Raw genomic sequence first — 55,245 nt, forward strand, 5'->3', positions numbered from 1 at the left:
CCCGGAAGCTAAGCCTTACAGCGCCGATGGTACTGCAGGGGGGACCCTGTGGGAGAGTAGGACGCCGCCGAACAACTTTTGGAGAAAACCCCCGTACCGGGATACCGGTACGGGGGTTTTCTGCGTTGTGCGGAAATCGTTTCCCGTTCCGGGGCGTCGGCATTACGGTGACCCGCATGAACCACGTGATCCGGCCCATCCGTGCGGATGAGTGGCGTGCCGTGAAGGCGCTCCGGCTCGTCGCCCTCCAGGACCCCGTTGCCTCCATCGCGTTCCTGGAGACGTACGAGGACGCCGTGGCGCGGCCCGACTCGTACTGGCAGGAGCGGGCGGCCGGCGCCGCCGAAGGGACGATGGAACGGCAGCAGTTCGTCGCGGAAGGGCCGGACGGTCAGTGGGCCGGCTCTGTCACCGTGCTCGTCGAACAGGCCGGGACGCGTGATCCCTTCGGGGGGCCGGTCGAGCGGGCCCAGGGGCACGTGGTCGGGGTGTTCGTGCGGACCGGCCAGCGCGGGAACGGGCTGATCGGCGCGCTGCTCGACGCGGCCCTGGAATGGTCCTGGGGACTCGGCCTGGAGCGCGTACGGCTCTTCGTCCACGAGCGGAACTCCCGCGCCGAGGCCGCCTACCGCAAGGCCGGGTTCGCGCCGACCGGAGTGAGCGCGACCATGCCCGGGAGCACCGATGAGCCGGAGCTGGAGCTGGAGTTCGCGGTCGAGCGTCCCTGACGGCCCCGGCGGCGTCGCCGCCGTCCGGAGGATGGCCTCAGACCGGCAGGTCGTACTGCGGCCAGCGCGCGCGGCTCTGCTCCTGGGAGCGCAGAAGCGCCAGGGTGGGCAGGCCCCGGTCCGCTCCGCCGGTCAGCAGCTCCGGGAGCTGGGGGAGCGGGGCGACCGCGGCCACGTCGTCCAGGACGAGCGAGAATGGTGGGTCGAGGCGACCGGAGGATGACCGTTCGGCCATGCGCCGGCCGCGCTCGACCACGCTCGAGGCGAGGGCCGTCAGGAGCGGCATCGCGCCGGGATTCGCCTTGGGGTCCTCGATGGGTTCACCGACCACATAAAGCGTGCCCCCTTCGTTGACGAAGGAATCCAAGGTGAGCGCATCAGTTCGGTTGGGAGTGCAGGACTCGCGGACGTTCACCGTGAAGAGCGAGGACAGCGCGCGTGCGGTCAACTCCTGCGCGATGTCGCGGCGTTCGGGGTGCGAGGTGAGCGCCGCCTCCAGCTCGCCCGCGGAGCCTCCCGCGGCCTTCGGGTTCGTACGGAGAGTTCGTACGGCGTCCTGGACCTGGCTGCCCTGTGCCCAGCGGTGGACGTGACGCAGAGCCCTGCCCTCCACCGCGGCGGCGTGCAGATAGCTCCGCAGAAGGATTTCCGCGACGTCCGCCATCGCCTGGTCCACCATCGCGCCCGGGCGTACCGGGGCGAGGAGGGCGGCGGCTCTCGCCGTGGCCGTGGCCCGGTCCTCGCAGCCGGCGACGGGGGACCAGTGGAGGCGGGCCGGGGTGTCGCACAGGTGTGCGGGGTCGTAGAGAAGGACGGGGCCGAGTTTGGCGCGGGCGTCCTTGGTCTCCGACCAGACGGCCGGGTTGGAGGTGACGACCAGGGCCGGGCCCTCCGCGTCTCGGACCGCCTGGACGGCGAGGGGGTGACGGGTGGCCGGGGGGCCCAGGACCACGGGGGCGCGCTGGAGCGGAACCAACGGGGGCTGGGGGGCCCAGGCCACGGGTCCTGCTGTCTCTTGTGGCTGCGGCTCCGCCCGGGGGATTGCCCGCCCGCCCGCCCGTTCGGTCTGTTCAAGCGGCTGCGCCGCCACCGTTGAGGGGTCTTCCCGCCCGCTTACCCGTTCGGTCCGTTCAAGCGGCTGCGCCGCCGCCGTCACAGCGGCGTGCTCTGCCCTCCGGGTTGTTCTGCCCGCTCTCCAGCGGGCCACCGTGCTTATGACGAAGACGGTCAGCACCAGCAGGATCATCAGCTGGCCGATGAACAGGCCCCAGACGAGGCCGTAGCCGGAGAGACCGTCGGCGGGGGTGTCGGGCCAGGCGCCCGGGATGTCGTGGGGCCGTGCGACCAGGCGGCGCATGGCCAGCGGCGTACGGCCGAAGGTGACACCCTCCGGCCAGCTGCCGTGGGCGAACAGACCGGCGAGGCCCGTGGCCGTCCACACCATCAGCGTCATGCCGAGCAGGAACGCGAGCAGCCCGACCAGCAGGCCGTCCGGGATGCCTCCGTCGGGCTCCGGGCGGCGCGCGTTCTCGTCCCGTCCCATGTCAGGCCACCGTGGACTCGGACGAGTCGTCGAGGTCGTTCAGGTGCTGCTCCATGAAGGCCGCCGCCCGCTCCTCCGCCTCCCGTTCCGCGGCGCGCAACGCGTCGTGGGCGAGGTGGTCCTCGGACGACTCGGTCATCGCGCGGTCCGTGAAGACGAGCGGCCGCTCGGTCTCCGTGATCAGGTGCTTGACCACCTGGACGTTGCCGTTCACGTCCCAGACGGCGATGCCGGGTGTCAGGCTCGGGATGATCTCGACCGCCCACCGGGGCAGCCCGAGGACCCGGCCCGTCATCCGGGCCTCGTCCGCCTTCTGGGCGTAGATGGTCCGGGTCGAGGCCATCTTCAGGATCGCCGCGGCCTCCTTGGCCGCCGCGCCGTCCACCACGTCGGACAGGTGGTGGACCACCGCCACGAAGGACAGGCCCAGTCGGCGGCCGAACTTCAGCAGGCGCTGGAAGAGCTGCGCGACGAATGGGCTGTTGATGATGTGCCAGGCCTCTTCGACCAGGAAGATGCGCTTCTTGCGGTCCGGCCGGATCCACGTGTGCTCCAGCCACACACCCACGATGGCCATCAGGATCGGCATCGCGATGGAGTTCCGGTCGATGTGGGACAGGTCGAAGACGATGAGCGGGGCATCGAGGTCGATGCCGACCGTCGTCGGACCGTCGAACATGCCCCGCAGGTCACCGTCGACCAGCCGGTCCAGGACCAGGGCGACGTCGAGACCCCAGGCGCGTACGTCGTCTATGGCGACGTTCATCGCCTCGGCCGACTCCGGCTCGGGGTGGCGCAGCTGCTCGACGATGTCGGTGAGCACCGGCTGGCGCTCGACGATCGTCTCGTTCACATAGGCGTGTGCGACCTTCAGCGCGAAGCCGGACCGTTCGTCGAGGCTGTGGCCCATCGCGACCTCGATGATCGTCCGGAGCAGCGCGAGCTGCCCGGTCGTCGTGATCGCCGGGTCGAGCGGGTTGAGCCGGATGCCCATGTCCAGGGCGGCCGTCGGGTCGAGGCGGATGGGGGTTATGCCCAGCTCCTCGGCGATGAGGTTCCACTCGCCGACGCCGTCCTCACCCTGGGCGTCGAGGACGACGACCTGCCGGTCGCGGAACCGCAACTGGCGCATGACGTACGTCTTCTCGAGCGCCGACTTGCCGTTTCCGGACTCGCCGAGCACCAGCCAGTGCGGGGCCGGGAGCTGCTGCCCGTACAGCTGGAAGGGGTCGTAGATGTAGCCCTTGCCGGAGTACACCTCGCGGCCGATGATCACACCGGAGTCGCCGAGTCCGGGTGCGGCGGTCGGCAGGTAGACCGCCTGGGCCTGGCCCGTCGACGTACGTACCGGGAGGCGGGTCGTCTCGACCTTGCCGAAGAGGAAGGACGTGAAGGCGTCCGTGAGGACGGAGAGCGGATCCCGCATCAGTGCATCAGCCCCTACCTGCGGATTCCGGTGGCGAACGGCAGTGTGTTCACGAAGGCGCGGTGGTGCTCGCGGTCGCACCACTCCAGCTTGAGGTACGACTTGCCGGCCGAGGCGCGGATCGTCCGCTTGTCGCGGGCGAGCGCCTCGGGGTTGCGCGAGGAGACGGTGATGTAGCCGACGAGGTTCACGCCGGCGGCACCGCTCGCGAGGTCCTCGCCGCGCTGGTCGAGCCGGTTGTGGGAGGCGATGTCCCGCGGGTCCACGGTCCGGTTCATCTTGGCGGCGCGGCTGGCCTCGGCCTGGTCGTTCGTCTTCTCGGTCAGCATGCGCTCGATGGCGACCTCGGTGGGTTCGAGGTCCATCGTGACGGCCACGGTCCGGATGACGTCCGGGGTGTGGACCAGCAGCGGGGCGAGGAAGTTGACGCCGACCGGGGTCATCGGCCACTCCTTCACCCAGGCCGTGGCATGGCACCAGGGGGCGCGGGTGGAGGACTCGCGGGTCTTCGCCTGTAGGTAGGTCGGCTCCATCGCGTCCAGCTCGGCCGGCCAGGCGTTGCGCTTGGTCATCGCCTGGATGTGGTCGATCGGGTGGTCCGGGTCGTACATGGAGTGCAGGAGCGAAGCGAGGCGGCCCTGTCCGAGCGGCTGCCGTACGCGGATGTCGGCCTCCTGGAGCCGGGAGCAGATGTCGGTCAGCTCACGTGCCATGACGACGGCGAGCCCCGCGTCCCGGTCGAGTTTGCGGCCGCCCTGCGGCCGGGCGGCCCGCGCCATGGCCTGGGCCTCGGCGGCCAGCTCGCGGGAGTAGTGCATGCAGGCGACCAGGTACGCGCGGTGCTGCTCGCTGCTGGTGGACACCATCGACTGGAGCTGGTCGTACGACTGCTGGAGCCAGCCGGGGGCCCGGTCGTCACCGCGGGTGGCGACGTCCTTGGCGTGGGCGTCGGGGTCGGCGGGGAGGGTGCGGGCGAGCATCTGGATCCGGGTGACGAAGCCGTCGCCGTTCGCGACGTGCTTGAGCAGGGTCCCGAAGCGGTCGACGAGGGCTTCCTGGTCCTCGCTGTCCCGCAGGCCGACGCCCGGGCCCTCGATCTCGATCGCGGCCGTGACCGTACGGCGGTCGGCGTGCAGGAGTACGGCGATCTCGTCCGGTCCGAAGGGGGCGGCGAGCCAGTTGATCCGGCCGATGCCGGGCGGAGGGCCGACCTCGACCTCACGCCCGTCGATGTGGGTGCCGGCCTCCATCACGTGGGACCGGTAGGCGGTCCCACGGCGCAGCGACCGCTTGTAGCTCCGGTTGATCTCGAACCACTTGTAGAACGTCCGCCGCTTGTACGGGACGTACACCGCGGCGAGCGCCAGCAGCGGGAAGCCCATCAGGAGCACGATGCGCAGGGAGAGGACGGGGACGAGGAGCCCGCACATCATGCCCAGGAACGCGCCCACGATGATGAGCGCGATCTCGCCCGACTCGCGGTTCCGCCCGACGATCGCGTTCGGCCGGGCGCGGCCGATCAGATATGTACGGCGGGGCGTGACCGGATGGGACATGTGGGACTCGGTCGTCAACGCCCTTCACCTCCCGTGCGGTTGGTACTGCTGTTGCGGGTGTTGCCGGCGTGCGGGGTGTTGGCCGGGCTGGTGCGCGGCGGGGGTGCGGCGGAGGGGACGGATCCGCCGCCGCCCGACGGCGTACGGGTGCTGTGCGCGGCCATACCGCCGCTCGCCTGGTTGGCGGGCCGGGCGGCGGACGACTGGCCGCCGCCTCCGCCCCCGCCGCCGTTGTCGGCGCGTGTGCTGTGGGTCTTGATGCCCTGGGCGACGAGCGTGGCCGGGGAGCTCATCACGGCCGCGGCCTTGCCTTCGGCGCCCTGCATGATGCGGTTGTTGCGGGAGTTCGCGATCTCGTCGCCGAAGCCGGGGACGAAGCGGTAGATCATGCCGCTGGCGAAGATGGCGAGCAGGATGATGGCGAGGCCGGAGACGATCGCGGCGACCGAGTCGGGGCCGTTGTCGGAGGCGAGGGCGCCGGCGAGGCCGAGGACGATCACGATCACCGGCTTGACGAGGATGACCGCGATCATCACTCCCGCCCAGCGGCGGACGTGTCCCCAGAGGTTCTTGTCGACGAGGCCCGCGTAGACGACGACGCCGAGCAGGGCGCCGACGTACAGCAGGACCGCCCGGAGGTACAGCTCCAGGTAGAGGACTCCGGCGGCGACGATGGAGACCAGGGACACCAGCATCAGCATGATGGGGCCGCCGCCGACGTCGTCGCCCTTGTCCAGGGCCTCGGAGAAGGTGCCGAAGAACGCGTCCGTCTGATTGCCCGTCGCCTTCGCCAGGACCTCGCTGACGCCGTCCGTCGCAGAGACGACGGTGTAGAGGATCAGCGGGGTGAAGGCCGACGCCAGCACCGTCAGCCAGAGGAAGCCGACCGCCTCCGACAGGGCGGTGGTGAGCGGGACACCCCGCACCGCCCGCTTCGCGACCGCGAGCAGCCACAGCAGGAGGGTGAGGATCGTCGACGCCGCGAACACGACGGCGTACTGCTGGAGGAACTTGGGGTTCGTGTAGTCGACGTTCGCCGTTTCCTTCACGGCGTCCGACAGCTTGTCGACGGTCCAGGAAGCGGCGTCGGCGCAGCCCTTGGCCAGGGAGGAGAGGGGGTCGAGGGTGGTGGTGAGATCGTTCGGCTCACTGCTCGGGGCCCGCCGGGCATTGCTGCCTCGCTCGCAGTACTGCTTGGCGGGGCCGACGATGAGGTCGCACTTGTCGTCCGACGGCTTCGGGGTGGGAGCGGCAACCGCCCGGGTGGCAACCAGGACGACGGTCGTCTGGAGGGCCGTGATGACGGCGGCGAGCTTGAGTACGCGCGGGCTACCGGGCATAGGTGAAGCCTCCGTACTCCTCCACGGCTTTTGACATCTGGTCGGACGGGGAGACCTTGTTGTCGCCGTTGACCGGCGCCGGGCCTTCCTTCTGGGAGAAGCTGTCGACCTTCCAGTCGGTGTCCGCCCAGCGGAGGTGCAGCGTCATGGTGAACCAGTCGCTGCTGACCGGGTTGGTCGAATCGGCGCCCGCCGTGCCGAACACGCCTGTGCACCAAACCTCGACGGTCGCCGTGGTGTCCGAGTAGCTGGTGGGCCTGGTGCCGATCGGCATCGTCCGCGAGACGTAGGTGTGGCCCGCCGTCGCGTTGCCGTTCGCGTCCAGGCCAACCTTGGTCAGGAAGTCCTTGTCGTACGCCTTGTTGAATTTGTCCTCGAGGGACGCCACCTTGCCGGCGACGAAGACCTGCCGGACGATTTCGCCCCGTCGGGCGGGTTTGAGGATGTCGGCCGACACCAGGACTACCGCGTAGTTCGCCGCGGCGGACTCGGCGCCCTGCCGGTCGTGGGCGAAGCCCGAAGGGATCGCGCCCGTTTTCGCCCGGACCGGGCGTTCTCCGGACGGTGCCGTCGGCGCGGACTCCGCCTTGTCGCCGCCGTCCACCCCCGCAGAGGCATCGTCCTCGCCGCGGTTCGCGAAGGCGATCGCCGCGATCAGCAGGACGACGACACCGACGACGGTGATCAGGCTGCGGGACGAGGACCGGCCCCGCCGGGCACCGCCGTAGACGTCACCGCCCCGGTCCGGCAGCCGCGTGCGGGTCTGCCCCGACCCGCCGTACCCGCCGTCGTCACCGCGCGAAGTGTCACCGTAACCATGATCGTCACCGAGACTCATACCGCGCACGCCCCCTCGACCTCGTACCGAAACGCCTCGTACCGAAACGCGTGACAGTACGACGGTAGCCGTGCTGGTTCCCGCGCGGGCGCGGTGTGGTGACTCGACATCAGGGAAACGCAACCTCAGCCGGTGGGCACGACGGACAGGTGGGTCGGGGGGCACCGGGCGTGCCCGGCCGGGCCTAGACAGCCATGCCGTACACGATGGTGAAGAGCGTGCCGAGGGAGCCGATGATGAAGACCCCGGTCAGGCCCGCGATGATGAGGCCCTTGCCCTGTTCGGCGCTGAAGGTGTCGCGCAGCGCCGTTGCGCCGATGCGCTGCTTCGCGGCACCCCAGATCGCGATGCCGAGGCACAGCAGGATGGCGACCGCCATCACGACCTCGATCATCACCTTCGCCTCGTTGCCCAGGCTGCCGAAGGGCCCCCAGTCCGGAGCGATCCCGCCGATGATCGTGGTGATGTCGCCCTTTTCGGCTGCGAAAAGCATGTAAGTCACCGCCCCTTGTGGGTAGTTCTCCACCCCCTGCCACTGCGCGCAGGGGTCAGCTCATTCTCGCCGACAAAGACGCTGTCGTATGTCGACTTGACGTCATTGGTTGGCGGGTTTCGTGTCAATCCCTTGCCGCCGCCCCGCGGGGCACCCTCTCGGGAGCGCGGGACGGGTGGGCGAGGGGTCGTATGGTCACTCTGTGTATCACGGCAGGTCACGCCGGGCAATGAAGGCGAACCGGAACCTGTCGTGTGGTTCTGTCGTTAACCCCTTTTATGCCTCGGTTGCCCTTCCGGGCGGTCCTCGGCGCGGACGGAACCGGCCCGTCCCGTTCCGGGCGGTGTCTGTCCGATACAGAGGTTATCTCCGTACCCGGGACCGGACGACCCGGGTACGGAGCCCGCTTGACGCCGGCTCAGGTCACGGCGTCCGCCAGGACCGACGCCGTCCTCGCGACCAGCGCGTCGTCGGGGGTGGCGTCCCGGTCGGGTTTCGTGGTGAGGACGGCGAGGACGACCGGGTCGCCGTCCTCGGTCCAGGCGATGCCCACGTCGTTCGCGGTGCCGTACGAGCCGGTGCCGGTCTTGTCCGCGATCGACCAGGTGTCGGGCAGGCCCTCGTGGAAGCGCTTGGCGCTGGTGGTGTTGCCGAGCAGCCAGGCCGTCAGCCGCGCGCGGTCCCCGTCGTCCAGGGCTGTGCCCAGCGTGAGACGGGCGTACGTACGGGCGACGGCCGCCGGCGTCGTCGTGTCCTGCCGCTGCCACGGCTCCGCCGAGTTCAGCTCCGGTTCCCAGCGGTCCAGGCGGGTCCTCGGGTCCCCGACCGAGCGGCAGAAGCGGGTGACGGCCGTGGGGCCGCCGAGTTCCCGCAGGAGCAAATTGGCGGCCAGGTTGTCGCTGTAGCGGATCGCCGCGTCGGACAGCTCGGCGATCGTCATGCCGGCGGCCACGTTCTCCGGCTTGCCGGTGATCGCTCCGCCGCCGGCGGCTTTGACGTCCGCCGCCGTGTAGTGCAGGCGCCTGGCCAGCGTCTCGCCGTCCCTGTCCAGGTCCCGCAGCACGGCGGCGACGGCAAGGGTCTTGAACACCGAGCACATGGGGAAGCGCTCCCCGGCCCGGTGGCTCACCGTCCTCCCGGTGCCCAGGTGGTGCGCGTACGCGCCCACTCTCGCGCCGTGCCGGTCCTCCAGCTCCCGCAGGCGGCCGCGGGCGTCCCGCGTACGGGTGTCCGCGCGCGCGGGGCCCGCGGTCAGTGCGAGGGCGGCCGTGGACGCGGCCGTGGTGAGCAGTGTGCGGCGGGTCGTCGTCGAACTTAAGATCGCTCTTCCTCCTGTACCTGCGCGAAGTGGTCGAACTCGCCTGCCCGTACGCCCCGTACGAACGCGTCCCACTTCTCCTGAGTGGTAGTGACGACCGTCCTGGGGTCACCGGTTTCACACAGGTGTACGAGACCGGTGTCCCCGGTGGTCAGGCGGATCCCGGAGCCGGTGCTCACGGCCGCGCCGGGGGACTTGAGGGCCCGGAGGAAGGCGCCGAAGGTGTCGGGGGCGGCGGTGAGTATCGCGCCGGTGGGGTCACCGCTCTCGGTGAGACGGATCGTTCCGGCGACCGTGTCACCGGCCACGTGGACGCAGGAGTTGCCTTCGGCGCAGTAGGACGACTTCTGCCAGGTGAGCGCGGACATCGGGGCCTCCTCAAAGGTCCTTGGCGATGGTGTGGATGAAGGTCTGCGACTTCTCGGTGCTGAGGGCGGCGGACTCCATGCGGTCCAGCAGCACGCGGTACTTGCGCAGCTGGGCCTCGGCATCCAGGAACACCGGGCCGTGCGACTGATCGAGGTTCACCGTGTCCAGCTGCGGCACGGGTCCCTCCACGTAGTAGATCGACTGGCCGGAGCCCGGAAGGGCGCCGGTCTCGAACGGGATCACCTGGATCTCCACGTGCTCCCGCTCGTTCATGTCCAACAGGTACTTCAGCTGCGCGCGGGTGACGTCCGCGCCGCCGAACCTCATCCGCAGAGCTGCCTCATGGACGAAGATCTGATGCGGTGTCGGAGGGTCACGGAAGAGGATGGCCTGTCGCTTGAGCCGGAACGAGACCCGGTGCTCGATGTCGGGCTGCGGCAGTTCGGGTACGGCCTGGCGGAAGATCTCGCGGGCGTACTCCGTGGTCTGTACGAGGCCGGGGATGTGGATCGTGACGGCACTGCGCAGTCGGGTGGCGTGGTGCTCCAGCTCGGCAAGGTCCAGCAGCCCGGCGGGCAGGATCTCGCGGTACTCCTCCCACCAGCCCCGCCTCCGTTCACCGGTCATGCCTGCGATGGCCTCGATGAGGGTTTTGTCCGAGCAGTCGTAGTGACAGGCCAGGGTGCGTACGCGCTCGGCGCTGACCCCGAGGCGACCCGTCTCCATGTTGCTGACCTGCGCCTGCTTCATGCCGAGCAGCTGGGCGGCGCCGGTCGAGGTCAGGCCCGCCTGCTCGCGGAGTTTGCGCAGTTCCGCGCCGAAGCGGAGTTGGCGCCCTGTCGGGTTGTTTCTCACGGGCATCCCCGCCGCTCCTCCGCAGCTTTGTCACCCACACGGATGATTGCTTTTAGTATCGCCCTGAAACGGGTCAAGAATATATCCAGCACCGCTACTGTGAAGCGCAGGCGCCTCGCCCCAGAAGCACCCCGCTCGACGGAGCGGCATGGTCACTGGGCAACGTAACCAAACCACCCAACTCCCCTCCGAACCGGGAGACTTCCATGGCAACCGTATCCCCGTCCTGGGACTACACCCTGCACCTTCCGCACGATCCCCGTGCCCCCGGCGTCGCCCGCGCCACCCTGCGCACCGTGCTGGCCGCCCACGAGTTCACCGAGCTGACGCCCACCGCCGAACTGCTCGCCGCCGAGCTGCTCACCAACGCGCATCTGCACACGCGCGGCCCGTACGCGCTCCGGGTGCGGTCGGCAGGGCCTGACCGGCTGGTGGTGGCGGTCTGGGACACCGACCCGCGGGTCCCGGCCGGGTTCCGGGCGGACGTCCCCGCCGACGTGCCCCCGGACGACGCGGAGAGCGGCCGGGGCCTGCACCTCGTGCGGGCCTGCGCGGACGCGTGGGGGGTGTCCGTGCTGCGGGAGCTGGGCGCGTCGAAGGGCGGGAAACTGCTGTGGGCGGAGTGCGCGCGGGCGGGCCTGTCAGGGGCGTGAGGCGCCAAGGGGGCTTACCCGGGCCGCACGGGCCTTTGCCGGCCGGGTCCCGGAGATTTTTCCGGGGCCGTGGGTCACAGTGGACGGGTGATGCGGCGCACCACTCGTCCCGGGAGACCACGGCGGCACACCCTGTCCGCCGTGGTCATGCTGCTGGCCGCCACGACCTCCTCGGTGGCGGCGGCCGACGACGGGACCGGACCGCTCGGGGTGACCGCGGAGGCCGCCAGGGGCCTGCCGAGCGCCCGCGTGGGCGCCCTCTTCGGCGCCTCCGGCGATCTCGTGGGCGGGCACTTCTGCACGGCGTCCGTGGTGCACAGCACGGGACGGAACCTGATCGTCACCGCCGCGCACTGCCTGGACGGCGGCGGGGCGTTCCGGTTCGTGCCCGGCTACCGGGACGGCAGGGCGCCGTACGGCATCTGGAGGGTGGCGAGGACGTACGTCTCCGAGGCCTGGCGACGGGACCGGGACGAGGACGGCGACCTCGCCTTCGCCGTCGTCGACGACCTGGCGGCCGGGCCGGCCCTGGAGGACGTCGTCGGCGGCAACTCCCTGGCCACCGGGCAGGCCACCGGGGCGACGGCCGTGACGGTCACCGGATATCCCAGGTCCCGTGAGGTGCCGATCACGTGCACCAACAGGCCGACAGCGCACAGCGCCACCCAGCAGCGCATCGCGTGCCCCGCCTTCACCGGCGGCACGAGCGGCAGCCCCTGGGTGAACGGGGACGGGCAGGTCGTCGGCGTCATCGGCGGCCACGAGGAGGGCGGCGACACGGCCGACGTCTCCTACAGCGCGGTCCTCGGCGAGGAAGCCGCCGCGCTCCACCGCAGGGCCACCGCCGAGGAGTGACCCCCGGGGGTTCGTCGCGGTGAACCGGCTTCGGCCATCGGCGGCCTCGGGCGGTTTTGGCGCGTAACCGTCTTGTGCGGCGCGGGGGTTGCTCCCGGCGGGCTGCGGGCGCCGCGCACCGGTCGCCACGTGCGGCTTCTTCTTGCGCGTGATCATCCCGCCGCGACGGGGCCGCCTCTACACTGACGTCGGCGGACTCCTTTGCGGTGAGGGGCGGTTGACGGTGCGTAAGGCGTTGGTCCTGGCGACCGCTGCCGCGGGGGCGGGACTGGGCTTCGTGATGCTGCTCGTCGTCGGCGTCTACATGGTCGCCGGCAACCTCACCAACGGCGTCGCCGGCGGCTCGGTCGGACTGGCCAAGGGCGCCGTGCCGGCCGCGTACCAGCCGCTCGTCAAGAAGTGGGGCAACCTCTGCGGAGCGATCAACCCCGCGCTGCTGGCCGCCCAGCTGTACCAGGAGAGCGGCTTCAACCCGCGGGCGAAGAGCCCGGCCGCCGCCCAGGGGATAGCGCAGTTCATCCCCGGTACCTGGGCCACGCACGGGATCGACGGCGACGGGGACGGCGACCGGGACGTCTGGGACCCGAACGACGCCATCCCGTCGGCGGCCTCGTACGACTGCCAGCTCGCCTCGTACGTGAAGGACGCTCCGGGGAACCAGACCGAGAACATGCTCGCCGCCTACAACGCGGGCGCGTACGCGGTCATCAAGTACGGAGGCGTCCCGCCGTACAGGGAGACCCAGAACTACGTGAAGACGATCACCACGCTGCAGAAGAGCTTCGCGGCGCCGGTCACCCGGGTGGATCCCTCCAAGCAGGCCGCCGGGGCCATCTACTACGCGCAGAAGAAGCTCGGCACGCCCTATCTGTGGGGTGGCACCGGCACCGCCGACCAGGGCGGACGCTTCGACTGCTCGGGGCTGACGAAGGCCGCGTACGAGAGCGTGGGCGTCACGCTGCCCCGCGTCGCCAACGACCAGTACAACGCCGGGCCGCACCCCAGCCGCGACGAGCTGCTGCCGGGCGACCTGGTCTTCTTCTCGGACGACCTGACCAATTCGCGGGCCATCCGGCACGTGGGCATCTACGTCGGCGGCGGCTACATGATCGACGCGCCGAGGACGGGTGCCGTGATCCGCTTCGACCCCGTCGACACGCCGGACTACTTCGGGGCGACGCGGGTGACCGAGGATGGCGCGAAAGCACTCCCCACGACGGTCTGAAGCCCGCCGGAAACCGCCCCCTGAGCTGCGGTGATGGATCTCTCTTCGATAACGTCTGCGTGATCATTCGGTGGAGGGTGGAACGTAGTGAAGGGGAGTGTGCGTTCCTGTTAGACGTAGCCCGGGCCAGGCAAGCGGAACGCGGTTCTACGTCCACGGGGGTGGCACTGAGCGGCGCACGAGCGTGTGCGGTCGCGGTAAAGACGACGAAGGGGCCGCAGCGCAATGGCTGGACTCGCCGATTCCGGTTCGAACCCCGACGTCAGCCTGCTCTACGACATCAATGGCCTGGCCAAGGACGCCCCGCACTGGTTCGACCGCGGCATGGAGTTCGTGGGTGAGTACGGGCTCCTGCTCGCCATGGTGCTGCTCGTGCTGTGGTGCTGGTGGACGGTGCGGCGGCGCGGCGGGGAGAACGTGGCGCCGTCCGTGGCCGCGCTCGTCTGGGCGCCGCTCGCGGCGGGCATCGCCGTCCTGGTGAACGTGCCGATACGCGGTTTCGTCGAGCGCCCCCGGCCCTTCGTCGACCACCGGGGCCTGGAGGTCCTGGTCTCCGGCAAGAACGACTTCTCGTTCGTCAGCGACCACGCCACGCTCACGATGGCGATGGGCGTCGGGCTGTTCGTCGCGAACCGCAGGTTCGGGCTCGCCGGCATCGGGCTCGCGCTCCTCGAAGGCTTCTGCCGGGTCTACATGGGCGTGCACTACCCGACGGACGTCGTCGGCGGCTTCGCGCTCGGCACCGCGGTCGTCCTGCTGCTCTCGCCGCTCGCCATGGCCCTGCTGACGCCCCTCGTCCGGGCGGTGGAGCGGTCCCCGCGGGCCGGCCGGCTGGTCCGGGCACGCGGCGCGCTCTCCGCGGAGCAGGACGCGCTCCTCCCCGGGACGGCCGTCACCGAGCGGCCCGAGGACCGGGACCTGGCGGCCTGAGCGCCGGTGGCCCCGGCCGGGGCAGCCCTCAGAGAGCCTGCGGGAAGGTGAAGAAGCGGTCGGGGTCGTACTGCTTCTTCACCGCCGTGAGTCGGGTGGCCGCGTCGCCGTAGTACGCCTTGCGCCAGTTCGTGAGGGTCGGGTCGGTGTAGTTCTGGTAGGCGGCGCCCGAGGCGTGCCGCGCCATCGCCCGGTGAGCGGTGTCCAGCCACGCCTGGGCGGTGGTGCCGGAGGTGCCCGCCCGCCACGAGGCGATGTACTGGGCGAGCATCCGGGAGCGGCGGTGGACGAAGGCCGTCGCGGTGGGCGAGACACGGTTCACGGCTCCGCCGAGCGCGGTGAACGCGATGCTGCCGGAGCCGCCGCGCACGCCCGACACCTGGTTCAGGAGCGCCTGGATCCCCGCCGGGGACACCGAGCGGTCGAAGAAGTCCGAGCGGGCCGCGTAGGTCTCCCGGCCGAGGGCGCCCTGCGGGCTGCGGCCCGGGGTCGAGCCCGGCAGATGGCACATGGCGTCCTCGGCGTACGCCGAGCAGCCCGCGTACACCTCCATCGACTCCTCGTACGAGCGCCTCTTGAGGGACACGCTGCGGGCGGGCGCGCCGATCCTGTCGGCCAGCCGGTCCACGGCGTTCTGCAGCTCGCCGTACGTGCCCAGGGAGAACGCGGAGACGGAGACCGTGGGGGTGCCGCCCGCCGCGCTCGCGAGGTGGCACGAGGACCAGATCTCGTCCGCCTGGGCCGGCCCCCACTCCTGCCAGGCCTTCACCACGGCGGCGGCCCGCGACCACGGCCAGGACATGTACGCCGTCACGGCCCGGGGCGCCGGGTGCGTCGTGAAGCGCAGCTCGGTGACGACGCCGAAGTTGCCGTTGCCCGCGCCGCGCAGGGCCCAGAAGAGGTCCTTGTGCTCCGTCGCGTTCACGGTGAGCCGCTTGCCGTCGGCCGTGATCAGGGTCGCCCCGGTGAGGCTGTCGCACGTCAGGCCGTACGCCCGGGAGACGACGCCGTGGCCGCCGCCGAGGGTGAGGCCCGAGACGCCGACGGTCGGGCAGGAACCGGCGGGGATCGTGACCCCCTTCGCGGCGAGCGCGCGGTACACGTCGATCAGCTTGGCACCGGCACCGACGACGGCCTCGCCGCCCGAGGCCCGGATCCGGCTCAGCCGCGAGACGTCGAGGACGAGCCGGCCGTTGCCGGAGGACCAGCCGGCGTAGGAGTGGCCGCCGTTGCGGATCGACACCTTGACGCCGTGGGCGCTGGCGTAGGAGAGGGCGGTGCGGATGTCGTCGGTGTGGGCCGCGTACGCGACGGCGGCGGGCTTCAGGGAGTCGAAGCGGGTGTTGTAGAGCTGGTGGGCGGTCGGCCAGGAGCCGTCGCCCGGGCGTATCAGGGGGCCGTCGAGGTCCCGGGCCAGGGCGGTCCAGTCGGCCGCCGTGGCGGCCGCGGCGCGGGTGGCCGTGGTGGGGGAGGCGGCGCCGGCCGGGGGAGTGGCCTTCGCGGTGCCGCCCGCCGGTGCGCCCTCGTCGCCGTTGCAGGCGGTGGTGGCCGTGGCCGTGAGTGCGGCGGTGGCTCCGCCTATGAACGTGCGCCGGTGCATGTGTGCCTCCCGTTGGCCGTTGGCTCCCGTGGGACGAGACGGGGTGGCGGATCCGGGGGTTCCCTCCAGGACGGTACGGGTGCCGCCGCGAGGTGTTTTCGCCCCCTCCGCCCCTTCCCGTCCCGTCCCGGGGGCTCCGGCCCGCCCCGGGGCCCCGTGCCGCGCTGCGCGCTCGTCCTCGAACGCCGGACGGGGTGCATACGTCTCGGCCGGGCTGAGACGTCCCGCCGGGCTAGAAGGGGTCTTCCGCGTGCGTCTGCGCGTCGGTTCTCGCCAGGCTGCGGGCTCTTCTTGCCGGGCCGCGCCAGCCGCAGGTGCAACGGGCCAGGCAGAAGGGGCCCTGTTCGATCGTCGTCGTGCGGTGTTCCGAGGGAGTGTCCGTCTCGCTCTGCTGCGCCACGCGACAACGTTACCCAAGGCAAGTGAACGGCTGGAGTACGCGTGACGGGGACTGGTACCGGTCGTTAACCGGCACAGGGGGCCCGTGGACGGACGGACCGGCTTGGGGGTAGGCAGGCGATGGTGGAGCGGGAGCACAGGCGGACCCGACCGGCGCTCGTCGCCGCCCTGGCCGCGCTGGGGATCGCGGTCTGCGGTACGGGGTGTTCGGGCGGCGGAGCGGCGGCGGAGGACGGGCGCGCCGGCGCCGACGCCGTGCGGGTGCTGCACCGGTCGGCCGCCGCGCTGGTGCGGGCGGGCAGCTCCAAGACCCGTACGTCCATGCAGATGGCCACCGGCGGCACCCGCGTCACCATCCGCGGCGAGGGGGTGTACGACTTCGAAGGGCGCCTGGGGCGGCTGAAGGTGATGCTCCCCCAGGACCCGGCGGGGACCGTCCGGCACCGGCCCATCACCGAACTCCTCGCTCCGGGAGCCCTGTTCATGAAGAACCGGGGTGCCGGAGTGCCCGCCGACAAGTGGGTGCGCGTGGACACGGCCACCCTCTCCGACGGGAATCTGGTGACGGGCGGCGCCACCGACCCGTTCGCCGCCGCCGAGTTGCTGCGCGGGACGCGTACGGCGAGGTACGTCGGGGAGACCGAGGTCGCCGGGACCAGGGTCCGGCACTACCGCGGCACCGCCGACCTGGGTGTCGCCGCGAGAGGCGCCTCCGACGGGCACCGGCAGGCGCTGGCGGCGGCGGCGAAGGGGTTCGCCACGGTCGAGGTCCCGTTCGACGCCTACCTCGACGAGCAGGGCCGCGTCCGCAAGGTCCGGCACCGGTTCAGTTTCGTCAACGGCGTGCGCAAGGACGCGGTGGCGGTCGCCTCGACGACCCTGCTGTACGACTTCGGGGTCCCCGTCGACGTACGGCTTCCCGGGGCGGCCGACATCTTCGCCGGCAAGATCGCCGAGCCGTAGGACGCCGTGCCTGGGCGGGAAAGGCCGGAATGTGCGGGGCCGGAAATGGTCCGTTGGTGCCATGCGCGTCGCGTAGGCCGCTCCCTACTCTAGGAAGCCGGTGACGGCGGGAAGAGGTGGTGTACGTGGCTCCGGTCGGCGGTACGGCGGTTCAGGACCACGTGGCCCTCGCCGAGATCGAGCTGTGCGGTGACCTGATCATCGCCGCGTCCGCCGCCGGGGAGGACCGGCTCAGCCTGGAGAGCATCGACGAGGTGCTGAAGGTGGCGGAGGAACGCGTCCGCGGCAGAGGGGCGCGCTCCTCCTAGGCCTGTCCGGCGGCGATGTCCGCTCTCGGTGCCGATGTCCGCCGTGGCGCCTGCCCGGCGCCCGCGCGCTCAGGTGCGCAGCAGGCGGCCGATGGCCTTCGTGGCCTCCGCCACCTTCGCGTCGATCTCGGAGCCGCCCTTGACGGCCGCGTCCGCGACGCAGTGGCGCAGGTGCTCCTCGAGGAGCTGGAGCGCGAAGGACTGAAGGGCCTTGGTGGAGGCGGAGACCTGGGTGAGTATGTCGATGCAGTAGACGTCCTCGTCGACCATGCGCTGAAGGCCGCGGATCTGGCCCTCGATCCGGCGCAGCCGCTTGAGGTGCTCGTCCTTCTGCTTGTGGTACCCGTGCACACCCCGGTCGTGGTCCGTCACGGTCTCCCGCGGCTGGCCGGAGGGCGCCGTCGCGCCGGCCTCGGTGGTCGTCATCGCGTCCTCCTGCTGCTCCGGCGGCAAACCTGTCTGGTTCGCCGCTTACATATACCCCTGGTGGGTATATGGTATCGAACTTCACCGGGTATGTGGCCCTTGCCCGGCGCCGGGACCGGGACCCCGTGCCGAGCACTGTGCATGATGGGCGACACTGGGGGACGGCCGGTTAGCCGTGGCCGGATGATGCGCCTAGCATCAGCCTGACCGAAACAAAAGGACCCCGAGGACCCCACCGTGCGCTTTCGTCTGACCCCCAGGGAGACGAGCTTCTACGACATGTTCGCCGCGTCCGCGGACAACATCGTCACTGGCTCGAAGCTCCTCATGGAACTGCTCGGGGCGGACTCCTCCGCCAGGGCCGAGATCGCAGAGCGTATGCGGGCCGCGGAACACGCCGGTGACGACGCCACGCACGCGATCTTCCACCAGCTGAACTCCTCGTTCATCACGCCCTTCGACCGCGAGGACATCTACAACCTCGCCTCGTCCCTCGACGACATCATGGACTTCATGGAGGAGGCCGTCGACCTGGTCGTGCTGTACCAGGTCGAGGAACTCCCCAAGGGTGTGGAGCAGCAGATCGAGGTGCTGGCCCGCGCGGCGGAGCTGACCGCCGAGGCCATGCCGCACCTGCGGACCATGGACAACCTGACCGAGTACTGGATCGAGGTCAACCGCCTCGAGAACCAGGCCGACCAGATCCACCGCAAGCTGCTCGCCCAGCTCTTCAACGGCAAGTACGAGGCCATCGAGGTGCTGAAGCTGAAGCAGATCGTGGACGTGCTGGAGGAGGCGGCGGACGCGTTCGAGCACGTGGCGAACACGGTCGAGACCATCGCCGTCAAGGAGTCCTGACCTCTTCATGGACACCTTCGCACTGATCGTGACCATCGGGGTCGCGCTCGGATTCACGTACACGAACGGCTTCCACGACTCGGCGAACGCCATCGCCACGTCGGTGTCGACGCGGGCGCTGACCCCGCGGGCGGCGCTCGCCATGGCCGCGGTGATGAACCTCGCGGGCGCGTTCCTCGGCAGCGGGGTCGCCAAGACGGTCAGTGAGGGGCTGATCCAGACCCCCGAGGGCTCGAAGGGGATGGGCATCCTCTTCGCGGCACTCATAGGCGCGATCACCTGGAACCTGATCACCTGGTACTTCGGTCTGCCGTCGTCGTCCTCGCACGCGCTGTTCGGCGGCATGGTCGGCGCGGCACTGGCCGGCGGCACGGAGGTCTACTGGCACGGCGTGGTCGACAAGGTCATCATCCCGATGTTCGTGTCGCCGGTGGTCGGCCTGGTCGCCGGTTACCTGGTGATGACCGCGATCATGTGGATGTTCCGCCGGTCCAACCCGCACAAGGCCAAGCGCGGTTTCCGGATCGCGCAGACCGTGTCGGCGGCCGGTATGGCGCTCGGTCACGGTCTTCAGGACGCGCAGAAGACGATGGGCATCGTGGTGATGGCGCTGGTCATCGCCGACGTGCAGGGGCCGGGGGATCCGATCCCGGTCTGGGTGAAGATCGTCTGTGCGGCGATGCTGTCGCTCGGCACGTACGCCGGCGGGTGGCGCATCATGCGGACGCTGGGGCGGAAGATCATCGAACTGGACCCGCCGCAGGGGTTCGCCGCGGAGACGACCGGTGCGTCGATCATGTTCGCGTCGGCCTACCTCTTCAAGGCGCCGATCTCCACGACGCACGTCATCACGTCCGCGATCATGGGTGTCGGTGCCACCAAGCGCGTCAACGCGGTGCGGTGGGGTGTCGCCAAGAACATCATCCTGGGGTGGTTCATCACCATGCCGGCGGCCGGGGCCGTGGCCGCGGTGAGCTTCTGGATCGTGAATCTGGCGGTGCTGTAGACCCCCTTCGCGCTGCGCGCTCGTCCTCGGACGCCGGACGGGCCGGAAGGTCCGCGCCGGAGGATCCGCGCCAAACGCGCTGCATGCAGCAAGCGGGCCCTTCCCTGGATCCAGGGAAGGGCCCGCTTTCTTTGGCCTCGCGGTGGCACCGCCATGCAGCACCGCGAGGGGCTGGGGGGGCGGCTCAGCCGAAGCGGCCGGAGATGTAGTCCTCGGTGGCCTGGACGGACGGGTTGGAGAAGATGCGCTCCGTGTCGTCGATCTCGACGAGGTTGCCGGGGCGGCCGACCGCGGCCAGGTTGAAGAAGGCGGTGCGGTCGGAGACGCGGGCGGCCTGCTGCATGTTGTGCGTCACGATGACGATCGTGAAGCGCTCCTTGAGCTCGCCGATCAGGTCCTCGATGGCGAGGGTGGAGATCGGGTCCAGGGCCGAGCAGGGCTCGTCCATCAGCAGGACCTGGGGCTCGACCGCGATGGCGCGGGCGATGCACAGGCGCTGCTGCTGACCGCCGGAGAGGCCGGAGCCGGGCTTGTTCAGGCGGTCCTTGACCTCGTTCCAGAGGTTCGCGCCCCTGAGGGACTTCTCGACGACGTCGTTCAGCTCGGACTTCTTGTACGAGCCGTTCAGGCGCAGGCCCGCCGCCACGTTGTCGAAGATGGACATCGTGGGGAAGGGGTTGGGGCGCTGGAAGACCATGCCTACCGTGCGGCGCACGGCGACCGGGTCGATGCCCTGCCCGTACAGGTCCTCGTCGTCCAGGAGGACCTTGCCCTCGACCCGGCCGCCGGGGGTGACCTCGTGCATCCGGTTCAGGGTGCGCAGGAAGGTCGACTTGCCGCAGCCGGAGGGGCCGATGAACGCCGTCACCGAGCGCGGCTCGACCGTCATCGAGATGTCTTCGATCGCCTTGTGGGCGCCGTAGTAGGCGGTCAGCCCGCTTACGTCGATTCGCTTGGCCATGAGGATCACTGCTTCTTTCGAGGGTTCGGGTCGCTGATGGCCGCGTCAGCGGCCCGTCTTCGGGGCCTTCCAGCGGGCGATGCCGCGGGCCGCGAGGTTCAGGATCATGACGAAGGCGATGAGGGCGAGTGCCGCCGCCCAGGCCCGGTCGTAGGCCGCGCCGGAACCGGCGCTGTTCGCGTACTGCTGGTAGATGTACAGCGGCAGCGAGGCCTGCGGGTCCTGGAAGGGGTTGGTGTTGATGAACCCGGTACCCCATACCAGGAGCAGCACGGGAGCGGTCTCACCGGTGATGCGGGCCACCGCGAGCATCACGCCCGTGATGATGCCGCCGATGGAGGTCGGCAGGACCACCTTGATGATGGTGCGCCACTTCGGGATGCCCAGCGCGAGGGAGGCCTCGCGCAGCTCGTTCGGGACGAGCTTGAGCATCTCCTCCGTGGAGCGGACCACCACGGGCATCATCAGGATGGACAGGGCGAGCGCGCCGGCGAAGCCGGAGTAGCCCATGTCCAGGATCAGGATCCAGAAGCTGAGGACGAAGAGGCCGGCGACGATCGACGGGATGCCCGTCATGACGTCGACGAAGAAGGTGACGGCCTTGGCGAGCCCGCCCCGCCCGTACTCGACCAGGTAGATCGCGGTGAGGACACCGACCGGCACGGCGATCAGGGTGGCGATGCCGACCTGCTCCAGGGTGCCGAGGATGGCGTGGTAGATGCCGCCGCCGGGCTCGGTGTCGGTGACCACACCCATCGAGTGGGTCAGGAAGTAGAGGTCGAAGACCTTGATGCCGCGCTTGGCGGTCTCCCACATCAGGGAGGCCAGCGGGATGACGGCGATCAGGAAGCAGACCCAGACCAGACTGGTGGCGACGCGGTCCTTGGCCTGGCGGCGGCCCTCGACGCGCGCGGCGATGACGTACGTGCCGAGGACGAACAGGAGCGCGGCGATCAGGCCCCACTGGACCCGGCTGTCGAGGCCGCCGGCCAGGCCGATGACCGCGGCGAGGACGACCGAGCCCGCGGCGATTCCCCACGGGGACCACTTCGGCAGCTGCGCGCCGCGCAGGGTGGCCGGGCGCTTGCCGGTGACGGGTGCGTGGCTCATGCGTTGGCCCCCGAGTACTCCTTGCGGCGGTTGATGATCATGCGCGCCGCGCCGTTGACCAGCAGGGTGATGACGAACAGGACCAGACCGGACGCGATCAGCGCGTCCTGTCCGAGTTCGGTGGCCTCGCTGAACTTGCTGGCGATGTTCTGGGCGAAGGTGCCGCCGCCCGGGTCGAGCAGGCTGGCGTCGATGTCGAAGGTCGGGGAGAGGACCGTGGCGACGGCCATCGTCTCGCCGAGCGCGCGGCCGAGGCCGAGCATCGAGGCGGAGATCACGCCGGAGCGGCCGAAGGGCAGCACCGACATGCGGATGACCTCCCAGCGCGTGGCGCCGAGGGCCAGCGCGGCCTCCTCGTGCATCTGCGGGACCTGCCGGAAGACCTCACGGCTCACGTTGGTGATGATCGGCAGAATCATGATCGCGAGCAGGATGCCGACGGTGAGCATCGAGCGCGGGGCGCCGCCCTGCCACTCGAAGACGCCGGTCCAGCCGAAGTAGTGGTCGAGCCAGCCGAAGAGGCCGTTCATGTGCGGCACCAGGACGAGGGCGCCCCACAGGCCGTACACGATGGACGGGACGGCGGCGAGCAGGTCGATCACGTACGCGATGGTCCCGCCGAGCTTGCGCGGCGCGTAGTGCGTGATGAACAGCGCGATGCCGACCGCCACCGGGACCGCGAGGGCCATGGCGATGATCGCCGAGACGACCGTGCCGAAGGCCAGCACCGCGATGCCGAAGACCGGCGGCTGGAGGTTGGTGTTCCACTCGAACGTGGTGAAGAAGTTGCCGTGGTCCTCGCTGATCGCGAGGGACGCGCGGTAGGTGAGGAAGGCCGCGATGGCGGCCATGATCACCAGGAGGAAGATGCCGGACCCGCGGGAGAGACCGAGGAAGATCCGGTCTCCGGGGCGGGTGGCGCCGCGGGCGGCGTTCTTCTGCTCGGCCGCGGAAGGCTGGGGGGCAGGAGGCGGTGCCTCTGCGGTGCGTGTCGATATGTCCATCAGGATTCTCCGGTCTGCGGAGCCGGATCGGGTGGCGGCTCCAGGCGGCGGTGCACCGGACGGTGCGGCCCGCCTCGGGGAGGCGGGCCGCACACTCAGGTCAGCTCAGGCCCGAGATGGTCTCGCGGACCTTCGTGATGATCTCGTCGGGGATCGGCGCGTACTTGGCCTCGGCCAGCTGCTGCTGTCCGGCCTCGCTCGCGACGTAGGTGAGGAAGGACTTGGTGGCGGCCAGGGTGTTGGCCTTGTTGCCCTTCTCGCAGACGATCTCGTACGTGACCAGGGTGAGCGGGTAGGCGCCCTCCTCGGTCGGCTTGTAGTTCAGCTCCAGCGCCAGGTCCTTGCCGGTGCCGGCGACCTTGGCGGTGGCGATGGCCTTGGTGGCGTTCTCCACGGTGGCCTTGACGGGCTCGGCGGCCTCGGTCTTGAGGTCGACGGTGTTGATGCCGTCACCGGCGTAGGAGAGCTCGAAGTACGAGATGGCGCCCTCGGTCTGCTTCACCTGCTGGGCCAGGCCGGAGGAGCCCTGCGCGGACTGGCCGCCCTTGGCCTGCCAGGCCTTGCCGCCCGAGTACTTCCAGTCGGAGGGCGCGACGGCCTTCAGGTACTTGGTGAAGTTGTCCGTGGTGCCGGAGTCGTCCGAGCGGTGGAACGTCTGGATCTTGGTGCTCGGCAGCTTGGCGTCGGCGTTCAGCTTGGCGATCGCCGCGTCGTTCCACTTGGTGATCTTGCCGTCGAAGATCTGGGCGAGCGTGGCGGCGTCCAGGGTCAGGCTGTCGACGCCCGGGACGTTGTAGCCGACCGCGATCGGGCCGCCGACCATCGGCAGGTCGATGGCCGCGTTGTTGTCGCAGGCCTTCTTGGCGGCGGTGACCTCTTCGGGCTTGAGCGGCGAGTCGGAGCCGGCGAAGGCCGTCTGGCCCTGCGTGAACGCCGTGATGCCGGCGCCCGAGCCCGTCGGGTTGTAGTTGATCTGGACGCCCTTGCAGGAGGCCGAGTACGCCTTGATCCAGGCGTCGATCGCGTTCTTCTGCGCGGAGGACCCGGAGGCCTGCAGCTGTCCCTTGGCGTCGTCGCACTTGATGGCGCTGTTGCCGGCCGTGGCCGAGCTGCCGCCGTCACTGCTCTTGCCGGTGTCGTCCGAGCCGCACGCCGTGAGGGCCAGGGCGCCGGAGACGGCGACAGCACCGAGGGAGAGGGCGCGGAGCCGGTTCTTGCGCTGAAGCTTCACTTTCGGGAGTTCCTTCCAATGGCCGCCCACAGATGGCGGCGCGCGAAGTCGGTGTATGCGGGCGCCACATCCAGAAAGGCGTTCCGCACCGGGTAAGGCCGAAATTAGGCAGAACAGGTGAAGCCGCCGACTGGCGTGAGTGAACGGGGGGTGAACCCCTGAGGGCGGTGTGGTGAGGTCACGGAACGCTTACGTCGAGGACACGGGCCGGTTTCGGACAACTCGGGTGACAACGGTCGCCCTGGTAACAGTAGGCATCCGGACGGCGTCGTGCGGGTTTCCACGCACGCCGACGGCCTCGGACACCTCCGAATGCCTGCGGGTGCGTGCCGTACGCGGGGCGGCCGGGTGGCCCTAGGGCAGGCGCAGGGCGGCGAGCAGGGCGTCGACCAGGTCGCGGTCGCGCGGCCGGGTGAGGTGGTCGCGGGCCGCGGCCGGGGGCAGCCACAGGATCCGGTCGACCTCGCGGTTCGGCGTGAAGCCGCCCCGTGTCGCCTCGGCGGCCCAGTAGCGGACCTCCTTGGGGCGGTCGTCGACCACGTAGTGCTGGACGGGCAGCACGGCGCCCGGCTCGGCGGCGTACCCCGTCTCCTCCCCGACCTCGCGCAGCGCGCCGGCCAGGGGGTCCTCGCCCGGCTTCAGCTTGCCCTTCGGGTGGGACCAGTCGTCGTACTTCGGCCGGTGGACCAGGCAGAGCCGCAGTTCGCCGGTGCCGGGCGCGCGGCGCCACAGGACGCAGCCCGCCGCCCGGATCGTGGTGTCGGTCATGGGGTGTTCGGCCTCCTCCCGCCCGCCGCGGCCGGTGCGGCCGTGCGCGGCTCGGTCCCCGCGGTCAGGCGGTGCTCACCGCGGCCTTCTGCCAGGACTGCTGGAACGCGAACCGGGCCGCCTCCACCTCGTGCCGCTGGTCGGCGTGGAGCACCCCGAGGGCGTAGGCCGTCGCCGGGGCGATGCGCGGGGTGCGGGCCGCCGTCGCCGCGGCCGCGGCCGCCTCCGCCGCGTCCCGGTGCTGGTTCAGGGCCCGGCCCGCGTTCAGCAGGCGGACGTCCACCGGGCCCTGCGCGCCGTACAGGACCTCACGGGCGTAGCGGTGCAGCCGCAGCAGCAGGCGCACCTGGTGCCAGGGGGCGTCCTGCGGCTGGGGCGCGGTGTCGGCGGAGAGGCCGTGCACGAGGGCCTCGGCGTTGTAGGGGTGGCCCGCGGTGATCAGGGGCAGCGCCGTGACCGCGTCGCACAGCCGCTCCTCGGCGGCGGCGGCCGGGCGGCGCAGGTCGGCGGTGGCCGCCGAGGGTGTCAGCGGGACCTCGCTGGCGAGGACGGCGACGTGGTCGGCGACCGCGTGGAAGCGGCTCGAACCGAGCGCCTGGAGGGCCGCCGAGTGGGCCCTCGTCCGGGCGAGGGTCAGCTGGCGTTCCAGCAGCGCGCCCGCCTTCGCGGCGCCCACGGTGAGGTGGCCGCGCTCCGGGACGCCGGGGCTCGGGACGACCGGTCCGGCGGCACCCTCCGGGCCTCCCGCGAGCCGGCCCGCCACGGCGGCGGTGGCCGGCCTGGCGGAGTGGGCCGGCGCCGGGAAGGCCGCCGAGCCCGAGAGGCGGTGCAGGGCCAGCAGCAGGCGCTCCAGCCGGGCCGCGTACGCGTGCTCGTGGGCCAGGGTGCCGGACAGCCAGGCCAGTTCGGGGCGCATGGACTCGGACCACTCGGCGTCGAGCAGCGGCCGGAAGGTGTGCAGGGTGCCGCTGATGCGGCGGGCCGAGCGGCGCAGGGCGCGCGCCGCGTCGACGGAGTCGTGGGAGCCGTTCTCCGCGCCCTTCGGCCGCGCCCGCGCCGCGGGACCGCCGTCGCCGCCGGCCTCCCGGTGCTGGCGCAGCGAGCGCAGGAACTCCGTGGCCTGGGCCCGCAGATAGCCCGCGAGGGCCTCCCCGGTGGGGGCGCCCCGCAGCTCGTCGAGGTCCCCGCCCGCGGGGGCCGGGCGTGCGGAGGGCCCGGTGGCGGGCCCTGCGGGGTCAAGGTGTCGCTGTGCCACGCCGGCGCCTCCGGGCGTCTATGAGCATCTCCTGGACGTTGCGCAGGGGCTGGCCGTCCGCGTCGGTCGCGTGCCGGGTCCATTCGCCGTCGGGGCCCAGGTGCCAGGAGGAGGTCGTGTCGGACATGCCGGTCTCAAGCAGCCGGTTCAGGGACGCCCGGTGGGCCGGGTCGGTGACCCGGACCAGTGCCTCGATCCGGCGGTCGAGGTTGCGGTGCATCATGTCGGCGCTGCCGATCCACACCTCGGGTTCGCCGCCGTTGCCGAAGCCGAAGACCCGGGAGTGTTCGAGGAAGCGGCCGAGTATGGAGCGGACCCGGATGTTCTCGGACAGTCCGGGGACACCCGGGCGGACGGCGCAGATGCCGCGGACCCACACGTCGACCGGGACTCCGGCCTGCGACGCGCGGTACAGGGCGTCGATGAGCGCCTCGTCCACCATCGAGTTGACCTTGATGCGGATGTGGGCGGGACGTCCGGCGTTGTGGTGCTGGACCTCCTTGTTGATCCGCGAGATCAGGCCGTCGCGCAGGGACTTGGGGGCGACGAGGAGCCGGCGGTAGGTCTCGCGGCGGGAGTAGCCCGAAAGGCGGTTGAAGAGGTCCGAGAGGTCCGCGCCGACCTGCGGGTCCGCGGTCAGCAGCCCGAGGTCCTCGTACAGGCGGGCCGTCTTCGGGTGGTAGTTGCCGGTGCCGACGTGGGAGTAGCGCCGGAGCGTGTCGCCCTCCTGCCGGACCACCAGCGACAGCTTGCAGTGGGTCTTCAGCCCGACGAGCCCGTAGACCACGTGGCAGCCCGACTCCTCCAGCTTGCGGGCCCACTTGATGTTGGCCTGCTCGTCGAAGCGGGCCTTGATCTCCACCAGGACGAGGACCTGCTTGCCGGACTCGGCCGCGTCTATCAGCGCGTCCACGATCGGCGAGTCGCCCGACGTCCGGTACAGGGTCTGCTTGATCGCCAGCACGTCCGGGTCACCCGCCGCCTGCTCCAGGAAGGCCTGGACGGAGGTGGAGAAGGAGTCGTACGGGTGGTGCAGGAGGACGTCGCGCTCGCGCAGGGCGGCGAAGATGTCGGGCGCGGACGCCGACTCGACCTCCGCGAGGTCGCGGTGGGTGCCCGCGATGAACTTCTGGTACTTCAGCTCGGGCCGGTCCAGGTGGCTGATGCCGAAGAGGCCGGTGAGGTCCAGGGGGCCGGGCAGCGGGTACACCTCCGCCTCGCTGATCTTCAGCTCCCGGAGCAGGAGGTCGAGCACGTACCGGTCGATGGACTCCTCGACCTCCAGGCGCACCGCCGGTCCGAAGCGGCGCCGCATCAGCTCCTTCTCCAGGGCCTGGAGGAGGTTCTCGGTGTCGTCCTCCTCGACCTCCAGGTCCTCGTTGCGGGTGAGGCGGAACGTGTGGTGCTCCAGGACCTCCATGCCCGGGAAGAGCTCTTCCAGGTGCGCGGCTATGACGTCCTCGATGGGGACGTAGCGGTCCGGGGAGGCCTCCAGGAAGCGGGAGAGCAGCGGCGGGACCTTGACGCGGGCGAAGTGGCGATGCCCGCTGACGGGGTTGCGCACGATCACCGCGAGGTTCAGGGAGAGGCCCGAGATGTACGGGAAGGGGTGTGCCGGGTCGACCGCGAGGGGGGTCAGGACCGGGAAGATCTGGTGGCGGAACAGCGTGAAGAGGCGGGCCTGCTCCTTCTCGCTCAGCTCGCTCCAACGGACCAGGTGGATGCCCTCCTCGGCCAGCGCGGGGGCCACGTCCTCCTGGTAGCAGGCCGCGTGCCGGGCCATGAGCTCGCGCGAGCGGGCCCAGATCATCTCCAACACCTCGCGGGGCTGGAGGCCGGAGGCGGAGCGGGTGGCGACGCCGGTGGCGATCCGGCGCTTGAGGCCGGCCACCCGGACCATGAAGAACTCGTCGAGGTTGCTGGCGAAGATCGCCAGGAAGTTCGCGCGTTCCAGCAGCGGCGTGTTCGGGTCCTCGGCGAGTTCGAGGACCCGCTCGTTGAACGCCAGCCAACTGCGCTCCCGGTCCAGGAACCGGCCCTGCGGCAGCTGGATGCCGTCCTGCACGGTGTCCTCGTAGACGTCGAGATCGGCGTCGAGGTCCGGTTCGAGGTCCGAGACGTTGGCCGCGACGGTGTGCGGCCGGTGGGCGGCGATGGAGCCGACGGAGGGCTGCGGGTGCTGGACCTGTGCCTTGGCGCTGGGCTGGTTCATGGACCCATTCTTCCGCGCCGGGGGCGGAACGGGCGCGTCGGAGCGGGCGGGCGGGAGCGTGAGCGCGAAACGGCTGCTCCCCCGGGCCTTCCCGTTCTCCGGGGGAGGCGAGTGCTCGGGCACGGAGGGGTTCATTCGGTGAGGGTCGCAAGTCTGTCTGAATCGATGGTTACGGCGACATGACGTGCGGGATATCGGGGGGCGGCTCCCGGACGTCTTCACGGACGGGAACAGGTGCGGTGGGGGCCCGCGAGCCCCGGTCCGCTCCCCGTACGGGACGTACGGGACGTACGGGCGGGAGGGCTCAGGCCGTCCGGCGCCTGAGCACCGCGTGGGCCGCGGCCACCGCCAGGGCGGTGAGCGCGAGGACGATCCCGGACTCCACGAGCTGGAGCGGCCAGAAATGGGACGGGGGGTGGTAGGTGACCCGGAAGTCGCCGATCCGGCTGCTCGTCATGCAGCGCTTGATCTCGGCCGGGCCGCCGTACCGCGTGCAGGCGGTGTTGTTGCCGATGCGGGTGCCGTCCGTGGTGATCACGCCGTGTTCGAGGGTCTGGACGCCCGCAGGCGGGTCGAGGGCGCCCCGGCCGGTGAGGGTGTCGGTGGGCCACAGGCCCGGGCGGTAGGCGTTGCCGAGGACGTACACGACGAGCAGGGCGGCGAGGGCGGCGGCCAGGGCGGGCAGCGAGCGGCGCAGCAGCAGGCCCGCGAGGGCGCCGACGGCCAGGCCGCACAGGGCGTGGGCGACCGTCACGGTTCCGTTGGCTTGGAAGGCTTCGGCGTCGTACCAGAAGACCCCGAGCCAGCGCAGTTCCCCGCCGCCGCTCCACATCGTCCGGTGCAGCAGGACCAGGAGCGTGGTTCCCGCGGTGACGAGCAGGGCCGGGACGGCGAGCACCGCGGTCAGCCAGCGGGCCGGGGTGACCGACTGGGTCCAGGCGAGCTGCGCGGTGCCGCTCTCCAGGTCCCGGGCGGTCAGCGTGGCGCCGGCCCACACGGCGACCAGCAGCGGCAGATAGCCGACCGTGAGGGTGCTGACCGCCATGACGGCGTGGTACGGGTCGAGCCAGGGTCCGGAGACGTCGTCGCACAGGTCCGTCGCGGCGGGGCAGGCGGTGCGGTCCCTCGCGAGGGCGCTGTCGAAGCCGGGTCCGCGGGCCCACAGCATCGCCGCGGAGACCACGGTGACCAGCCCCAGCCAGCACCACAGCGCGGGGCGGTGCAGCCGCAGCACGGTCCAGGGCAGGCCCCGGACGGTGCCCCGGACCGTGGACGCGCTCATTGGGCGGCCTCCGTCTTGAGGGCGCCCGTGCCCTCCGTGCGCCGCTTCAGCACCCGGAAGGCGGCGAAAGCCGCGAGCCCGGTGAGGGCGAGGGCGGCGCCGGTCGCCGTGAGCTGGAGGAGCCAGTAGTGCGAGGCGGGCTGGACGTCGCTGTAGTAGCCGGTGACGTCCAGCCGCTCGAAGGTGTCCGCGCAGGCCCGGGCGGGGTTCCAGGCCGAGGTGCAGCGCGGCAGGGGCAGCCGGGCACCGGCGGAGTCGAGGACGCCGCGGCCGGTGGCGAGGCCGCCGTACCAGGGGCCCTGCTCCAGGGAGGTGGTCCGCGTGACGGGCGGCCAGAACCAGGCGCGGTATCCGTTGAGCGCCCACCACAGGGCGCCGGTGGCCGCGGTGGTGACGGCGAGGGCGGCCAGGGAGCGGCGCAGCAGCAGACCGGTGAGGGCACCCGCGGCCAGGGCGAACAGGGCGAGCGCGACCGTGGTCGGGCCGTTGGCCTGGAAGACCAGGAGGTCGTGCCAGGCCAGGCCGTTGCCGCCGCGTCCCGCGTCCCACATCAGGTGGTGCAGCAGGACCAGGAGCGTGGTTCCCGCGGTGACGAGCAGGGCCGGGACGGTGAGCACCGCGGTCAGCCAGCGGGCCGGGGTGACCGACTGGGTCCAGGCGAGCTGCGCCGTGCCGCTCTCCAGGTCCCGGGCGGTCAGCACGGCACCCGCCCAGGCCGCGACGAGCAGCGGCAGGAACGTGACGGTGCAGTGCGCGTACAGGGAGACGTCCTTGAAGGAGAGGTACGCGCCCTGGTCGTACGCGCAGGTGTAGTCGCAGGCCTGGAGGCGCCGGTACGCGGCGACCGCGGGTCCGGCGAGCGCGGCGTACGCCCACAGCATCAGCGCGGCGGCGGCGGTGACCAGGGCCGCCCACCCGTACAGGGCGGCCCGGTGCAGGCGCAGCACGGCGCGCGCCGTGCCGAAGCGGAGGGCCGCGGGACGCGGGGCGGCGGGGGTCCCGGCGGTGGTGAGCGCGGTCATGCGGCGGGCTCCCGGTCTGTGGTGTGGTGGAAGGGGCCGAGGAGCAGGTCGGGCGCCTCGGGGCTGCGCAGGTGCGCGAGCAGCAGTTCCTCCAGGGAGGGGACGCTGGTCTCGCCGCCGTCGGTGAGCGGGCCCCGCGGGCGGACGAGGGCGGTCAGCTGCCGTCCGGTGGTGCGGGACTCGATCACGGTGTGCGGGGCGAGGTCGCGGTCCGGGCCGGTGGTGAGGATGTGCGCGGCCACGAGGTCGTCCAGGTCGCCCGCCAGCCGTACCCGGCCGCCGCCGAGCAGGACCAGGTGGTCGCAGGAGTGCTCCAGTTCGGCGACCACGTGCGAGGACATGACCACGCCGGTGCCCCGCTCGGCGGACTCCGCGAGCAGGACGCCCATCAGCTCGTGGCGGGCCAGCGGATCGAGGTCGGCCATCGGCTCGTCCAGGAGCAGGAGTTCGGGCCGCTTGCCCAGTGCGAGGGCGAGCGCGACCCGGGTGCGCTGGCCGCCGGAGAGGGAGCGGATGCGGGCCTTCGGGTCGAGGTCGCCGGCCGCGGTGATCCGCTCGGCGACCGAGGCGTCCCAGCGGCCCGGGTTCAGCTCGCGGCCCAGGCGCAGTGTCTCGTCGACCGTGAGCTGCGGGTACAGCGGCTTGTGCTGGGCGACGTACGCGATGCGTCCGCGGGCCTCCGCGGGGCTCGTGCCGAGCACCGTCAGCGTGCCCTCGGTCGGCCCTAGCACGCCGGCCGCGAGGGCGAGCAGGGTCGACTTGCCGGCGCCGTTCGGGCCGACGACGGCGCAGACGCGTCCGGCGGGCAGCCGCAGCGCGCACTCCCGCAGGGCCCACCCTCCCCGGCGCCCGAACCGCTTGCCCAGTCCGGCCGCCTCGATGGCGGTGTCGGTCATCTCGGGTCCCCCTCGGTGCTCATGTGCTGTTGTTCCTCGGTGTTCGTGAACTGCTCGAGTACGGAAGTGAAGAGCGCCGCCACGTCCTCCCGGTCCAGGCCCGCCGCGCGGGCCCGGCCCGCCCAGTCCTCCAGCTCGGCTCGCAGCGGCGAGTCGGCCGGGGCGGCGCCCAGCGAGCGCCGGACGAAGGTGCCCAGGCCCCGGCGGGCCTCGACCAGACCCTCGCGCTCCAGCTCGCGGTAGGCCTTGAGGACGGTGTTCGGGTTGATCGCCGTGGCCTCGACGACCTCGCGGGCCGTGGGGAGCCGGTCGCCCGGTTCGAGCAGGCCGAGGCGCAGGGCCTGCTTGGTCTGCTGGACGATCTGCATGTAGGTGGCGACGCCGCTGCGCCGGTCGATGCGGTACTCGACCACTGGGGACAACCACCCTTTCACTAATTGAGTAGTGAAAGGGTGGTGCAAGGGTGCGCCCGGTGTCAAGCGCGACCGGCGGGGGCGACGTCCCCACGTGCGCGGACCGGACGTCGGACGGCGTCCCGAGGTGCGCGGGCAGGCCCGGCAGAACTCCTCGCATCCGTCGTGAACCGATCCGGGGGGCTCGTCCGATGATGGGGCGTGAGGGATACGAGAAGCGACGGGGAGCTGCTGCGGGCCATCGCGGCGGACGCGGACCGCCGCGCCTTCGAGGAGCTGTACCGGCGGTTCGCGCCGTGGCTGACCGCGCGGCTGCGCGGCCGCTGCGCCGACGCCGCGGTGGTCGACGACGTCGTGCAGGAGACGTTCCTCGCCGTGTGGCGCGGCACCGCCCGCTACCGCGAGGAGGGGGACCCGGCCGGCTGGCTGTGGCGCATCGGCTCACGCCGGCTGAGCGACACCCTGCGCGGCGACGGAGCGCGCGGGCGGCTGCGGCAGGCACTGGCCCGGCTGCGGCACCGGGACGAGGCCTCCGCCGAGGAGCGGGTGCTGGCGGGCGTCGAGCACGGCGACCTGGCCGGCGCGCTGACCCGGCTCTCGCCCGAACTGCGGGCGGTCCTCCAGGCCACCGTCGTCGACGGACTCACGACCCGGGAGGCGGCCGTCCTGCTCGGCATCCCGCCCGGCACGGTCAAGACACGGGCCTCACGCGCCCGCAAGCAGCTGAGGGAGGCGCTGGCATGAGCGGACACGACACCACCTGGCACGTGCCGGAGGAGGACCTGCGGGCCTACGCCCGAGGTGAGCTGACGGCGCCCCGGCTGTGGTCCGCCGACGCCCACCTCGCCGCCTGCGCGCGATGCCGGGAGGCCCTCGGCGAGGCCGTCGGACCGGCCGCGCTGGACGCGGGATGGGCCCGCCTGGACGCCGAACTCGACGCCCCGCGGCCCGGACTCCTGGAATCCCTGCTGGTGCGGGCCGGCGTCGCCGACCACACGGCACGGCTGCTCGCCGCCACCCCCGTGCTGCGGCGCGCCTGGCTCGTCGCCGTCGTCGCCGTCCTGATGACGACCCTCGCGGCGGCGACCGCGCTGCGCACCGCGCAGTCGCCCACCCTGTTCCTCGCCCTCGCGCCGCTGCTCCCGCTCGCCGGGGTCGCGCTGTCGTACGGGCCCGCCCTCGACCCGACGTACGAGATGACCGTCGTCGCCCCGACCCACGGATTCCGGCTGTTGATGATCCGCACCGTCGCCGTGCTGGCCACCGGGACCGGGCTCAACGGCCTGGCCACGCTCGCGCTGCCCTCGTACGGACTGCGCGCGGTCGCCTGGCTGCTGCCCGCACTCGCCCTCACCGCCCTCGCCCTCTCGCTGACCCCCCGGCTCGGGCCGGTCGCCGCGCCCGTCCTGACCGGCGGGGCGTGGGTCGGGCTGCTGCTGGTGGCCGACCACAGGACCGAGGGCGTCCTCGCGCCGTTCACCGCGGCCGGCCAGGGCGTCGCCGCGGGCGTCGCCCTGCTCGCCACCGGACTGCTGTACGCCGTCCGCGACCGTTTCGACTCGTCCACCCTCTCCACCCCGACCCACAGGAGCGCCGCATGACCTCCGCCTTCCCGGCCTCCCCGGGGGCCGCCCCCACCGTGTCGGCCGCCGGGCTGACCGTGCGCTACGGCAGCACCCCCGCCCTCGACGACGTGTCGCTGCGGCTCGGGGACGGCGTCACCGGACTCCTCGGGCCCAACGGCGCCGGCAAGACCACCCTGTTGCGGGTGCTCGCCACCGCCCTGCCCGCCGACCGCGGCTCCTTCACGGTGCTCGGCCACGACCCGCGCACGACGGCCGGCCGGCAGGACGCGCGGCGGGCGCTCGGCTACCTGCCGCAGACCCCCGGCTTCCACCCCGACTTCACCGCCTTCGAGTTCGTCGACTACGTGGCGATCCTGAAGGAACTGACGGACCGCGCCGCCCGGCACGCCGAGGTGCGGCGGGTGCTCGACGCCGTCGACCTGTCCGACGTCCGCGCCCGGCGCATCAAGAAGCTCTCCGGCGGGATGCGGCAGCGGGTCGCGCTGGCCGCCGCGCTCGTCGGCGACCCCGGTTTCCTCGTCCTGGACGAGCCGACCGTCGGCCTCGACCCCGAACAGCGCATGCGTTTCCGGGAACTGATCGCCGGGGCGGGGGAGGGGCGGACGGTCCTGCTGTCCACCCACCAGACCGAGGACGTGGCGATGCTCTGCCACCGGGTGATCGTCATGGCCCGCGGCCGGATCCTCTTCGAGGGCACCCCCGCCGAACTGGCCGCACGCGCGGCGGGCCGGGTGTGGAGCAGCGCGGAACGCGCCCCGCACGCGAAGGCCGGCTGGCGTACGGGCACCGGCACCTTCCGCAACGTCGGCGACCCGCCGCCCGGCGCGGACCTGCTCGAACCGAGCCTGGAGGACGGCTACTTGCTCACGCTCGACGGCGAACCGGCGGAGGTCGCGGCATGAGCGCCACCGTCACGGAGACGGCCCCCGCGGGGACCGCGCCCACCACCCGGGACGGCCGGCACCCCCGCACCGCGGCGGTGCTCGCGCTGGCCCGGTTCGAGGCACGCGAACTGTTCCTCCAGATACCGGTGTTCGCCATGCTCGTCCTCTACCTCGCCTACACCTGCTGGCAGTTGTGGTCCGGCCGCGAGCCCATGGACGACTTCCCGGCCCTCCAGGACGCCGACCGGGCCACGCAGGACAGGCCCGTGCTCCTCGCCGTCGGCGTCCTCGTCTGCGCCAACCGCGCCGTCCTGCGCTCCCGCCGGCGCGGCACCGAGCACAGCTTCGGCGTACTGCTCGTGGAGCCGTGGCGGCGTACGGCGGCCCACGCGCTGTCCGTCGTCCCCGTCGCCGCGGTCACCGCGCTGGTGGTCGCCCTCGACTTCACCTGCACGGCGCTGAAGCCCGGCGCGGTCGGTCACGGCTCGCCCGCCGAGCTGGCCGTGGGCCCGCTGACGGTCCTGCTGGCGGGCGTCCTCGGCGTGCTGCTCGCCCGCCTGGCCCCCTCCGCGTTCGCCGCCCCGCTGCTCGTGGTCGGCGGACTGGTCCTCGCCACCCTCCTGTCCGCCGGTCTGAGCGACGCCACCTGGCTGCGCTGGCTGTGGCCGGCCGTCACCGACTCCGGCACCGAACCGCTCCCGTCCGACCTGCTGGGCCGCCCGGCCGCCTGGCACGCCCTGTACCTGGCGGGCCTCGCCGCGGCCCTGGCCTGCGCGGCGGTCCTCGCCGCCGGCGGCCGCACCCGGCTGGTCGCCGTAGTGACGGTCGTCGCGCTCGCCGCCACCGGCGCCGGGGTGGCCGGACAGTCGTCCGGCGAGCCCGCCGGGCTGATCGCGGCCCGGGAGAAGGCGTCCGTCAGCCCGGAGAAGGTGCAGTCCTGCCGCACCCACGGCCGGGACGCGTACTGCGCCTACCCCGAGTGGACCGGCCGGACGGCCGAGTGGGCCGAGGTCGTGAAACGCGTGCGGTCCCTCGCGGGCGGCGGCGCGGCCGGCACCCGGCTGACCGTACGGCAGCGCCTCGACGCCCGGTACGGCCTGGACGCCGACACCGCGCTGGAGCCGTCCCGCACGCCCGGCCGGGTCACCGTCGGCACGCGCTGGGGCGGCACCCGGGTACCCGAGTTCGCCGTCGCCGTCGCCTCGGTCCTGGTGGCGGGCGACGAGAACGCCATGGGCGACGCCTGCGACGCCCGCGTGGTGACGGTCATGTGGCTCGCGCTGGGCGCCGAGTCCGACCCGATGGCCGCGTTCCGGCGCGTCCGCCTCGACGACCGCACCAGCGGCTCGGGCATCGCGCTCACCCCGACGAACCCGCTCGGCATGACCGCCCAGCAGGCCGACGTGGTCCGCGAGCTGCTCGGGAAGCCGCGCTACGGCATCACCGCCAAGGTGAAGGCGCACTGGGCGGAGCTGGTCTCCCCGAAGACCACCACGGCACGGGCGGCGGAGCTGCTGGACGTGCCGGCGCCCAAGGGAGCCGACGAGTGCGGGGCATGATCCGGGCCCTGGTCCGGCCAGTGTCGCGGACCCTGCCGTGGCGGTCACTGGCGGCGGGCGGGGGAGTGGGGCTGCTGCTCGCGGGCGTGCCCCGGATGCTCTCCGGGCCGCCCGACGAGCGGCTGTCCCTGACGCTGCTGCGGGCCGCGATGCTCGCCTGCGCCCTCGGGCTGGTGTTCCTCCTCGACGACCCCGCCCGGCACACCACGGCCGCCGTCCCGGCGCGGCGCCCGCTGCGCACCGGCCTGCGCGTCGCGCTCGTCGCACCGCTCGCCGCGGCCTGGTGGGCGGCGGCCCTCGCCCTCGTGCCGGACGCGGGGCGCCCGCCGGTGGGCGCCGTCAGCCTGGAGGCGGCCGCCGTCGTCGTCCTCGCGCTGGCCGCGGCCGCGGCGGGGATACGCCTCTCGGACGAGGCCGGGCCCGGTACAGCGGCGGCCGTCGCGGTCCTGGTGACGGCGATCGCCGCGCCCCTGCTGGTACCGCGCCGGTGGAGCCCGTTCGTCTCGGTGGCCGACGACCGCTGGAGCGCGGCCCACCACCAGTGGGCGCTGCTCCTCGCCGCCGGGGCCGTCGCCTGGGTGACCTGTGTGCGGGAACCCCGGCGCGGGCGGGCCGGGTTCGGCCGCCGGCGGGCCGCCCCGGCGAGGTAGTCAGTCCTGGCTGCCCCGGTTGGGGGTGACCCTCCTCGCCGGGCCGGGGTCAGGACTCCGTGCGGTACATCAGGTCCGTCTCGTAGGTCGTGAAGCCGAGCCGCTCGTACACGGTCACCGCCGCCTTGTTGTCCGCGTCGACGTACAGCATGGCGGTCGGCAGGCCCTGTGCGGCCAGGTGGCGGAGTCCGATCGTCGTCAGGGCCCTGCCGAGGCCGCCGCCCTGCGCGCCGGGGCGCACCCCGACGACGTACACCTCGCCGAGGCGCTCCTCGGCGTGCGCCTTCGTCCAGTGGAAGCCGGCGAGTTCACCGTCGCGGAAGGCGAGGAAGAACCCTGCCGGGTCGAACCACGGCTGCGCCGTCCGGTCGTCCAGGTCCCGCTGGGTGAGGGAGCCCTGCTCGGGGTGGTGCGCGAAGGCCTCGGCGTTCGCCGCGAGCCAGGCCGTGTCGTCCCGGCCCGGCACGAAGGTGCGGACGGTGACCCCGTCGGGCAGCACCGGCTCGGGCAGGTCGAGGCCGGTCAACGGCCGCCGCATCTGGCGCAGTTCACGGAAGAGGGACAGTCCGAGCACCTGCGCGAGGTGCCGGGCGGCCGAGTGCGCGCCGTGCGCCCACACCCGCAGCCGCTTGCCGGAGGCGGCCAGCAGCGCCGTACCCAGCGCGCGCCCGTGCCCGCGCCCGCGGTGCGACGGGTGCACGACCAGTTCCGCCGCCGGTGCCTCCACGGGGTCGGTGTCCTCCAACTGCGCGTATCCGACGAGCGTGTCGCCCACCGTCAGCAGCAGATGCTTCACGCCCTCGCGCTCGCCGCCGCTCAGCCGCAGCCGCCCCTGCTCGGACACCGCCTGCTGACCGTCGGTCTTCGCGGCCTCGGCGAGCAGGTCGAGCACGCCCCGGGCCTGGTCGGGGGAGAGCTCCGCGCAGGTCTCGATGGAGCGGGAGAAGGCTGCGGGTGCGGTGTCGTCGCTGGTCATGGATACGAGGGTACGGCGCGAGGATATCCGGACAAGGAGCCGGGCGCGGCTGATCCGTTCGTGGCGCCGCCGGGCCGCCCACCGGCTCGGGAGACCCGCCGCGCGGAGGACGATCCGGGCAACCGAGAAGCGATGGCAACCAGTCCGTAACCCGAACCCCCCTGTTGCGCTACGCGCGTTGATCCTAGGCTGCGCCCAAGCCACAGACGTACCACGCTCCCACAGGGGGAACCCATGCTGCCGACGCCCCGGCACAGAAGTACTCGCCGCATGCTCGCCGCCGCCGCAGGCCTCGCCACCGTCGGTGCGCTGGCCGCCGCGCTGCCCGCGAGCGCCGGCCAGGACACCGCGACCGCCCGCCACCACCACGGCAGCGGCCGTTACCAGGACGTGCAGCTGCTGTCCTTCAACGACCTGCACGGCAACCTGGAGCCGCCGACCGGCTCCTCCGGCCGGGTCACGCACCTGAACGCGGACGGCACCACCAAGACCATCGACGCGGGCGGTGTCGAGTACCTCGCCACCCACCTGCGGGACGCCCGCAAGGGCAACAAGTACTCGATCACGGCCGCCGCGGGCGACATGGTCGGCGCCTCGCCGCTGATCTCCGGTCTCTTCCACGACGAACCCACGATCGACGCGCTGAACAAGCTCGACCTCGACGTGACGAGCGTCGGCAACCACGAGTTCGACGAGGGCGCCGCGGAACTGGCCCGCCTCCAGAACGGCGGCTGCCACCCGAAGGACGGCTGTTACGACGACAGTCAGGAGTTCGAGGGCGCCGACTTCCCCTACCTGGCGGCGAACGTCACCAGGGAGAAGACCGGCAGGCCGCTCCTCAAGCCCTACTGGGTCTGGAAGAAGAACGGCGTCAAGGTCGGCTTCATCGGCGTGACCCTGGAGGGCACCCCGAACATCGTGTCCGCCGAGGGCGTCAAGGGCCTGAAGTTCGGCGACGAGGTCGAGACGATCAACAAGTACGCCAAGGTGCTCAGGAAGCAGGGCGTGAAGTCGATCGTCGCGCTGATCCACGAGGGCGGCGTGCCCACCTCGACGGCGTACAACTACGACTGCGACAGCCCCGGCGCCGGCGACGGCATCTCCGGGCCGATCGCCGACATCGCGAAGAACGTCACCCCGGCCGTGGACGCGCTGGTCACCGGCCACACCCACCAGGCCTACGCCTGCACGATCCCCGACCCGGCGGGCAACCCGCGCATGGTCACCTCGGCCGCGTCCTTCGGCCGCCTCTACACGGACACCACGCTGACCTACGACCGCTGGACGGGTGACATCGCGCGTACGGCGGTGAAGTCCGCGAACCACGTGGTCACCCGTGACGTGGCCAAGGCCGCCGATCTGACCGGCCTGATCACCAAGTGGAAGACCCTGGCCGCCCCGGTCGCCTCCCGCCCGATCGGTTACATCGCCGGCGAGATCCCCAACTCCGGCACGGAGTCCCCGCTCGGCGACCTGATCGCGGACGCGCAGCTCGCCTACGCCAAGTCCGTCGACCCCGAGGCCGACGTCGCGCTGATGAACCCGGGCGGCATCCGGGCCGGGCTCACCTACGCGTCGAGCGCGGGTGAGGGCGACGGCGTGGTGACGTACGGAGAGGCGTACACGGTCCAGCCGTTCGCCAACACCGTCAACCTGGTCGACCTCACCGGCGCCCAGCTGATCACCGGTCTCCAGCAGCAGGTCAGCGGGGCGAACGAGAGCGCCCCGAAGATCCTCCAGGTCTCCAGGGGCCTGACCTACACCCTGGACACGACCAGGTCCGGCGCCGCCCGCCTGGTGGCGGACTCCGTCGAGCTGAACGGCGCGCCGGTCGACCCGGCCGCCACCTACCGCGTCGCGATGAACTCCTTCCTCGCGGGCGGCGGCGACGGCTTCACCGAGCTCGGCAAGGGCGGCAACGTGCGGGTCGGCGGCGACGACCTGGCGGCGCTCGAGGCGTACCTGACGGCCAATTCCTCGGCCGCGGCCCCGTACCCGGTGCCGGCGGCGGACCGGATCACGGTCGTCAAGTAGCGGTAGCACCGGGGGGCCCGCACATCGCGGGCCCCCCGGTCGGCACCTTCGGCCGCGTCCTCCGTGCTCTTCCACGCCGTCGGCCGCGCAGGCGCCGGACCCGCCGGTCGGGTCCGGCGCCTCCGCCAGGTGTTTCTCAGGTGGGGAACTCGCCGAGCCAGCTGCGCTGCAGCAGATGCTTCGGGAGGTACTCGGACTCGACCTCGATCGGCATGCCGACATCGAGGGCGAGGCAGGCGACGGCCAGCGGGCCGAGGGCCACGGCACCGTCCGTGGACAGCTTCCGGTCCTCGTCCTTCGTCCAGTACTCCTTGTGCAGTTGCAGCGCCTGGACGAGCCCGGCGTTGAACTGCTCCGCGTCCCGCTTGAGGAACTGCAGGAACAGGTTGAGCGGAGGGTAGAGGATCTTCAGCATCAGCTCGCGGTCGGCGACCCGGAGTCCGTCCGGATCCGTCCCGCGGAAGGCGGCGGAGAACTTCTCGCCGAGCCCGGGCCGTTCCGTCCAGTACGTCTGCAGCGCGTCGACCCAGTCGTAGATGTAGTCGTCGTAGACCGCGCCGGACGCCCGCAGCACGTCGACCGGCACGTCGGAGAGCTGCGTCATCCGGTCCTGGTCACGGCAGATGACCGCCAGCCAGAACGCCGTGATCCAGACGCCCGCGTTGGTGAAGTGCTTCGGGCCGGTGGCGGGGATCGTCCGCGTCTTGTGCGCGATGAAGCACTCGACGGAGTCGGCGTCGGTGGTGGCCGCCGCGAACAGGGCGGAGCCGACCTGCATCGCGGCGACCCAGGCCTCCCAGGTCTCGGAGGTGTTGGCGGTGGGGTCGTGGAGGCAGTGGAGCGCCGCGGTGCTCAGGGTGCTGCTGAAGGTCAGCCCGAACATCTCCGGAGCGCCGGAGAGATCATCAATGGCTTCGAGCGTGTCGCGGTCTACGCTGGCGATGAAATCCGTCGGATCCCCAGAAGGCGGCATGTCTTCGCGAAGGACGCGCTCGGGCATCACTGGCTCCTGGGTTCGCTGATGTCGAACTGCTTCATTTCATAGCCGGCGTACTTGCCGCCCGGCGCGGCGTCCGCCTTGACGACCACGTAGTCTACTTTGCCCTCGCTGAGGGCCTTCTCCAGGTTCTTGGCCAGGGCCTTCTCCGCCGCGTCGTGCGTTTTCAGGGACCGCTTCTTCATTTCCGCCAGGATGGTTTCGAAGTACTCCCGCGTCCCCTGCTGCACCCGGTTGCCCAGGTGGCTCGTCCGCTCGCCGAGGCCGGCCCTGGTCGAGCCCTTGGCCTCGACGACGACGTACTTGCCGTCGGACGTCCGGTAGACCTGGTCGAAGCGGTTGTTGCCGAACGCCCCGTCGTCCACGCGGGTCGCGTTCGGGTAGTGCTCGGGTATCGCGTGCGTCTCCGCGACGTTCTCGCCGAACAGCTCGCTCTGCTTCAGCATGTCGCCGTGCAGCGGCGAGTGCGCGGCCTCGGCCGCGTCCCGGGCGGCCGCCAACTCCGGTGAGGAGTGCGCCTTGTACGCCTCCTCGGCGTGCTTGAGGTGCGCCTCGGCGGCGTTGTCGGCCGTGATGGCCTGCTGGCGCGTGTGCGCCCACTCGTCGAGCCGGCGCAGTGTGCCGGACGGGACGTCGACGCGCGAACCGACCGTGGGGTTGGGGTCGAGGTACTTCGCCGGAGTGGCGGGCGGCAGGTCGCTCTTGGCGATCCACTTGCCGGGATGGGCGGGGTCGGGCACCAGGGCCGGCAGCCGCTGGCCGAACACCTCCTGTTCCGCGAACCTGCGGTAGCCGTTGGACCGGTAGTGCTCCTTGAACCAGGCCGGGTCGTTGTTGGCGAGGTCGACGTGGCGCCGCATGATCTCGCGTGGTCCGGTCTCCGCCGGGCGCCCGCCCCCGGGCTCGCCGGGGGTGTGGTCGCCGCCGGTGGGACCGGAGGCGTCGTCCGCGTTCCGGCCGGCGTCGAGGGCGTCGTCGCCGTGGCCCAGGTTGTCGAGATCGTCCAGGCCGCCCGGTCCGCCCGTGCCGCCGCTGTCGTGTCCGCGGGGCGGCAGCGTCTCGGTGGTGTGGCCCCCCGGCAGGTGGCCACCGGTGCCGCCGGTGGCGCGGGGACCGCCCGTGCCGCCGACGGGGTCGCCGCCACGGCCCACGGTGCCCGCCGTGTCCGCGGTGTGCGCGCCGACGCCCGCGAGTTCGCGCCCGCCCGTGCCGGGCGCCGCGTGCTCGGAGGTGACGCGCTCTCCGGCCGTGCCCTCGTGCGCGATGTCCGCGAGGGACTCCCGCACGGTGCCGTCCGCGTTGTGCATGACCAGCGTCTTGGTGTCGAGGTAGACGACCTCGCCCTTCGGGGTCTCCATGCGGACCGTGTTCTCGGGCGTCAGGCCCGCGGGCAGGACGTCCGTCTTGAGCGGCTGGTCGGTGATCTTGAACGTGCTGTCGGCGAGCTTGATGTACGTGCCGTTGGTGACGGCCTTGAGGCTGGCCATCACGTCGCCGAGCCGGGTGACACCGGCGCCGATGCCCTTGGCGACGTACGTCATCGGGTCCACGATGCGGCCGGCCTTGCCCGCGAAGGAGATGGCCTTGGCGATGGCGCCGGTCTTCGCGGCGGTGCCCGTACCGCCGGTGAAGACGGTGGTGAGGACGTTGAAGGTGACGGCGCCCGCCGCGCGCGAGGGGTTCTTGCCCCACTCGTCGTAGGCGATCAGGGCCTTGCCGGTCTCCACGACCGCGGTGCGGGAGTCGCGCAGCCACGACGGCAGCTTGTCGTCGGGAGCCAGCCAGTAGGCGGAGCCGACGATGGGCATGCCGGTGATGACGAGGCCGGTGAGCAGCTTGCCCAGACCGGTCCAGGCCTGGCCCGCCGCGTCCCACCCGTCGAAGCCGACGAGCGTGCCGAGGCCCTTGATGGTGCCCCACACGCCGTCGACGAAGAAGCCCTTGGTGAAGTCCCACAGGTGCTCGTGGATCTGGTACCAGGGCGTGGACTCCTCGACCGGGTCGCCCCAGGGCAGGCCCTGGGCGTTGTTGAGGTCCTCGGCCCGGTAGCCGTACATGCCCTCCTTGTTGGACCCGTCGTTCAGGGTGAGCGGGGCGCCGCCGATCAGGGCGACGATCTTGCCGTAGCAGGTGCGCTCGGCGGCCTGGAACGCCGCCCAGGCCGCGTTGACCTCGTTGCGCCGGGCGTTGTTCTCGTCGACGAGGTCGGCGTCCTCGCGCCAGTCGTCGTCGTCCGCGATGCTGCTCGCGAAGGCGGCCGCGTCGTGGCGCAGGCTCTCGAACTTGGCGACGAGGGGACGGATCTCCGTCGCGTAGGCGGAGAGCGCGGAGGCGACCGTGCCGACCTCGGTGCGCAGTTCGTCACCCGCCTTGGCCACCGGCGCGGTGGTGGCGAACAGCTTGTCCGCCTCGGGCGCCTCGTAGTGGGCGGAGAGCCCCTTGAAGCGGGTGTCGATGTGGGATCCGGCCTCCCACAGGTGGGTCGCGTCCTTGCCCAGCGCGGAGACGTCCTTCTCCAACTGCTCCAGGCTGCCGGTGAACTTCGGTATCTCGTCCGGGTTCAGTGCGGTCTGGTCGCTCACTTGGCACCGCCCGCGGGAGCGCCCGGAAGGTCGATCTTCGGTTCCTTGAGCGCCGCCGCCTGGGCGTCGGCGGCCATGTCCAGGTCACCCTTGTTGTACGCGTTGGTCGCCTCCACCGCGCCTCGCATCGAGTTCGCGGTCCGCTGCGCCATGAACGCCAGCTTCTTCTGCCGTTCCTCCAGGTACTGGCTCAGCGCGGCGGCGACCGGACCCACCGGTACGCGCGGTGTGCCGGCCGGCACCGGGCCGATCATCGGCCCGTGGAACTGCCCTCCGGGCACGGCCGTCCCCGCCGAGGACGCCGCGCTCGCCATATTCGTCACCAGCGAGGTGGCGGCCTTCTCCAGGTCCCCGCCCGCCTCGCCGGTCGTCGTCAGCGTGGCCTGCACGCCGACGGGATCGATGTCCCAAGCTGTCATTCCAGCCCCCGTAAAGCCTTTGACAGTCACGTTCATCAGACACGTATTCGGCCGATCATTCGTACCAAAGAGACGCATCCGACGGCAACGCAGTTCCCCGCTGAGGCGGTTGGGGTCTACGGCGCTTCCGGCGGGGGCGTGGGCGCGCCGGGCAGCCGGACGGTCGCGACGGTGCCGCCGCCCTCCGCGGGCGTCAGCGAGACCTCGCCGCCGGACCGCTGGACCGTGCGGGCCACGATGGACAGGCCGAGGCCCGAGCCCGGGAGCGCGCGGGCCGACGGGGAGCGCCAGAACCGGTCGAAGACGTACGGGAGTTCGTCGGCGGGGATGCCGGGGCCGTGGTCCCGGACGGTGAGGACACCCCCGTCGAGGACGACCTCGACGGTGCCGCCCCCGGGGCTGAACTTCACCGCGTTGTCGAGCACGTTCACGATCGCCCGCTCCAGCGCGGCCGGCTCCGCCCGGACGAACCAGGGGTGGAGGTCCGCCGAGATCGTAAGCTCCGGTCCGCGCAGCCTCGCGCGGCGCAGTGCCGCGTCCACGGTGTCCTGCAACGCGATCACCTGGACGCGGTCCCCCGACTGGCCCGAGTCCGTCCGCGACAGCGTCTGCAGGTCACCGATCAGCGCCGCCAGTTCGGTCATCTGCGCGGTGACGGAGGCGAGCAGCGCCTTGCGGTCCGCCGGGGGGATCGCGCGGCCCGTCTCCTCGCTGCGGGCGAGCAGTTCGATGTTCGTACGGAGCGAGGTGAGTGGCGTGCGCAGCTCGTGGCCGGCGTCCGCGATCAGCTGCTGCTGCACCTCGCGGGAGTTCGCCAGCGACGCGGTCATCGAGTTGAACGAGCGGGACAGCCGCGCGATCTCGTCCTCGCCGTCCTCCTCCACGGGGATGCGGATGCCGAGGTCCTCGGTCCGCGCGACGTGCTCCACGGCTTCAGTGAGCTTGTCGACGGGACGCAGGCCGGCGCGGGCGACGGCCAGTCCGGCGGCCCCGGCACCCACGACTCCGAGGCCGGAGACGAGGAGGAGGACGAGGGCCAGGTCCTTGAGGGTCTTCTGGGTGTCCTCGAGCGAGACGCCGACCATCAGCGCGACGCCCGGGTAGGGCTGCGACGCGGGTCCGGGGCCGACCATGACCGGGAGGGTCGCCACCCGCACGGCACGGCCGTCCGCGTCGGTGCTGTCGTGCAGGGTGCGCACGTCCGGGTCGGGGTTCGCGGCCACGGCCTCGTCCTCGCCGGTGGCCTTCACGATGCCGGCGGAGTCGGGGAACACGCAGGTCTTGCCGCTCGCCGTGACCAGCTGCGTGTAGTACGGCGTCCGCAGCCTGCCCGAGGACGTGTCCGTGCAGCTCGCGATCAGGGCCGTCACGTCGGTGCCGCGCAGGTTGTTGTCGATGTTGTCGAGCGAGGCGTTCACCTGCTCGTCGAGCTTCCCCCGCACGATGAACCAGCACGTCACCGAAACCGCCGCCACCCCGAACGCCACCGCCGCCGCGACCAGCAGGGCCAGCCGGGACCGGATCGGCAGGGACCGGAAACGGCGCAGGGCTCCGCTCACTCCGCGCCGCCCGAGCGGAGCACGTACCCCACGCCCCGCACCGTGTGGACGAGGCGCGGCTCGCCGCCCGCCTCGGTCTTGCGCCGCAGGTACATGACGTACACGTCCAGGGAGTTGGAGCTCGGCTCGAAGTCGAAGCCCCAGACCGCCTTCAGGATCTGCTCGCGGGTGAGGACCTGGCGCGGGTGGGCGAGGAACATCTCCAGGAGCGTGAACTCCGTGCGGGTCAGCTCGACCTGCCGCCCGCCCCGGGTGACCTCCCGGGTCGCCAGGTCCATGCGCAGGTCGCCGAACGTGAGCGCGTCGTCCCCGGGGGCGCCGAGCGCGGTGGCCGCGTACGAGCTGCGCCGCAGCAACGCCCGGATGCGGGCGAAGAGTTCGTCCAGTTCGAAGGGCTTGACCAGGTAGTCGTCGGCGCCCGCGTCGAGTCCGGTGACCCGGTCGCCGACGGTGTCGCGGGCGGTGAGCATCAGGATCGGCGTGGTCGTGCCGGCGCCGCGCATCCGGCGGGCCGCCGTCAGGCCGTCCATCCGGGGCATCTGGATGTCCAGGACGACCAGGTCGGGCTGGTAGGCGGTCGCCTTCTCCAGCGCGTCCGCGCCGTCGACGGCGACCTCGGTGCCGTACCCCTCGAAGGCGAGGCTGCGCTGGAGTGCTTCGCGCACCGCCGGTTCGTCGTCGACGATCAGAATGCGCTGGGGTTCACGGTCGCCTTCGGCGGGGCTCATCGGCGTTCGGTTCCTCGGATGCGGTGGGACGGTTGCGGGGACTTTCAGCCTCGCACGGTTTTGGGCGGCTCAGCTGTCCGAGCCGCCGGCGCGCAGGGTGTCCAGGTCGGACTTGACGGTGTCGACCGGGATGGCGAAGCCGAGGCCGACGCTGCCCGCGCCCGACGATCCGGACGAGGAGTCCGAGGCTGCCGAGTACATCGCGGAGTTGATGCCGATGATGTTGCCGTTCATGTCGATCAGCGCGCCGCCGGAGTTGCCCGGGTTCAGCGAGGCGTCCGTCTGGAGCGCCTTGTACGTCGTCGTGGACGAGCCGGTGTCGCCGTTGAACTGCCGGCCGCCGTACTCGAAGGGCCACTGCCCGCTGCCGCCGCCCTCCTGCCGGCCCTGGCTCTCGTCCGTGGAGACGGTCACGTCGCGGTCGAGCGCGGAGACGATGCCGCTGGTGACGGTGCCGGTCAGGCCCTCGGGGGACCCGATCGCGACGACCTCGTCGCCGACCTGGACGGCGGAGGAGTCGCCGAGCGTGGCGGTCTTCAGACCGGACGGCGCGTTCTGGAGTCTGATCAGCGCGAGGTCCTTCTTGCTGTCGGTGCCGACGACCTTCGCGGTGTACGACTTGCCGTCGTTCGTCGTCACCTTGATCGAGGAGGCGCCGGAGATGACGTGGTTGTTGGTGATGATCTCGCCGCCGCCGGTGATGATCACGCCCGAGCCGGTGGACTCGCCGGCGTTCGAGGTGGCGCTGATCTCCACGATGCTCGGGCTGACCGCCGAGGCGACCCCGGCGACGGTCCCCTTCTTGGCGGCGGGCACCACGTTCGTGCTCGTGCCGGTGGCCACGGTGTCCTGACCGGTCAGCTCCTGGAAGGCGTACGCGGTGCCGCCGCCCACGGCCGCCGCCGCGATCGCCACCGCCGCGAGCAGGCCCAGCGGGCCCCGGGCGCGCTTGCGGGGAGCCGCGGCGGCCCCGCCGTGGAAGGGTTCGGCGGCCGGGCCGGCGTGGCCTCCCGCGCCGCCGGCACCGTTCCCGCCCGTGCCCGGCCACACCGTGGTGCCCGGCGCGACCGAGACCGGCGTGCCCGGCCCGTACGCCGGCGGGGGCGGCCACTCGGGGTTCACGGGGGAGGAGGCGTGCTGCTGCCGGGGGTACGCGGGCTGCTGGTCGCCCTGGACGTACCCGGACTGGTCGCCCTGCTGGGGGTGCTCGTACTCGCCGCTGCGGCGGAAGCTCTCGGTCATGGAACGAGACTCGCCCCTCATCATGAGAGCTCCCTGAGGGGCCGCTGAGAAGCCCGACAGAACCTCGTATGCCCGATATGAAGACGCCCGGGCCCGGCAAACACCGGGTTGCGCGGACGTGAGGGCACGGAAGGCGCCGGACGAACACTCGTCTGCGGGCTGTGCGACCCGTGTGCGGGCCGGTGCGCGCGGCCTACGATCACCGCGCCGGAGGGGGGCTCCGCGGTTTCGCCCGACTGCTGCGCGCAGTGCGGGCCGGTGCGTCGTACGCCCTTCTCGGGTTCCGCCACGCTTCCCGGATCCTCCCGGGGCCCGCGCTCCGACCGGTTCGGACGGGCCCCGGGACGACACACCACCACCCCAGGAGCCCTGAGTGATACGTGCCCTGCGCGGCCGTACCGAACGTCTGGTCACGGCGTTGCCCACGGTCGCCCTCGCGCTGGCGCTGAGCTGCGCCGGCGCCCTCGCCGCCCAGCCCGCCGCCGCGGCCGGCGACCCGTCCGGACTGCCCGACGCGAACGTCGCCCGTTCCGCCGCCCCGGCCCCGGCCGCCTCCGCCCGTGAGCTGCGCCACCGGGTGGTCGAGGCCGCCGAGGACCGGGCGACTCCCGCGACGGCCGCCGCGAAGAAGACCCCGTTCGTCATCGGCGGCAGCCAGACCACCATCGCGAGCGCCCCCTGGATGGTGCAGCTCGCCTACTACGACGACGCCACCGGCGACGGCTACTTCTGCGGCGGCACCCTCGTCGCCCCGAACAAGGTCCTCACCGCCGCCCACTGCGTCGCGGGCCTCGACTGGGCGAAGAACGGCGCCGTCCTGGCCGGCACCGCCGACCTGTACGACGACACCAGCGGCACCGTCGCGGGCGTCTGGCAGCAGTGGAACCACCCGCGCTACGACGAGGCGACCGTCCGGAACGACATCGCGGTCCTCACCCTCGACCGCCCGCTGGAGCAGCCGTGGATGCGGCTCGCGGCCGCCAACGACACCCCCTGGTACACGCCCGGCCTGACCGGCACGGTCTACGGCTGGGGACTGACCTCGGGCGCCGACGGCGCCCAGCTGTCCCCGAAGCTGCGACGGGCGGCCCTGCCGCTGGTCGACGACGCCACCTGCGACTCCGCGATGCGGTCGGTCCTCGGTGAGGACGCGTTCGCCGAGGGCTCGATGTTCTGCGCGGGCACCCCGGCGAGCGGGACCGACGAGGGCACCGAGAGTCCCTGCAACGGCGACTCCGGCGGCCCGGTGATCGTCAGTGGCAAGATCGTCGGCATCGTGTCCTGGGGCGTCGCGGGCTGCACCGCCAAGGGCGCCTACCCGGTCTTCACCAAGGTGTCCTCGTACACCTGGGCGGCCCAGCCGCGCATCGACGACACCGACCAGTCCTTCGACGGCCGCGCCGACCTGCTGGCCCGTACGCCGTCCGGCGGGCTCTTCGAGCAGGACAGCAAGGGCACCTCGCTCAGCCGGCGGACGTACGTGGGCGCCGACTGGCAGGGCGTCAGCTGGGGTCTCCAGGCCGACCTGGACCGCGACTGGTTCCAGGACCTCATCGTCCGCGACAAGGCCGACGGCAAGCTCTACCGCAGCTACCTCGACCACGCGTCCGGCGAGTACACGTGGATGCAGATCAGCTCGGTGTGGGGCGGCTACAAGTCCTACGCGGTGCCCGGCGACCTGACCGGCGACGCCCGCCCCGACCTCGTCGCGGTGGACGCCGACGGCTCGGTCTACCTCTACCCGGGCAAGGGCACCGGCCAGTTCTACGGCCGGGTCAAGGTCGTCGACAAGGCCTGGAAGAACGTGAAGATCTTCGGCCACGGCGACCTGTCCGGCGACGGCCGGGCCGACCTGCTGGTCCGCGACAGCTCCGGCGTCCTGTATCTCTACCGGGGCACGCAGCAGGAGAAGGCGCCCTGGTCGGCGCGGATCCAGGCCCGTACCGGCTGGAACTTCACCTCGTACGTGGCGAACGGCGACATGACGGGCGACGGCATCGCGGACGTCGTCACGCGCGACTCGGGCGGCACGCTCTGGCTCTACCCGGGCACCAACAAGGCGTCCAGCGCCCTGTTCGGCTCACGGGTGAGCCTCGGCACCGGCTTCAACCAGTACAACCTGCTGTTCTAGCGATGGGCCCCCGGGGATCCGCGACGGCCGAGACAGGCCCGCGGGTCCCCGCTACGCGCAGCCGCAGGAGCGCCGTACGACCAGCCGCGAGGGGAACTGCTTCAGCCGCTCCCGCCGCGACCCGGCGACCCGCAGCCCGTCGTCGAGGACGAGGTCGACGGCGGCGCGGGCCATCGCGGACCGGTCGGACGCGATCGTCGTCAGCGGCGGATCCGTCAGCGCCGCCTCCTTGACGTCGTCGAAACCGGCCACGGCCAGCTCGCCCGGCACGTCGATGCGCAGCTCACGCGCGGCGCGCAGTACGCCGATCGCCTGGTCGTCGGTGGAGCAGAAGATGGCCGGCGGGCGGTCGGGCCCGGCCAGCAGCCGAAGGCCGACCTGATAGGCGTCGTAGCGGTTGTAAGGGGCCTCGAAGAGGCGGCCCTCGGTGGGGATGCCGGCCTCCTGCATCGCCCGCCGCCAGCCCTCGACGTGGTCGGAGACGGGGTCTCCCACGGCGGGCGTCTCGGCGGTGCCGCCCAGACAGGCGACGTACTCGTGGCCGTGCTCCAGCAGGTGGCGGGTGGCGAGCTGGGCGCCGCCGGTGTCGTCCGTGACCACCGCGACGTCGTCGATGGCCTCCGGCCGCTCGTGCAGCAGGACCACGCGGGCGTCCCAGGCCTCGATCTCGGCGGCGGCGTTGTCGTTGAGGGCGTGGCTCACGAGGATCAGCCCGGAGACCCGCATGCCGAGGAAGGCCCGCAGATAGTGGACCTCGCGCTCCGCGATGTAGTCCGAGTTGCCGACCAGCACCATCTTCCCGCGCTCGGCGGCGGCCTGTTCGACCGCGTGCGCCATCTCCCCGAAGAACGGCTGGCGTGCGTCCGGCACGATCAGGCCTATGAGCTCGGTCTTGCGCGAGGCCATGGCCTGGGCGACCCGGTCCGGCCGGTACGCCAGCTCCTTGATCGCGGCGAGGACACGCTCGCGCGTGGCCGGGGCGACCGGCCGGGGTCCGTTGTTGATGACATAGCTCACGACGGCGGTGGAGGTACCCGCCAGTCGCGCCACGTCATCCCGAGTCACCTTGGCCACGCGCGGAGTCTACGCGGATGGACCTACCTCTGGGCAGGCCGTACGGCGGCTTCCTGCGCCTCCGCCGCCGCCTCCGCAGCGTCCGCGGTGTCCGGGTGTGCCGCCTCGTCCGCCTCGTCCGGCTTTGCCCGGGCCGCCTTCTCCGCGGCCCGCTCCGCCTTCTCCGGCGTAACGAATCGATAACCGACGTTCCGGACGGTCCCGATCAGCGACTCGTGCTCCGGGCCGAGCTTCGCGCGCAACCGCCGTACGTGGACGTCGACCGTGCGCGTACCGCCGAAGTAGTCGTAGCCCCAGACCTCCTGGAGCAGCTGGGCGCGCGTGAAGACGCGGCCGGGGTGCTGCGCCAGGTACTTGAGGAGTTCGAACTCCTTGAAGGTCAGGTCCAGGACCCGGCCCTTGAGCTTCGCGCTGTACGTCGCCTCGTCCACCGAGAGATCGCCGTTGCGGATCTCCATGGGGGAGTCGTCGCTGACGATCTGCTGGCGGCCCATGGCCAGCCGCAGCCGCGCCTCGACCTCGGCCGGCCCCGCGGTGTCGAGCAGCACGTCGTCGATGCCCCAGTCGGCGGTGACGGCGGCGAGGCCGCCCTCGGTCACGACGAGGACGAGCGGACAGCCGGGCCCGGTGGAGCGCAGCAGCTGGCACAGGCTGCGGACCTGCGGGAGGTCACGGCGGCCGTCGACGAGGATGACGTCGGCACCGGGGGTGTCGACGAGTGCGGGGCCCTCCGCCGGAGCCACGCGCACGTTGTGCAGCAGCAGGCCGAGAGCGGGGAGCACCTCCGTCGACGGCTGAAGGGCATTGGTCAGGAGCAGCAGAGAACTCATCGGGCCCCACCTGCCTGGGTCGTCCTGCGTTCGTGCACGGTTCGCTCGCCCATAACGTCTGGTTCCTCCTCGGTCCCTGCATGGGGCACCTCCCACGCCCGTGAGGCCGTGGGGGAGTTGCGGCACTGCTTCTTACTGCGGTGCGGATCCCGCGCCCCGGGGTCCACTGCGCCGGCTCCGGACCGCTTCGTATACCGGCTTCGTATACAACGCTCCGGAAAGCGCGAAAGGACCCGGGGGCTTCACTGCCCGAGTCCTCTGCCCAGCAGAATAGCCCACATGAGCTCAGGTCCGGCAGGTCGTGTGACCCGATCTTCCAGAATTCCACCAGGTGAGACAGGCACCCGCCCCCCGGTGCGGACGTTCCTGCGCACGGCCGACGGAGTCACCGTCGACGCCGCGTACACCCCCGGAAGGGGTACGTCGGACGACCTGGTGATCGTCGTCGCGCACGGTTTCACGGGTGACCTGGAACGCCCGCACCTGCGCCGGGCGGCGGACGCCTTCGCCCGGTACGCGGCCGTCGTGACCTTCTCCTTCCGCGGCCACGGCGCCTCCGGCGGCCGGTCCACGGTCGGCGACCGGGAGGTCCTCGACCTCGCGGCCGCGGTGGCGTGGGCACGTGAACTCGGGCACACCCGGGTGGCCACGGTCGGCTTCTCGATGGGCGGCTCGGTGGTGCTGCGCCATGCCGCGCTCGCGGGCGGTCCGAAGGCCCCGGAGCACGAGGGGCGCACGGAGGCGCGCGTCGACGCCGTGGTGGCCGTGAGCGCCCCGGCCCGCTGGTACTACCGCGGTACGGCCCCCATGCGGCGCCTGCACTGGCTGGTGACCCGTCCGGTGGGCCGTGCCGTCGGCCGCTACGGCCTGCGCACCCGCATCCACCACCGCGACTGGGACCCGGTTCCCCCGTCCCCGGTCGAGTCGGTGCCCATGATCGCGCCGACCCCGCTGCTGATCGTGCACGGCGACCGGGACGGCTACTTCCCGGTGGACCATCCGAGGATGCTGGCGGAGGCGGCCCGGGGCCACGCCGAACTGTGGCTGGAGCACGGGATGGGCCACGCCGAGAACGCGGCCGGGGACGAACTGCTGGCCCGCATCGGGCGCTGGGCCGCGGCGCACGCGGGCCAGGTCCGATGATCACGGGCGTTGTCGGCACCGGCCGGGGCACTAGCCTGACGGTGTCGACGCCACGACGGCGCCGGCACCGACTTCAGTACTGATCGAGGGACCAGATGGCAAAGGGCACGGTGCGGTACTGGGCCGCCGCCAAGGCCGCGGCCGGCGTCGCCGAGGAGCCGTACGAGGCGACGACGCTCGCCGAGGCGCTCGACGCGGCACGCGAGCGGCACCCCGGCGAACTCACCGGGGTCCTGCGGCGATGCTCCTTCCTCATCGACGGTGACCCCGTGGGCACCCGCGGACATGAGACGGTACGGCTGGCCGAGGGCGGCACGGTCGAGGTGCTCCCGCCGTTCGCAGGAGGGTGACCCAGAGCATGAGCAACCAGCCCCACGAGCCGTACGAGCCCCCGTACGACGGGTACGACCCGTACCGGCAGGACCGGCCGCAGACTCCGGACCGGCCGCAGTCCGGCTGGCCCGGGCAGCAGGGGTACGACGAGGCGCAGCAGCAGTCCCACCAGTACACGCAGCAGTGGGAGGGGCAGACCTGGGAGACCCAGGCGCAGCCGCAGGCCTCCGCCGCGGACACGGCGTACCTGCCGCCGCAGGGCTACGCCGAGCCGTCCCCGTACGGCACGGCGGGCGGCCCGCTGCCGCCCGAGGCCCCCGCCGGCCCGTGGGACGGGTCCGCCGACCCCGGCGCCCGGTGGACCGCCTCCGCGTCCGACGCCGGGTGGCACGGCGGCTACGCGTCCGACGGTCAGTGGGCCGGTGCCGCGGACTCCGGCGAGGGCCGGTGGAACGCGCCGGCCGACCCCGGTCACGGCACCGGCCACGCGGATCCGGGCTACGGCTCCGCGCCCGGCGGCCCCGGGCATGGCTCCGCGCCCACCGGTTCCGGCTACGGTGCCGTGCCCACCGGTTCCGGACACGGTGCCGTGCCCACCGGTTCCGGCTACGGTGCCGCGCCCGCCGATGCCGGCTACGGTTCCGCGCCCGCCGATTCCGATTCCGGTCACGGCGTCGCCTCCGCCGATTCCGGTCACCGTTCCGGTCACCCGGTGCCGAGCGGCGCCGAGGCGGCGCCGCTCGTCGGCGGGGCGGTTCCTGGCGGTGGCGGTGACGCCGGTTCCGGCTACGGTCCGCCGACCGTCACCGGCAACCCACGGATCACCGACGCCCAGCGGGCCCGGGCCGAGGGCCGGTCACCCATCATCGAGCCGGGGATGCAGCCCGCGGCCCTCACGGCCCTGCTCGGGCTGCTGCTCGCCGGGGCCGCGACGGTCGGGCCGTACGCGCTCGCCGTCCCCCTGGTGCTGCTCCAGGCCGTCACCGCGGCGGGCTGGTTCCGGCTGAACGGCATGTGGCCGGCCCGGCAGGGCATCGCGCTGGCCTTCGCCGGGGCGCTGGTCGCGGACGGCGCGATGCTCGCCGTGGGGCGGGAGAACGCGCCCGCCGCGATCCTCGGCACCCTCGGGGTGTGGGTGCTGCTCACCCTGGTGCTCCAGCTGCGCAGCCACGCCGATCCGGACACCCGGATGTACGGCCTGACGGCGACCGTGGTCTCGGCGGCGCTGGCGATCGTCGCGGCCGGACACCTCGCCGCCGAGCCGGACGCGGTGACCGTCGGGGCCGCGGCGGTCGCCGTGGCGGTCCTGGCCCGCGCCCTGCCGCTGCCCACGGCGGCGTCCGTGGTGGTGGCGCTGCTGGCGGCAGCGGGTGCGGGCGTCGCGGTGGGCGGACTGACGGATTTCGGTGCCCAGGGCGCCTTCCTGGGGCTCGGCGCGGGTGTCTGTGCGCTGATCGGCCACCGGGTCGCCGGCTACGACTACCCGTCCCGCTTCGTCCACATGACGGCCGGCGTGGCCCTGCCGCTCGCCGCTGCGGCTCCGGCGGTCTACCTCCTGGGCCGGGCGCTCGGCTAGCACCGATGTTCGTCACAGCTGATCGACAACCCCGTGGGGCCCTCCGGTCCCGGGTCCCGCGGGGCTAGGCTCACGGGGGACGGCCGCCCAGGTCGTCGGCCGGCCGCCGAGTGGGGGAACACCGAGCATGCGCGCACTGCGAATACTTCTGATCGTCGTCGTGATCCTAGGCGGTCTCTTCGTGATCGCGGACCGCGTCGCGGTCGGTTTCGCCGAGGACGAGGCGGCCGACCGGATCAAGAGCAGTGAGGGCCTGACCGACACCCCCGACGTGTCCATCAAGGGCTTCCCCTTCCTCACCCAGGTCGCCGGCGGCGAACTCGACGACGTCGAGGTCGGCATCAAGAACTACCAGGCCTCGACGGGCGGTACGGCCGCGGCCACCGACTCGATCCGCATCGACGACCTGAACGCCGAGATGCACGGCGTCGCCTTCAACGGCGACTACAGCTCCGCGACGGCGGACCGCGCCACCGGCACCGCCACCATCTCCTACGAAGAGCTGCTCAAGGCCGCCAAGTCCGAGCCCGTCCAGGTCGCCCCCGGTGTCACCGCCCGGGTGGTCGGCCTCTCGGACGGCGGCAACGGCAAGATCAAGGTCAAGGTCGAGGCGACCGTCCTCGGCACCAAGCTGCCCCAGCCGGTCTCCGTGCTCAGCTCGGCCAGCGTGGCGGGCGACACCGTCAAGGTGCACGCCGACAGCCTGCCCAAGCTGGGCGTCGAGCTCGCCGAGGGCAAGATCCGCACGATCACCGACTTCGAGCAGAAGATCGACGAACTTCCCGGCGGCATCGCGCTGGACAAGGTGGAGGCCGCGAAGGACGGCGTCGACATCAAGGTGAAGGGCTCGAACGTCAAGCTGGTCGGCTGAGGGCCGCGGACCGGCGAAGCGGACCTGCCCGGGGGCAGGACGCCCGGCAGCGGTCGGACAGATGTCCGAAGGGCGAGACGCCCGGTCCGTCCGGCGGGTGGGACGGCGGACGGGGCCCCCGAAAACCGGGCCGAGGTGGCACCTGCGGGCGCCTGCTTCTCACATCGCGGACGATCGCGTCTCAAAATGCGACACGCCGGTGACATCCGCGCCTGTCCGTCCCTACGA

Annotated in this window: 52 protein-coding genes and 1 rRNA gene; 21 read left to right on the forward strand and 32 right to left on the reverse strand. The window is 72.0% G+C overall.

What is annotated here, in order from left to right; all coding sequences use genetic code 11:
- Positions 1-73, forward strand: a 5S ribosomal RNA gene (gene rrf / locus AC0ZLC_RS25530); the annotation flags it as partial.
- A gap of 103 nt (positions 74-176) precedes the next feature.
- Complete coding sequence (locus tag AC0ZLC_RS25535) at positions 177-728, forward strand: GNAT family N-acetyltransferase (protein WP_476754302.1); 552 nt, start codon at positions 177-179, stop codon at positions 726-728.
- Positions 729-765: 37 nt separating this feature from the next.
- Here the strand turns inward: AC0ZLC_RS25535 and AC0ZLC_RS25540 are convergent, their stop codons facing one another.
- The 9 genes from AC0ZLC_RS25540 to AC0ZLC_RS25580 all read right to left on the reverse strand — a co-directional run bounded on the left by AC0ZLC_RS25540 (position 766) and on the right by AC0ZLC_RS25580 (position 10,472).
- A complete protein-coding gene (locus AC0ZLC_RS25540) occupies positions 766-2,271 on the reverse strand; it encodes a type IV secretory system conjugative DNA transfer family protein (protein WP_476754303.1) in 1,506 nt (501 codons plus the stop codon).
- Between the two features lies 1 nt (position 2,272).
- Complete coding sequence (locus AC0ZLC_RS25545; RefSeq protein ID WP_476754304.1) at positions 2,273-3,697, reverse strand: ATP-binding protein; 1,425 nt, start codon at positions 3,695-3,697, stop codon at positions 2,273-2,275.
- A 14-nt stretch (positions 3,698-3,711) separates the two neighbouring features.
- The gene (locus AC0ZLC_RS25550) at positions 3,712-5,253 is read right to left on the reverse strand and encodes an SCO6880 family protein (protein ID WP_476754417.1); all 1,542 of its coding nucleotides are present in this window, start codon (positions 5,251-5,253) and stop codon (positions 3,712-3,714) included.
- 14 nt (positions 5,254-5,267) lie between these two features.
- Positions 5,268-6,593: a hypothetical protein gene (locus tag AC0ZLC_RS25555; protein WP_476754305.1), complete on the reverse strand. Its 1,326-nt coding sequence runs from the start codon at positions 6,591-6,593 to the stop codon at positions 5,268-5,270.
- Positions 6,583-7,431, reverse strand: a complete 849-nt coding sequence (locus tag AC0ZLC_RS25560) for a DUF8175 domain-containg protein (protein WP_476754306.1) — start codon at positions 7,429-7,431, stop codon at positions 6,583-6,585. Before AC0ZLC_RS25560 ends, AC0ZLC_RS25555 begins: the two co-directional genes overlap by 11 nt.
- Before the next feature lie 184 nt (positions 7,432-7,615).
- The gene (locus tag AC0ZLC_RS25565) at positions 7,616-7,924 is read right to left on the reverse strand and encodes a hypothetical protein (protein ID WP_099503752.1); all 309 of its coding nucleotides are present in this window, start codon (positions 7,922-7,924) and stop codon (positions 7,616-7,618) included.
- Between the two features lie 418 nt (positions 7,925-8,342).
- Positions 8,343-9,245 (reverse strand): class A beta-lactamase, encoded by a 903-nt coding sequence (bla, locus tag AC0ZLC_RS25570; RefSeq protein WP_476754418.1) that lies wholly within the window; start codon positions 9,243-9,245, stop codon positions 8,343-8,345.
- Positions 9,239-9,610 carry a DUF397 domain-containing protein gene (locus tag AC0ZLC_RS25575; RefSeq protein WP_476754307.1) on the reverse strand — a complete coding sequence of 124 codons (372 nt, stop codon included), beginning with the start codon at positions 9,608-9,610 and terminating at the stop codon, positions 9,239-9,241. The genes bla and AC0ZLC_RS25575 overlap by 7 nt, the downstream gene beginning before the upstream one ends.
- A gap of 10 nt (positions 9,611-9,620) precedes the next feature.
- Positions 9,621-10,472: a helix-turn-helix domain-containing protein gene (locus AC0ZLC_RS25580; protein WP_476754308.1), complete on the reverse strand. Its 852-nt coding sequence runs from the start codon at positions 10,470-10,472 to the stop codon at positions 9,621-9,623.
- Between the two features lie 200 nt (positions 10,473-10,672).
- On the opposite strand from AC0ZLC_RS25580, the gene AC0ZLC_RS25585 reads away from it, so the two are divergent.
- The 4 genes from AC0ZLC_RS25585 (at position 10,673) to AC0ZLC_RS25600 (ending at position 14,129) form a co-directional block, all read left to right on the forward strand.
- On the forward strand, positions 10,673-11,119 hold the full coding sequence (locus AC0ZLC_RS25585) for an ATP-binding protein (protein ID WP_476754309.1): 447 nt from the start codon (positions 10,673-10,675) through the stop codon (positions 11,117-11,119).
- Positions 11,120-11,209: 90 nt separating this feature from the next.
- Complete coding sequence (locus tag AC0ZLC_RS25590) at positions 11,210-11,974, forward strand: trypsin-like serine peptidase (RefSeq protein WP_476754310.1); 765 nt, start codon at positions 11,210-11,212, stop codon at positions 11,972-11,974.
- 217 nt (positions 11,975-12,191) lie between these two features.
- Positions 12,192-13,199 (forward strand): bifunctional lytic transglycosylase/C40 family peptidase, encoded by a 1,008-nt coding sequence (locus AC0ZLC_RS25595; protein WP_476754311.1) that lies wholly within the window; start codon positions 12,192-12,194, stop codon positions 13,197-13,199.
- Between the two features lie 225 nt (positions 13,200-13,424).
- Positions 13,425-14,129: a phosphatase PAP2 family protein gene (locus tag AC0ZLC_RS25600; RefSeq protein ID WP_476754312.1), complete on the forward strand. Its 705-nt coding sequence runs from the start codon at positions 13,425-13,427 to the stop codon at positions 14,127-14,129.
- Between the two features lie 28 nt (positions 14,130-14,157).
- On the opposite strand, the gene AC0ZLC_RS25605 is transcribed toward AC0ZLC_RS25600, so the two are convergent.
- Both AC0ZLC_RS25605 and AC0ZLC_RS25610 read right to left on the reverse strand, forming a co-directional pair.
- Positions 14,158-15,729: an FAD-binding oxidoreductase gene (locus tag AC0ZLC_RS25605; RefSeq protein WP_476754313.1), complete on the reverse strand. Its 1,572-nt coding sequence runs from the start codon at positions 15,727-15,729 to the stop codon at positions 14,158-14,160.
- Between the two features lie 232 nt (positions 15,730-15,961).
- On the reverse strand, positions 15,962-16,129 hold the full coding sequence (locus AC0ZLC_RS25610) for a hypothetical protein (protein ID WP_476754314.1): 168 nt from the start codon (positions 16,127-16,129) through the stop codon (positions 15,962-15,964).
- A gap of 119 nt (positions 16,130-16,248) precedes the next feature.
- Between AC0ZLC_RS25610 and AC0ZLC_RS25615 the strand changes: the two genes are divergently transcribed.
- Complete coding sequence (locus AC0ZLC_RS25615) at positions 16,249-17,091, forward strand: SCO4651 family lipoprotein (protein ID WP_476754315.1); 843 nt, start codon at positions 16,249-16,251, stop codon at positions 17,089-17,091.
- 119 nt (positions 17,092-17,210) lie between these two features.
- The gene (locus tag AC0ZLC_RS25620) at positions 17,211-17,399 is read left to right on the forward strand and encodes a hypothetical protein (RefSeq protein ID WP_476754316.1); all 189 of its coding nucleotides are present in this window, start codon (positions 17,211-17,213) and stop codon (positions 17,397-17,399) included.
- A 69-nt stretch (positions 17,400-17,468) separates the two neighbouring features.
- Here AC0ZLC_RS25620 and AC0ZLC_RS25625 read toward each other — a convergent pair whose 3' ends face one another.
- Positions 17,469-17,825, reverse strand: coding sequence for a metal-sensitive transcriptional regulator (locus AC0ZLC_RS25625; protein ID WP_476754317.1), 357 nt, complete (start codon positions 17,823-17,825; stop codon positions 17,469-17,471).
- 237 nt (positions 17,826-18,062) lie between these two features.
- On the opposite strand from AC0ZLC_RS25625, the gene AC0ZLC_RS25630 reads away from it, so the two are divergent.
- Both AC0ZLC_RS25630 and AC0ZLC_RS25635 read left to right on the forward strand, forming a co-directional pair.
- Positions 18,063-18,683, forward strand: coding sequence for a DUF47 domain-containing protein (locus AC0ZLC_RS25630; protein WP_358854558.1), 621 nt, complete (start codon positions 18,063-18,065; stop codon positions 18,681-18,683).
- Between the two features lie 7 nt (positions 18,684-18,690).
- Positions 18,691-19,689: an inorganic phosphate transporter gene (locus AC0ZLC_RS25635; RefSeq protein ID WP_476754318.1), complete on the forward strand. Its 999-nt coding sequence runs from the start codon at positions 18,691-18,693 to the stop codon at positions 19,687-19,689.
- A gap of 184 nt (positions 19,690-19,873) precedes the next feature.
- Here the strand turns inward: AC0ZLC_RS25635 and pstB are convergent, their stop codons facing one another.
- From pstB to AC0ZLC_RS25690, 11 genes are all read right to left on the reverse strand, one after another.
- A complete protein-coding gene (gene pstB / locus AC0ZLC_RS25640; RefSeq protein ID WP_476754319.1) occupies positions 19,874-20,650 on the reverse strand; it encodes a phosphate ABC transporter ATP-binding protein PstB in 777 nt (258 codons plus the stop codon).
- A 45-nt stretch (positions 20,651-20,695) separates the two neighbouring features.
- Positions 20,696-21,760, reverse strand: coding sequence for a phosphate ABC transporter permease PstA (pstA, locus tag AC0ZLC_RS25645; RefSeq protein ID WP_476754320.1), 1,065 nt, complete (start codon positions 21,758-21,760; stop codon positions 20,696-20,698).
- Positions 21,757-22,764 (reverse strand): phosphate ABC transporter permease subunit PstC, encoded by a 1,008-nt coding sequence (gene pstC / locus AC0ZLC_RS25650; protein WP_476754321.1) that lies wholly within the window; start codon positions 22,762-22,764, stop codon positions 21,757-21,759. The genes pstA and pstC overlap by 4 nt, the downstream gene beginning before the upstream one ends.
- Positions 22,765-22,864: 100 nt before the next feature.
- Positions 22,865-23,995, reverse strand: coding sequence for a phosphate ABC transporter substrate-binding protein PstS (gene pstS, locus AC0ZLC_RS25655; RefSeq protein ID WP_476754322.1), 1,131 nt, complete (start codon positions 23,993-23,995; stop codon positions 22,865-22,867).
- A gap of 354 nt (positions 23,996-24,349) precedes the next feature.
- A complete protein-coding gene (locus AC0ZLC_RS25660) occupies positions 24,350-24,763 on the reverse strand; it encodes an NUDIX hydrolase (protein ID WP_476754323.1) in 414 nt (137 codons plus the stop codon).
- Between the two features lie 64 nt (positions 24,764-24,827).
- Positions 24,828-26,018: a CHAD domain-containing protein gene (locus tag AC0ZLC_RS25665; RefSeq protein ID WP_476754324.1), complete on the reverse strand. Its 1,191-nt coding sequence runs from the start codon at positions 26,016-26,018 to the stop codon at positions 24,828-24,830.
- Complete coding sequence (locus AC0ZLC_RS25670) at positions 25,999-28,365, reverse strand: RNA degradosome polyphosphate kinase (protein ID WP_476754325.1); 2,367 nt, start codon at positions 28,363-28,365, stop codon at positions 25,999-26,001. Before AC0ZLC_RS25670 ends, AC0ZLC_RS25665 begins: the two co-directional genes overlap by 20 nt.
- A 169-nt stretch (positions 28,366-28,534) precedes the next feature.
- The gene (locus tag AC0ZLC_RS25675; RefSeq protein WP_476754326.1) at positions 28,535-29,512 is read right to left on the reverse strand and encodes a hypothetical protein; all 978 of its coding nucleotides are present in this window, start codon (positions 29,510-29,512) and stop codon (positions 28,535-28,537) included.
- Positions 29,509-30,534: an ABC transporter permease gene (locus AC0ZLC_RS25680; RefSeq protein ID WP_476754327.1), complete on the reverse strand. Its 1,026-nt coding sequence runs from the start codon at positions 30,532-30,534 to the stop codon at positions 29,509-29,511. Before AC0ZLC_RS25680 ends, AC0ZLC_RS25675 begins: the two co-directional genes overlap by 4 nt.
- On the reverse strand, positions 30,531-31,430 hold the full coding sequence (locus AC0ZLC_RS25685) for an ABC transporter ATP-binding protein (RefSeq protein WP_476754328.1): 900 nt from the start codon (positions 31,428-31,430) through the stop codon (positions 30,531-30,533). The genes AC0ZLC_RS25680 and AC0ZLC_RS25685 overlap by 4 nt, the downstream gene beginning before the upstream one ends.
- Complete coding sequence (locus AC0ZLC_RS25690; protein WP_476754329.1) at positions 31,427-31,843, reverse strand: GntR family transcriptional regulator; 417 nt, start codon at positions 31,841-31,843, stop codon at positions 31,427-31,429. The genes AC0ZLC_RS25685 and AC0ZLC_RS25690 overlap by 4 nt, the downstream gene beginning before the upstream one ends.
- 201 nt (positions 31,844-32,044) lie before the next feature.
- Here AC0ZLC_RS25690 and AC0ZLC_RS25695 point away from each other — a divergent pair, with 201 nt between their 5' ends.
- Genes AC0ZLC_RS25695 through AC0ZLC_RS25715 form a run of 5 tightly spaced genes read left to right on the forward strand, consistent with a single transcriptional unit; the run spans position 32,045 to position 36,522 of the window.
- Positions 32,045-32,587 carry an RNA polymerase sigma factor gene (locus AC0ZLC_RS25695; protein WP_476754330.1) on the forward strand — a complete coding sequence of 181 codons (543 nt, stop codon included), beginning with the start codon at positions 32,045-32,047 and terminating at the stop codon, positions 32,585-32,587.
- Positions 32,584-33,444 carry a cupin domain-containing protein gene (locus AC0ZLC_RS25700; RefSeq protein WP_476754331.1) on the forward strand — a complete coding sequence of 287 codons (861 nt, stop codon included), beginning with the start codon at positions 32,584-32,586 and terminating at the stop codon, positions 33,442-33,444. Before AC0ZLC_RS25695 ends, AC0ZLC_RS25700 begins: the two co-directional genes overlap by 4 nt.
- Positions 33,441-34,331 carry an ABC transporter ATP-binding protein gene (locus AC0ZLC_RS25705; protein ID WP_476754332.1) on the forward strand — a complete coding sequence of 297 codons (891 nt, stop codon included), beginning with the start codon at positions 33,441-33,443 and terminating at the stop codon, positions 34,329-34,331. The genes AC0ZLC_RS25700 and AC0ZLC_RS25705 overlap by 4 nt, the downstream gene beginning before the upstream one ends.
- Positions 34,328-35,872, forward strand: a complete 1,545-nt coding sequence (locus AC0ZLC_RS25710; protein ID WP_476754333.1) for an ABC transporter permease — start codon at positions 34,328-34,330, stop codon at positions 35,870-35,872. Before AC0ZLC_RS25705 ends, AC0ZLC_RS25710 begins: the two co-directional genes overlap by 4 nt.
- Complete coding sequence (locus AC0ZLC_RS25715; RefSeq protein ID WP_476754419.1) at positions 35,869-36,522, forward strand: ABC transporter; 654 nt, start codon at positions 35,869-35,871, stop codon at positions 36,520-36,522. Before AC0ZLC_RS25710 ends, AC0ZLC_RS25715 begins: the two co-directional genes overlap by 4 nt.
- Positions 36,523-36,571: 49 nt before the next feature.
- Here AC0ZLC_RS25715 and mshD read toward each other — a convergent pair whose 3' ends face one another.
- Complete coding sequence (mshD, locus tag AC0ZLC_RS25720; RefSeq protein ID WP_476754334.1) at positions 36,572-37,498, reverse strand: mycothiol synthase; 927 nt, start codon at positions 37,496-37,498, stop codon at positions 36,572-36,574.
- Positions 37,499-37,732: 234 nt separating this feature from the next.
- On the opposite strand from mshD, the gene AC0ZLC_RS25725 reads away from it, so the two are divergent.
- Entirely contained in the window at positions 37,733-39,532 is a 1,800-nt protein-coding gene (locus AC0ZLC_RS25725) for a bifunctional metallophosphatase/5'-nucleotidase (protein WP_476754335.1), read from the forward strand.
- Between the two features lie 136 nt (positions 39,533-39,668).
- On the opposite strand, the gene AC0ZLC_RS25730 is transcribed toward AC0ZLC_RS25725, so the two are convergent.
- The 6 genes from AC0ZLC_RS25730 to AC0ZLC_RS25755 form a co-directional block, all read right to left on the reverse strand.
- Positions 39,669-40,415: an immunity 49 family protein gene (locus AC0ZLC_RS25730; protein ID WP_476754336.1), complete on the reverse strand. Its 747-nt coding sequence runs from the start codon at positions 40,413-40,415 to the stop codon at positions 39,669-39,671.
- Positions 40,416-40,531: 116 nt separating this feature from the next.
- Positions 40,532-43,111, reverse strand: coding sequence for a hypothetical protein (locus tag AC0ZLC_RS25735; RefSeq protein WP_476754337.1), 2,580 nt, complete (start codon positions 43,109-43,111; stop codon positions 40,532-40,534).
- Positions 43,108-43,530, reverse strand: coding sequence for a DUF6507 family protein (locus AC0ZLC_RS25740; RefSeq protein WP_476754338.1), 423 nt, complete (start codon positions 43,528-43,530; stop codon positions 43,108-43,110). Before AC0ZLC_RS25740 ends, AC0ZLC_RS25735 begins: the two co-directional genes overlap by 4 nt.
- 116 nt (positions 43,531-43,646) lie before the next feature.
- Positions 43,647-45,089, reverse strand: coding sequence for a HAMP domain-containing sensor histidine kinase (locus tag AC0ZLC_RS25745; protein ID WP_476754339.1), 1,443 nt, complete (start codon positions 45,087-45,089; stop codon positions 43,647-43,649).
- The gene (locus tag AC0ZLC_RS25750) at positions 45,086-45,817 is read right to left on the reverse strand and encodes a response regulator transcription factor (protein WP_476754340.1); all 732 of its coding nucleotides are present in this window, start codon (positions 45,815-45,817) and stop codon (positions 45,086-45,088) included. The genes AC0ZLC_RS25745 and AC0ZLC_RS25750 overlap by 4 nt, the downstream gene beginning before the upstream one ends.
- 69 nt (positions 45,818-45,886) lie before the next feature.
- A complete protein-coding gene (locus tag AC0ZLC_RS25755; RefSeq protein WP_476754341.1) occupies positions 45,887-47,059 on the reverse strand; it encodes a S1C family serine protease in 1,173 nt (390 codons plus the stop codon).
- Between the two features lie 373 nt (positions 47,060-47,432).
- Here AC0ZLC_RS25755 and AC0ZLC_RS25760 point away from each other — a divergent pair, with 373 nt between their 5' ends.
- Positions 47,433-49,190, forward strand: a complete 1,758-nt coding sequence (locus tag AC0ZLC_RS25760) for a trypsin-like serine protease (protein WP_476754342.1) — start codon at positions 47,433-47,435, stop codon at positions 49,188-49,190.
- Between the two features lie 51 nt (positions 49,191-49,241).
- Here AC0ZLC_RS25760 and AC0ZLC_RS25765 read toward each other — a convergent pair whose 3' ends face one another.
- Both AC0ZLC_RS25765 and AC0ZLC_RS25770 read right to left on the reverse strand, forming a co-directional pair.
- Positions 49,242-50,264 (reverse strand): LacI family DNA-binding transcriptional regulator, encoded by a 1,023-nt coding sequence (locus AC0ZLC_RS25765; RefSeq protein ID WP_476754343.1) that lies wholly within the window; start codon positions 50,262-50,264, stop codon positions 49,242-49,244.
- Positions 50,265-50,287: 23 nt separating this feature from the next.
- Entirely contained in the window at positions 50,288-51,094 is an 807-nt protein-coding gene (locus tag AC0ZLC_RS25770) for a winged helix-turn-helix transcriptional regulator (RefSeq protein ID WP_476754344.1), read from the reverse strand.
- 279 nt (positions 51,095-51,373) lie between these two features.
- On the opposite strand from AC0ZLC_RS25770, the gene AC0ZLC_RS25775 reads away from it, so the two are divergent.
- The 4 genes from AC0ZLC_RS25775 (at position 51,374) to AC0ZLC_RS25790 (ending at position 55,017) form a co-directional block, all read left to right on the forward strand.
- On the forward strand, positions 51,374-52,237 hold the full coding sequence (locus tag AC0ZLC_RS25775) for an alpha/beta hydrolase (protein ID WP_476754345.1): 864 nt from the start codon (positions 51,374-51,376) through the stop codon (positions 52,235-52,237).
- A 95-nt stretch (positions 52,238-52,332) separates the two neighbouring features.
- On the forward strand, positions 52,333-52,587 hold the full coding sequence (locus tag AC0ZLC_RS25780) for a MoaD/ThiS family protein (protein ID WP_358854177.1): 255 nt from the start codon (positions 52,333-52,335) through the stop codon (positions 52,585-52,587).
- A gap of 8 nt (positions 52,588-52,595) precedes the next feature.
- Positions 52,596-54,146 carry an NADH-ubiquinone oxidoreductase chain 4L gene (locus AC0ZLC_RS25785; protein ID WP_476754346.1) on the forward strand — a complete coding sequence of 517 codons (1,551 nt, stop codon included), beginning with the start codon at positions 52,596-52,598 and terminating at the stop codon, positions 54,144-54,146.
- Between the two features lie 127 nt (positions 54,147-54,273).
- Positions 54,274-55,017, forward strand: coding sequence for an LmeA family phospholipid-binding protein (locus AC0ZLC_RS25790; protein ID WP_476754347.1), 744 nt, complete (start codon positions 54,274-54,276; stop codon positions 55,015-55,017).
- The last annotated feature ends 228 nt before the right edge of the window (positions 55,018-55,245 follow it).

This window comes from Streptomyces sp. GLSS-08, from assembly GCF_056387915.1.

Bases quoted from the DNA above. Each gene is read 5' to 3' on its own strand.
- AC0ZLC_RS25535 (WP_476754302.1), top strand. From the start codon at position 177: ATGAACCACGTGATCCGGCCCATCCGTGCGGATGAGTGGCGTGCCGTG.
- AC0ZLC_RS25540 (WP_476754303.1), bottom strand. From the start codon at position 2,271: ATGGGACGGGACGAGAACGCGCGCCGCCCGGAGCCCGACGGAGGCATC.
- AC0ZLC_RS25545 (WP_476754304.1), bottom strand. From the start codon at position 3,697: ATGCGGGATCCGCTCTCCGTCCTCACGGACGCCTTCACGTCCTTCCTC.
- AC0ZLC_RS25550 (WP_476754417.1), bottom strand. From the start codon at position 5,253: ATGTCCCATCCGGTCACGCCCCGCCGTACATATCTGATCGGCCGCGCC.
- AC0ZLC_RS25555 (WP_476754305.1), bottom strand. From the start codon at position 6,593: ATGCCCGGTAGCCCGCGCGTACTCAAGCTCGCCGCCGTCATCACGGCC.
- AC0ZLC_RS25560 (WP_476754306.1), bottom strand. From the start codon at position 7,431: ATGAGTCTCGGTGACGATCATGGTTACGGTGACACTTCGCGCGGTGAC.
- AC0ZLC_RS25565 (WP_099503752.1), bottom strand. From the start codon at position 7,924: ATGCTTTTCGCAGCCGAAAAGGGCGACATCACCACGATCATCGGCGGG.
- AC0ZLC_RS25575 (WP_476754307.1), bottom strand. From the start codon at position 9,610: ATGTCCGCGCTCACCTGGCAGAAGTCGTCCTACTGCGCCGAAGGCAAC.
- AC0ZLC_RS25580 (WP_476754308.1), bottom strand. From the start codon at position 10,472: ATGCCCGTGAGAAACAACCCGACAGGGCGCCAACTCCGCTTCGGCGCG.
- AC0ZLC_RS25585 (WP_476754309.1), top strand. From the start codon at position 10,673: ATGGCAACCGTATCCCCGTCCTGGGACTACACCCTGCACCTTCCGCAC.
- AC0ZLC_RS25590 (WP_476754310.1), top strand. From the start codon at position 11,210: ATGCGGCGCACCACTCGTCCCGGGAGACCACGGCGGCACACCCTGTCC.
- AC0ZLC_RS25600 (WP_476754312.1), top strand. From the start codon at position 13,425: ATGGCTGGACTCGCCGATTCCGGTTCGAACCCCGACGTCAGCCTGCTC.
- AC0ZLC_RS25605 (WP_476754313.1), bottom strand. From the start codon at position 15,729: ATGCACCGGCGCACGTTCATAGGCGGAGCCACCGCCGCACTCACGGCC.
- AC0ZLC_RS25615 (WP_476754315.1), top strand. From the start codon at position 16,249: ATGGTGGAGCGGGAGCACAGGCGGACCCGACCGGCGCTCGTCGCCGCC.
- AC0ZLC_RS25625 (WP_476754317.1), bottom strand. From the start codon at position 17,825: ATGACGACCACCGAGGCCGGCGCGACGGCGCCCTCCGGCCAGCCGCGG.
- AC0ZLC_RS25635 (WP_476754318.1), top strand. From the start codon at position 18,691: ATGGACACCTTCGCACTGATCGTGACCATCGGGGTCGCGCTCGGATTC.
- pstB (WP_476754319.1), bottom strand. From the start codon at position 20,650: ATGGCCAAGCGAATCGACGTAAGCGGGCTGACCGCCTACTACGGCGCC.
- pstA (WP_476754320.1), bottom strand. From the start codon at position 21,760: ATGAGCCACGCACCCGTCACCGGCAAGCGCCCGGCCACCCTGCGCGGC.
- pstC (WP_476754321.1), bottom strand. From the start codon at position 22,764: ATGGACATATCGACACGCACCGCAGAGGCACCGCCTCCTGCCCCCCAG.
- AC0ZLC_RS25660 (WP_476754323.1), bottom strand. From the start codon at position 24,763: ATGACCGACACCACGATCCGGGCGGCGGGCTGCGTCCTGTGGCGCCGC.
- AC0ZLC_RS25670 (WP_476754325.1), bottom strand. From the start codon at position 28,365: ATGAACCCCTCCGTGCCCGAGCACTCGCCTCCCCCGGAGAACGGGAAG.
- AC0ZLC_RS25675 (WP_476754326.1), bottom strand. From the start codon at position 29,512: ATGAGCGCGTCCACGGTCCGGGGCACCGTCCGGGGCCTGCCCTGGACC.
- AC0ZLC_RS25680 (WP_476754327.1), bottom strand. From the start codon at position 30,534: ATGACCGCGCTCACCACCGCCGGGACCCCCGCCGCCCCGCGTCCCGCG.
- AC0ZLC_RS25685 (WP_476754328.1), bottom strand. From the start codon at position 31,430: ATGACCGACACCGCCATCGAGGCGGCCGGACTGGGCAAGCGGTTCGGG.
- AC0ZLC_RS25700 (WP_476754331.1), top strand. From the start codon at position 32,584: ATGAGCGGACACGACACCACCTGGCACGTGCCGGAGGAGGACCTGCGG.
- AC0ZLC_RS25705 (WP_476754332.1), top strand. From the start codon at position 33,441: ATGACCTCCGCCTTCCCGGCCTCCCCGGGGGCCGCCCCCACCGTGTCG.
- AC0ZLC_RS25710 (WP_476754333.1), top strand. From the start codon at position 34,328: ATGAGCGCCACCGTCACGGAGACGGCCCCCGCGGGGACCGCGCCCACC.
- AC0ZLC_RS25715 (WP_476754419.1), top strand. From the start codon at position 35,869: ATGATCCGGGCCCTGGTCCGGCCAGTGTCGCGGACCCTGCCGTGGCGG.
- mshD (WP_476754334.1), bottom strand. From the start codon at position 37,498: ATGACCAGCGACGACACCGCACCCGCAGCCTTCTCCCGCTCCATCGAG.
- AC0ZLC_RS25725 (WP_476754335.1), top strand. From the start codon at position 37,733: ATGCTGCCGACGCCCCGGCACAGAAGTACTCGCCGCATGCTCGCCGCC.
- AC0ZLC_RS25730 (WP_476754336.1), bottom strand. From the start codon at position 40,415: ATGTTCGGGCTGACCTTCAGCAGCACCCTGAGCACCGCGGCGCTCCAC.
- AC0ZLC_RS25740 (WP_476754338.1), bottom strand. From the start codon at position 43,530: ATGACAGCTTGGGACATCGATCCCGTCGGCGTGCAGGCCACGCTGACG.
- AC0ZLC_RS25750 (WP_476754340.1), bottom strand. From the start codon at position 45,817: ATGAGCCCCGCCGAAGGCGACCGTGAACCCCAGCGCATTCTGATCGTC.
- AC0ZLC_RS25755 (WP_476754341.1), bottom strand. From the start codon at position 47,059: ATGACCGAGAGCTTCCGCCGCAGCGGCGAGTACGAGCACCCCCAGCAG.
- AC0ZLC_RS25770 (WP_476754344.1), bottom strand. From the start codon at position 51,094: ATGAGTTCTCTGCTGCTCCTGACCAATGCCCTTCAGCCGTCGACGGAG.
- AC0ZLC_RS25775 (WP_476754345.1), top strand. From the start codon at position 51,374: ATGAGCTCAGGTCCGGCAGGTCGTGTGACCCGATCTTCCAGAATTCCA.
- AC0ZLC_RS25780 (WP_358854177.1), top strand. From the start codon at position 52,333: ATGGCAAAGGGCACGGTGCGGTACTGGGCCGCCGCCAAGGCCGCGGCC.
- AC0ZLC_RS25785 (WP_476754346.1), top strand. From the start codon at position 52,596: ATGAGCAACCAGCCCCACGAGCCGTACGAGCCCCCGTACGACGGGTAC.
- AC0ZLC_RS25790 (WP_476754347.1), top strand. From the start codon at position 54,274: ATGCGCGCACTGCGAATACTTCTGATCGTCGTCGTGATCCTAGGCGGT.